Source organism: Sphingomonas sp. SDUR79 (assembly GCF_056821745.1).
In genome coordinates, this window is sequence record NZ_JBPDIN010000001.1 from 2,463,913 (window position 1) to 2,519,426 (window position 55,514).

General features: G+C 66.7%; 54 protein-coding genes and 2 tRNA genes (2 of these 56 only partly in view). 33 read left to right on the forward strand and 23 right to left on the reverse strand.

Annotated elements, in window-relative coordinates; genetic code table 11:
* The 3 genes in view from ACRYLO_RS12280 to ACRYLO_RS12290 are tightly spaced (each overlapping or abutting the next) and all read left to right on the forward strand, a layout consistent with a single transcriptional unit that may run on beyond the window.
* A protein-coding gene (locus ACRYLO_RS12280; protein WP_482660420.1) for a nitrite/sulfite reductase crosses the window boundary here: on the forward strand, positions 1-790 show its end. The gene continues 842 nt to the left of window position 1, outside the view; 790 of the gene's 1,632 nt are visible here — the last part of the coding sequence; the start codon falls outside the window, past its left edge; the stop codon is at positions 788-790.
* Positions 783-1,205 carry a DUF934 domain-containing protein gene (locus ACRYLO_RS12285; RefSeq protein WP_482660421.1) on the forward strand — a complete coding sequence of 141 codons (423 nt, stop codon included), beginning with the start codon at positions 783-785 and terminating at the stop codon, positions 1,203-1,205. The genes ACRYLO_RS12280 and ACRYLO_RS12285 overlap by 8 nt, the downstream gene beginning before the upstream one ends.
* Entirely contained in the window at positions 1,198-1,968 is a 771-nt protein-coding gene (locus ACRYLO_RS12290) for a phosphoadenylyl-sulfate reductase (protein WP_482660422.1), read from the forward strand. The genes ACRYLO_RS12285 and ACRYLO_RS12290 overlap by 8 nt, the downstream gene beginning before the upstream one ends.
* A gap of 114 nt (positions 1,969-2,082) precedes the next feature.
* Here the strand turns inward: ACRYLO_RS12290 and ACRYLO_RS12295 are convergent, their stop codons facing one another.
* A complete protein-coding gene (locus ACRYLO_RS12295; RefSeq protein ID WP_294014738.1) occupies positions 2,083-3,597 on the reverse strand; it encodes a replicative DNA helicase in 1,515 nt (504 codons plus the stop codon).
* A 93-nt stretch (positions 3,598-3,690) separates the two neighbouring features.
* Here ACRYLO_RS12295 and ACRYLO_RS12300 point away from each other — a divergent pair, with 93 nt between their 5' ends.
* From ACRYLO_RS12300 to dcd, 5 genes are read left to right on the forward strand one after another with little or no spacing between them, the layout of a single operon-like run.
* Positions 3,691-4,173, forward strand: a complete 483-nt coding sequence (locus ACRYLO_RS12300; RefSeq protein ID WP_482660423.1) for a UPF0262 family protein — start codon at positions 3,691-3,693, stop codon at positions 4,171-4,173.
* Between the two features lie 5 nt (positions 4,174-4,178).
* A complete protein-coding gene (locus ACRYLO_RS12305) occupies positions 4,179-4,844 on the forward strand; it encodes a GH25 family lysozyme (protein WP_482660424.1) in 666 nt (221 codons plus the stop codon).
* The gene (locus ACRYLO_RS12310) at positions 4,841-5,290 is read left to right on the forward strand and encodes a cytidine deaminase (protein WP_482660425.1); all 450 of its coding nucleotides are present in this window, start codon (positions 4,841-4,843) and stop codon (positions 5,288-5,290) included. The genes ACRYLO_RS12305 and ACRYLO_RS12310 overlap by 4 nt, the downstream gene beginning before the upstream one ends.
* A complete protein-coding gene (locus tag ACRYLO_RS12315) occupies positions 5,290-6,018 on the forward strand; it encodes a hypothetical protein (RefSeq protein WP_482660426.1) in 729 nt (242 codons plus the stop codon). The genes ACRYLO_RS12310 and ACRYLO_RS12315 overlap by 1 nt, the downstream gene beginning before the upstream one ends.
* A gap of 59 nt (positions 6,019-6,077) precedes the next feature.
* Positions 6,078-6,632, forward strand: coding sequence for a dCTP deaminase (gene dcd / locus ACRYLO_RS12320; protein ID WP_260480770.1), 555 nt, complete (start codon positions 6,078-6,080; stop codon positions 6,630-6,632).
* Positions 6,633-6,825: 193 nt separating this feature from the next.
* Here dcd and ACRYLO_RS12325 read toward each other — a convergent pair whose 3' ends face one another.
* The 5 genes from ACRYLO_RS12325 to ACRYLO_RS12345 all read right to left on the reverse strand — a co-directional run bounded on the left by ACRYLO_RS12325 (position 6,826) and on the right by ACRYLO_RS12345 (position 9,868).
* On the reverse strand, positions 6,826-7,188 hold the full coding sequence (locus tag ACRYLO_RS12325) for a tetratricopeptide repeat protein (protein ID WP_482660427.1): 363 nt from the start codon (positions 7,186-7,188) through the stop codon (positions 6,826-6,828).
* 170 nt (positions 7,189-7,358) lie between these two features.
* Entirely contained in the window at positions 7,359-7,787 is a 429-nt protein-coding gene (locus ACRYLO_RS12330; RefSeq protein ID WP_482660428.1) for an ExbD/TolR family protein, read from the reverse strand.
* A gap of 24 nt (positions 7,788-7,811) precedes the next feature.
* Positions 7,812-8,285, reverse strand: coding sequence for an ExbD/TolR family protein (locus tag ACRYLO_RS12335; RefSeq protein WP_482660429.1), 474 nt, complete (start codon positions 8,283-8,285; stop codon positions 7,812-7,814).
* A gap of 102 nt (positions 8,286-8,387) precedes the next feature.
* Entirely contained in the window at positions 8,388-9,155 is a 768-nt protein-coding gene (locus ACRYLO_RS12340; protein WP_482660430.1) for a MotA/TolQ/ExbB proton channel family protein, read from the reverse strand.
* A gap of 74 nt (positions 9,156-9,229) precedes the next feature.
* Entirely contained in the window at positions 9,230-9,868 is a 639-nt protein-coding gene (locus tag ACRYLO_RS12345; protein ID WP_482660431.1) for an energy transducer TonB, read from the reverse strand.
* Between the two features lie 265 nt (positions 9,869-10,133).
* Here ACRYLO_RS12345 and ACRYLO_RS12350 point away from each other — a divergent pair, with 265 nt between their 5' ends.
* The gene (locus tag ACRYLO_RS12350) at positions 10,134-10,973 is read left to right on the forward strand and encodes a hypothetical protein (RefSeq protein WP_482660432.1); all 840 of its coding nucleotides are present in this window, start codon (positions 10,134-10,136) and stop codon (positions 10,971-10,973) included.
* Positions 10,974-11,006: 33 nt separating this feature from the next.
* On the opposite strand, the gene ACRYLO_RS12355 is transcribed toward ACRYLO_RS12350, so the two are convergent.
* Both ACRYLO_RS12355 and ACRYLO_RS12360 read right to left on the reverse strand, forming a co-directional pair.
* Positions 11,007-11,378, reverse strand: coding sequence for a dihydroneopterin aldolase (locus ACRYLO_RS12355; RefSeq protein ID WP_482660433.1), 372 nt, complete (start codon positions 11,376-11,378; stop codon positions 11,007-11,009).
* Between the two features lie 67 nt (positions 11,379-11,445).
* Positions 11,446-12,078: a glutathione S-transferase family protein gene (locus ACRYLO_RS12360; protein WP_482660434.1), complete on the reverse strand. Its 633-nt coding sequence runs from the start codon at positions 12,076-12,078 to the stop codon at positions 11,446-11,448.
* 94 nt (positions 12,079-12,172) lie between these two features.
* Between ACRYLO_RS12360 and ACRYLO_RS12365 the strand changes: the two genes are divergently transcribed.
* Genes ACRYLO_RS12365 through ACRYLO_RS12380 form a run of 4 tightly spaced genes read left to right on the forward strand, consistent with a single transcriptional unit; the run spans position 12,173 to position 15,051 of the window.
* The gene (locus ACRYLO_RS12365) at positions 12,173-12,655 is read left to right on the forward strand and encodes a GNAT family N-acetyltransferase (protein ID WP_482661741.1); all 483 of its coding nucleotides are present in this window, start codon (positions 12,173-12,175) and stop codon (positions 12,653-12,655) included.
* Between the two features lie 40 nt (positions 12,656-12,695).
* Positions 12,696-13,259, forward strand: a complete 564-nt coding sequence (locus ACRYLO_RS12370; protein WP_482660435.1) for a DUF1285 domain-containing protein — start codon at positions 12,696-12,698, stop codon at positions 13,257-13,259.
* Positions 13,256-13,858 (forward strand): CoA pyrophosphatase, encoded by a 603-nt coding sequence (locus ACRYLO_RS12375; protein WP_482660436.1) that lies wholly within the window; start codon positions 13,256-13,258, stop codon positions 13,856-13,858. The genes ACRYLO_RS12370 and ACRYLO_RS12375 overlap by 4 nt, the downstream gene beginning before the upstream one ends.
* Complete coding sequence (locus ACRYLO_RS12380; RefSeq protein WP_482660437.1) at positions 13,846-15,051, forward strand: CCA tRNA nucleotidyltransferase; 1,206 nt, start codon at positions 13,846-13,848, stop codon at positions 15,049-15,051. The genes ACRYLO_RS12375 and ACRYLO_RS12380 overlap by 13 nt, the downstream gene beginning before the upstream one ends.
* Here ACRYLO_RS12380 and ACRYLO_RS12385 read toward each other — a convergent pair.
* Both ACRYLO_RS12385 and parC read right to left on the reverse strand, forming a co-directional pair.
* Positions 15,021-16,736: a putative bifunctional diguanylate cyclase/phosphodiesterase gene (locus tag ACRYLO_RS12385; RefSeq protein WP_482661742.1), complete on the reverse strand. Its 1,716-nt coding sequence runs from the start codon at positions 16,734-16,736 to the stop codon at positions 15,021-15,023. The two genes, ACRYLO_RS12380 and ACRYLO_RS12385, sit on opposite strands and share 31 nt — an antisense overlap.
* Positions 16,737-16,822: 86 nt before the next feature.
* Complete coding sequence (parC, locus tag ACRYLO_RS12390; RefSeq protein WP_482660438.1) at positions 16,823-19,072, reverse strand: DNA topoisomerase IV subunit A; 2,250 nt, start codon at positions 19,070-19,072, stop codon at positions 16,823-16,825.
* Between the two features lie 70 nt (positions 19,073-19,142).
* On the opposite strand from parC, the gene ACRYLO_RS12395 reads away from it, so the two are divergent.
* The 4 genes from ACRYLO_RS12395 (at position 19,143) to purC (ending at position 23,381) form a co-directional block, all read left to right on the forward strand.
* Positions 19,143-20,402, forward strand: coding sequence for a tetratricopeptide repeat protein (locus ACRYLO_RS12395; RefSeq protein WP_482660439.1), 1,260 nt, complete (start codon positions 19,143-19,145; stop codon positions 20,400-20,402).
* A gap of 121 nt (positions 20,403-20,523) precedes the next feature.
* Entirely contained in the window at positions 20,524-21,396 is an 873-nt protein-coding gene (locus ACRYLO_RS12400) for a hypothetical protein (protein ID WP_482660440.1), read from the forward strand.
* Positions 21,397-21,632: 236 nt separating this feature from the next.
* A complete protein-coding gene (locus ACRYLO_RS12405) occupies positions 21,633-22,502 on the forward strand; it encodes a hypothetical protein (RefSeq protein WP_482660441.1) in 870 nt (289 codons plus the stop codon).
* Between the two features lie 96 nt (positions 22,503-22,598).
* A complete protein-coding gene (gene purC / locus ACRYLO_RS12410; protein WP_294014682.1) occupies positions 22,599-23,381 on the forward strand; it encodes a phosphoribosylaminoimidazolesuccinocarboxamide synthase in 783 nt (260 codons plus the stop codon).
* Between the two features lie 136 nt (positions 23,382-23,517).
* Here the strand turns inward: purC and ACRYLO_RS12415 are convergent, their stop codons facing one another.
* Positions 23,518-23,667, reverse strand: a complete 150-nt coding sequence (locus ACRYLO_RS12415) for a hypothetical protein (RefSeq protein WP_482660442.1) — start codon at positions 23,665-23,667, stop codon at positions 23,518-23,520.
* Positions 23,668-23,811: 144 nt separating this feature from the next.
* Here ACRYLO_RS12415 and purS point away from each other — a divergent pair, with 144 nt between their 5' ends.
* The 3 genes from purS to ACRYLO_RS12430 are packed head-to-tail and all read left to right on the forward strand — an operon-like array spanning position 23,812 to position 25,410.
* A complete protein-coding gene (purS, locus tag ACRYLO_RS12420) occupies positions 23,812-24,042 on the forward strand; it encodes a phosphoribosylformylglycinamidine synthase subunit PurS (RefSeq protein WP_294014680.1) in 231 nt (76 codons plus the stop codon).
* A complete protein-coding gene (gene purQ, locus ACRYLO_RS12425) occupies positions 24,039-24,704 on the forward strand; it encodes a phosphoribosylformylglycinamidine synthase subunit PurQ (protein ID WP_482660443.1) in 666 nt (221 codons plus the stop codon). The genes purS and purQ overlap by 4 nt, the downstream gene beginning before the upstream one ends.
* Positions 24,649-25,410 (forward strand): Crp/Fnr family transcriptional regulator, encoded by a 762-nt coding sequence (locus ACRYLO_RS12430; RefSeq protein ID WP_482660444.1) that lies wholly within the window; start codon positions 24,649-24,651, stop codon positions 25,408-25,410. The genes purQ and ACRYLO_RS12430 overlap by 56 nt, the downstream gene beginning before the upstream one ends.
* 54 nt (positions 25,411-25,464) lie before the next feature.
* On the opposite strand, the gene ACRYLO_RS12435 is transcribed toward ACRYLO_RS12430, so the two are convergent.
* A complete protein-coding gene (locus ACRYLO_RS12435) occupies positions 25,465-25,869 on the reverse strand; it encodes a hypothetical protein (protein WP_482660445.1) in 405 nt (134 codons plus the stop codon).
* Positions 25,870-26,084: 215 nt separating this feature from the next.
* On the opposite strand from ACRYLO_RS12435, the gene ACRYLO_RS12440 reads away from it, so the two are divergent.
* Positions 26,085-26,162, forward strand: a tRNA-Pro gene (locus tag ACRYLO_RS12440).
* Between the two features lie 210 nt (positions 26,163-26,372).
* Here ACRYLO_RS12440 and ACRYLO_RS12445 read toward each other — a convergent pair.
* Both ACRYLO_RS12445 and ACRYLO_RS12450 read right to left on the reverse strand, forming a co-directional pair.
* The gene (locus ACRYLO_RS12445; RefSeq protein ID WP_482660446.1) at positions 26,373-26,693 is read right to left on the reverse strand and encodes a hypothetical protein; all 321 of its coding nucleotides are present in this window, start codon (positions 26,691-26,693) and stop codon (positions 26,373-26,375) included.
* Positions 26,694-26,696: 3 nt separating this feature from the next.
* Positions 26,697-27,419 (reverse strand): queuosine precursor transporter, encoded by a 723-nt coding sequence (locus ACRYLO_RS12450; protein ID WP_482660447.1) that lies wholly within the window; start codon positions 27,417-27,419, stop codon positions 26,697-26,699.
* A 79-nt stretch (positions 27,420-27,498) separates the two neighbouring features.
* On the opposite strand from ACRYLO_RS12450, the gene ACRYLO_RS12455 reads away from it, so the two are divergent.
* Positions 27,499-27,575, forward strand: a tRNA-Arg gene (locus ACRYLO_RS12455).
* Between the two features lie 56 nt (positions 27,576-27,631).
* Here the strand turns inward: ACRYLO_RS12455 and ACRYLO_RS12460 are convergent.
* Both ACRYLO_RS12460 and ACRYLO_RS12465 read right to left on the reverse strand, forming a co-directional pair.
* Entirely contained in the window at positions 27,632-28,870 is a 1,239-nt protein-coding gene (locus ACRYLO_RS12460; protein ID WP_482660448.1) for an RNA polymerase sigma factor, read from the reverse strand.
* Positions 28,870-29,229, reverse strand: a complete 360-nt coding sequence (locus tag ACRYLO_RS12465; protein ID WP_482660449.1) for a YciI family protein — start codon at positions 29,227-29,229, stop codon at positions 28,870-28,872. Before ACRYLO_RS12465 ends, ACRYLO_RS12460 begins: the two co-directional genes overlap by 1 nt.
* Before the next feature lie 175 nt (positions 29,230-29,404).
* Here ACRYLO_RS12465 and ACRYLO_RS12470 point away from each other — a divergent pair, with 175 nt between their 5' ends.
* The 5 genes from ACRYLO_RS12470 (at position 29,405) to ACRYLO_RS12490 (ending at position 35,146) form a co-directional block, all read left to right on the forward strand.
* Positions 29,405-30,613, forward strand: a complete 1,209-nt coding sequence (locus tag ACRYLO_RS12470) for an alpha-hydroxy-acid oxidizing protein (protein ID WP_482660450.1) — start codon at positions 29,405-29,407, stop codon at positions 30,611-30,613.
* Between the two features lie 102 nt (positions 30,614-30,715).
* Positions 30,716-31,711: a glycoside hydrolase family 5 protein gene (locus ACRYLO_RS12475; protein ID WP_482660451.1), complete on the forward strand. Its 996-nt coding sequence runs from the start codon at positions 30,716-30,718 to the stop codon at positions 31,709-31,711.
* Complete coding sequence (locus ACRYLO_RS12480) at positions 31,708-32,835, forward strand: hypothetical protein (protein WP_482660452.1); 1,128 nt, start codon at positions 31,708-31,710, stop codon at positions 32,833-32,835. Before ACRYLO_RS12475 ends, ACRYLO_RS12480 begins: the two co-directional genes overlap by 4 nt.
* A 29-nt stretch (positions 32,836-32,864) precedes the next feature.
* Positions 32,865-33,662 carry an aldose 1-epimerase gene (locus tag ACRYLO_RS12485; RefSeq protein WP_482660453.1) on the forward strand — a complete coding sequence of 266 codons (798 nt, stop codon included), beginning with the start codon at positions 32,865-32,867 and terminating at the stop codon, positions 33,660-33,662.
* Positions 33,659-35,146 carry a tryptophan halogenase family protein gene (locus ACRYLO_RS12490; RefSeq protein WP_482660454.1) on the forward strand — a complete coding sequence of 496 codons (1,488 nt, stop codon included), beginning with the start codon at positions 33,659-33,661 and terminating at the stop codon, positions 35,144-35,146. Before ACRYLO_RS12485 ends, ACRYLO_RS12490 begins: the two co-directional genes overlap by 4 nt.
* A 1-nt stretch (position 35,147) precedes the next feature.
* Here ACRYLO_RS12490 and ACRYLO_RS12495 read toward each other — a convergent pair whose 3' ends face one another.
* Genes ACRYLO_RS12495 through ACRYLO_RS12510 form a run of 4 tightly spaced genes read right to left on the reverse strand, consistent with a single transcriptional unit; the run spans position 35,148 to position 41,837 of the window.
* Positions 35,148-37,607, reverse strand: coding sequence for a glycoside hydrolase family 3 protein (locus tag ACRYLO_RS12495; protein WP_482660455.1), 2,460 nt, complete (start codon positions 37,605-37,607; stop codon positions 35,148-35,150).
* On the reverse strand, positions 37,604-38,704 hold the full coding sequence (locus ACRYLO_RS12500; RefSeq protein WP_482660456.1) for a tryptophan 7-halogenase: 1,101 nt from the start codon (positions 38,702-38,704) through the stop codon (positions 37,604-37,606). The genes ACRYLO_RS12495 and ACRYLO_RS12500 overlap by 4 nt, the downstream gene beginning before the upstream one ends.
* Complete coding sequence (locus ACRYLO_RS12505) at positions 38,701-40,206, reverse strand: tryptophan halogenase family protein (RefSeq protein ID WP_482660457.1); 1,506 nt, start codon at positions 40,204-40,206, stop codon at positions 38,701-38,703. Before ACRYLO_RS12505 ends, ACRYLO_RS12500 begins: the two co-directional genes overlap by 4 nt.
* Positions 40,203-41,837, reverse strand: coding sequence for a glycoside hydrolase family 43 protein (locus ACRYLO_RS12510; RefSeq protein WP_482660458.1), 1,635 nt, complete (start codon positions 41,835-41,837; stop codon positions 40,203-40,205). The genes ACRYLO_RS12505 and ACRYLO_RS12510 overlap by 4 nt, the downstream gene beginning before the upstream one ends.
* Before the next feature lie 134 nt (positions 41,838-41,971).
* Between ACRYLO_RS12510 and ACRYLO_RS12515 the strand changes: the two genes are divergently transcribed.
* The 5 genes from ACRYLO_RS12515 to ACRYLO_RS12535 are packed head-to-tail and all read left to right on the forward strand — an operon-like array spanning position 41,972 to position 48,112.
* Positions 41,972-43,111 carry a fumarylacetoacetate hydrolase family protein gene (locus ACRYLO_RS12515; protein ID WP_482660459.1) on the forward strand — a complete coding sequence of 380 codons (1,140 nt, stop codon included), beginning with the start codon at positions 41,972-41,974 and terminating at the stop codon, positions 43,109-43,111.
* 26 nt (positions 43,112-43,137) lie between these two features.
* Complete coding sequence (locus ACRYLO_RS12520; RefSeq protein WP_482660460.1) at positions 43,138-44,571, forward strand: aldehyde dehydrogenase family protein; 1,434 nt, start codon at positions 43,138-43,140, stop codon at positions 44,569-44,571.
* Between the two features lie 33 nt (positions 44,572-44,604).
* Positions 44,605-45,363 carry a D-xylose 1-dehydrogenase gene (xylB, locus tag ACRYLO_RS12525; RefSeq protein ID WP_482660461.1) on the forward strand — a complete coding sequence of 253 codons (759 nt, stop codon included), beginning with the start codon at positions 44,605-44,607 and terminating at the stop codon, positions 45,361-45,363.
* Positions 45,354-46,232, forward strand: a complete 879-nt coding sequence (locus ACRYLO_RS12530; RefSeq protein ID WP_482660462.1) for an SMP-30/gluconolactonase/LRE family protein — start codon at positions 45,354-45,356, stop codon at positions 46,230-46,232. The genes xylB and ACRYLO_RS12530 overlap by 10 nt, the downstream gene beginning before the upstream one ends.
* Positions 46,229-48,112 carry a sialate O-acetylesterase gene (locus tag ACRYLO_RS12535; protein WP_482660463.1) on the forward strand — a complete coding sequence of 628 codons (1,884 nt, stop codon included), beginning with the start codon at positions 46,229-46,231 and terminating at the stop codon, positions 48,110-48,112. Before ACRYLO_RS12530 ends, ACRYLO_RS12535 begins: the two co-directional genes overlap by 4 nt.
* Before the next feature lie 177 nt (positions 48,113-48,289).
* On the opposite strand, the gene ACRYLO_RS12540 is transcribed toward ACRYLO_RS12535, so the two are convergent.
* From ACRYLO_RS12540 to ACRYLO_RS12550, 3 genes are all read right to left on the reverse strand, one after another.
* Positions 48,290-50,068, reverse strand: coding sequence for an IlvD/Edd family dehydratase (locus tag ACRYLO_RS12540; RefSeq protein ID WP_482660464.1), 1,779 nt, complete (start codon positions 50,066-50,068; stop codon positions 48,290-48,292).
* Positions 50,061-51,170, reverse strand: a complete 1,110-nt coding sequence (locus ACRYLO_RS12545; protein ID WP_482660465.1) for a LacI family DNA-binding transcriptional regulator — start codon at positions 51,168-51,170, stop codon at positions 50,061-50,063. The genes ACRYLO_RS12540 and ACRYLO_RS12545 overlap by 8 nt, the downstream gene beginning before the upstream one ends.
* Before the next feature lie 61 nt (positions 51,171-51,231).
* Positions 51,232-53,268 carry an alpha-glucuronidase gene (locus ACRYLO_RS12550; RefSeq protein WP_482661743.1) on the reverse strand — a complete coding sequence of 679 codons (2,037 nt, stop codon included), beginning with the start codon at positions 53,266-53,268 and terminating at the stop codon, positions 51,232-51,234.
* Positions 53,269-53,391: 123 nt separating this feature from the next.
* On the opposite strand from ACRYLO_RS12550, the gene ACRYLO_RS12555 reads away from it, so the two are divergent.
* On the forward strand, positions 53,392-55,514 hold the 5' portion of the coding sequence (locus ACRYLO_RS12555; RefSeq protein ID WP_482660466.1) for a glycoside hydrolase family 3 N-terminal domain-containing protein. 280 nt of this gene lie beyond the right edge of the window; only the first 2,123 of its 2,403 coding nucleotides appear in the window; its start codon is at positions 53,392-53,394; its stop codon lies beyond the right edge, outside the window.

The window sequence follows — 55,514 nt, forward strand, 5'->3', positions numbered from 1 at the left end:
CAAGGCCGAATTCGACCGGATCGCGGCGCACTTCGCCGATCCGGCGTTCGAGAGCGGCCGGAGCGACGATCTCGACCGTAGCGATCCCGACTTCGCGGTGTGGGTCGACCAGAATGTGGCTGCCCACAAGGCGCCGGGCTATGCCATCGTCAACATCAGCCTGAAGCCGGTCGGCGGCATCCCCGGCGATGCGTCATCGGCGCAGATCGATGTGATGGCGGACCTGGCCGAGCGCTACAGCTTTGACGAGCTGCGCGTGACACATGCGCAGAACATCGTGTTGCCGCATGTGCGCAAGGCGGACCTCTATGCGGTGTGGCAGGCACTGGTCGAGGCCGAGCTGGCCGACGCAAATCTCGACCTGATCAGCGACATCATCGCCTGCCCCGGCCTGGATTATTGCAGCCTCGCCAATGCGCGGTCGATCCCGGTGGCGCAGAAGATCGCGACGCGCTTTTCCGATCTCGGGCGGCAGCGCGAGCTTGGCGAATTGAAGCTGAAGATCAGCGGCTGCATCAACGCGTGCGGCCACCATCATGCCGGGCATATCGGCATACTGGGCGTCGACAAGAAAGGCGTCGAGAATTACCAGCTCTCGCTCGGTGGATCGGGGGCGGAGGATGTGTCGCTCGGCCAGATCACCGGCCCTGGTTTCAGCGAGGACGGCATCGTCGACGCGGTCGAGCGCGCGACCGACGTGTATCTGCGCGAACGCGCGGAGGGCGAACGCTTCCTCGACACCTATCGCCGCATCGGCATGGCCCCGTTCAAGGAGGCGATCTATGGTTGAGTTGCGCTATCGCGACGACGCTCCGCATGACGAGCCTGCGGTGACGCTGGATGCGTTTCTGGGTCAGTCCAACGCGACCGCTGTCCGGCTCGAATCGAGCGAAGATGCGCGCGCGCTGATCCCGCATCTCGATCGGCTGTCGCTGGTCGAAGTGAGCTTTCCCAAGTTCCGCGACGGGCGCGGCTATTCGGCCGGGCGTATCCTGCGCGAGGCGGGCTATACCGGCGAGCTGCGCGCGCAGGGCGATGTGCTGGTCGACCAGATCCCGCTGATGCGCCGCTGCGGGTTCGACAGCTTTGCGCCCGAAGCGCCGGTGGACGAAGCGGTGCTGGCGGCGAGCCTCGCGCGCTATGATGCGGTGTATCAGCGCGCGGCGGACGGGGCGGTCCCGGTCTGGAAGCGGCGGCATGGGTAGCATGACCGCCCGCAAGATCGACCGGATCGATACCAGCCCGGCATTTACCGAGCGCGATGCTCTGCGGCTCAACAATCTGTTCCGCGGTGTTTCGACGGAGGAGATGCTGCGCACGGTGCTGACCGAATCGATGGTCGGTGATGTTGCGCTGGTGTCGTCGTTCGGCGCGGAGAGCGCGGCGCTGCTGCATCTGGTGGCGTCGATCGACCCGGCGGTGCCGGTGTTGTTCCTCGACACCGGCAAGCATTTTCCCGAGACATTGGCCTATCGCGATACGCTGGTGGAGCGGCTGGGGCTGACCGGGCTGCGGGTGCTGACGCCCGATCCAGAATTGCTGGCGAAGAAGGACGAAAGCGGGCTGCGCTGGTCCTATGATCCCGATGGCTGTTGCGAGATCCGCAAGGTGCTGCCGCTCGACGCCGCCATGGCGGGCTTCGACGCCAGCATCACCGGGCGCAAGGCGTTTCAGGCATCGACCCGCAACGCCCTCCCCCGGTTCGAGGTGGATGCGGCGGGCAAGCTGAAGGTCAACCCGCTCGCCGACTGGACGAAGGCGGATATCGAGGCGTATTTCGCGACGCACGACCTGCCCCGCCACCCGCTGGAGGCGCAGGGCTATCTGTCGATCGGCTGCGCGCCGTGCACCAGCAAGGTGAAGCCGGGCGAAGATCCGCGATCGGGCCGCTGGGTCGGGTGGGAAAAGACCGAGTGCGGGATCCATACGCCCGTGGCGGATGGCGACCCGGATTTGCCGGTGTTTTGAAGCTCTCCCCTCCCGCTTGCGGGAGGGGTCGGGGGAGGGCCTGTCCAATCAGGCTGCGCTCCGGGAGGACAGGCCCTCCCCTAGCCGCTCCCGCACGCGGGAGGGGGACTTGGGTTACTCGTAGGGCTCGGCCACCATGTTGCCGGCGTAATCGCTGAAGCGGGTGAAGCTCGATTCGAAGTTCAGCAACACCTTGCCGGTCGCGCCGTGGCGCTGTTTGGCGATGATCAGTTCGGCGAGGCCGAATACGCGCTCCATGTCGAGCGCCCATTTTGCGTGATCCTCGAACGTCTTGGGATCATCGCCTTCGCGCGGCCGCTTGGGTTCGCGGGCGGCGACGTAATAATCCTCGCGGAACACGAACCACACCATGTCGGCGTCCTGCTCGATCGAGCCCGATTCGCGCAGATCTGACAGCATCGGGCGCTTGTCTTCGCGGCTTTCGACCGCGCGGCTCAGCTGGGACAGGGCGATCACGGGGACGTTGATGTCCTTCGCCAGCGTCTTAAGACCGCGGCTGATTTCAGAGATTTCCTGGACGCGGTTGCCTTCGCGGTTGTTGCCGCTGCCTTGAAGCAGCTGAAGATAGTCGACGATGACGAGGCCGAGTTCGCCGTCATGCTTGGACTGGAGGCGACGCACGCGGCTGTGCAGCGCGCTGATCGTCAGGCCGGCGGTGTCGTCGATATAGAGCGGCAACTGTTCAAGGTCTGCCGCCGCCTGCGCCAGCTGAGCGAACTCCGCCTTGCTGATATTGCCCATGCGCAGCGCTTCGGACGCGATGCGTGAGCTTTCCGACAGGATACGCAGCGCCAGCTGGTCCGCCGACATTTCGAGGCTGAAGAAGGCCACCTTGGCGCCGATCGATTCCTTCGGGCTGATGCCGAGGCGGATATCGTCCATCATGCGCCGCGCTGCGTTGTACGCGATGTTGGTGGCGAGCGAGGTCTTGCCCATGCCGGGACGGCCGGCAAGGATGATGAGATCGCTGTGGTGCAGACCGCCGATGCGGCCGTTGACCGAATCGAAGCCGGTGGTGACGCCCGCCACGCCGCCGCCCGCGCTCTGCGCGCGCTTGGCGTTTTCGAGCGCGATCTTGGTCGCTTCGTTGAAGGATTTGACGGTGTTGGCGGTGCCGCCATCGGCCGCGACCTTGAACAATGCCTCTTCGGCGCGGTCGATCTGTTCGCGCGGGTTGACGTCTTCGCTGGTGTCGAGCGCCTTCTCGACCATGTTGCGGCCGACCGTCACCAGCTCGCGCAGCAGGGCGAGATCGTAGATCTGGCGCGCGAATTGCCGCGCGCCGATCAGGCCCGCGCCCGATCCGGTGAGCTGGGCGAGATAGGCGGGGCCGCCGAGCGTCGCCATCCCCTCGTCCTTTTCGAACAGGGGCTTGAGCGTAACCGGGGTCGCGAGCATGTCCTGCTTCCGCAGCGTCTTGATGGCGCGGAAAATGCGGCCGTGGACGGGTTCGAAGAAATGCTGGTCCTGCAGCACCTCCACGATGTCGTCGGCGAGGCGGTTGTCGATCATCATCGCGCCGAGCAACGCCGCCTCTGCCTCCACATTCTGGGGCAGGCGCGGGGCGGCATCCGCCGGGGCGGGGGTGAGCGTTGCGATCGTGGCCATCCACCCCCTTTCCCACTCCGGACTGCGCATCTCAACTGTGGATTACCTTCAATTCTGTGGACGAGCGCCCGTACTCCCCCCTAGATGCGGCGCATGGCCGACCCCCGGATCATCGACGTCACGCTGGACGAGCGCACGATCCTGTGGCGCTCGGCGGATATCGAGCAGGAACGGCGGATCGCGATCTTCGACCTGATCGAGGAAAACAGCTTCGCGCCGCAGCGCGCCTATCCCGATGGCTATGCCGGGCCGTACCGCATCGCGCTGTCGGTGCCGGAGGGGCGGTTGCAGCTGGACATCAAGCGCGAGGATGACAGCGCGCTGGAAACGCTGATCCTGAGCCTCGCCGCATTTCGCCGTCCGATTCGCGATTATTTCGCGATCTGCGACAGCTATTTCCAGGCGATCCGCAGCGCGACCCCGGCGCAGATCGAGACGATCGATATGGCGCGGCGCGGCATCCATGACGATGCAGCGCGGCTGTTGATGGAGCGGCTCGACGGCAAGATTGCGGTCGATCACGCGACCGCGCGGCGGCTGTTCACGCTGATCTGCGTGCTGCACATCAAGGCATGAGGGCGGTGCGCATCTGGGCGGGAGTTATCCTCGCGCTGGCGCTGGTCGGCGTGTGCGCGTGGATGTGGGCGATCGCCTGGGCACCGGCGCGCAGCGATTATGCGCAGCAGGGCATCGATGTATCGGACGAGGCGGGGAAGATCGACTGGTTCACCGCGCGCAGCAGCAATCTCGATTTCGCCTATGCCCGCGCGACCGTCGGCGCCGATGTGCGCGACGCGCTGTTCGCGGAGAATTGGGCGGGGATTTACGAGGCGGGCATCAGGCGCGGGGCGCTGCATGCCTTTTCGCTGTGTCAGCTGGCGAGCGATCAGGCAGGGAATTTCACCGCGACGGTGCCGCGCGATGCCGATGCGCTGCCGGTGGCGATCGACCTGTCCTTCCGCGACGATTGCCCCGCCCGGCCGGAGCGCGACGTGGTGCTGGTCGAGCTGCGTCGGCTCGCCGCGACGATCGAGACGCATAGCGGCAAGCCGGTGATCCTGCGCATCAGCCCGGCGTTCGAAGCGCAGTATCAGGTAAGCGGCGCGATCGACCGGCCGTTGTGGAGCACCGGCATGTTCTTTCCGCCGGCCTATTCCGCGCGCCCGTGGCGGCTGTGGCAGGCCAGCACCATCCGCCGCATCGAGGGGGCCGAGCGTCCCGTAAACTGGAATGTGATCGCACCATGAGTGACATCGACGCCCCCGCCCTGATCGCCGCCGCGCGTGCGGCCGCGCGCAATGCGCATGCGCCCTACTCGAACTTCGCGGTCGGCGCGGCGCTGCTGATGACCGACGGCAGCATCGTGACGGGCTGCAATTTCGAGAATGCGAGCTATGGCCTGTCGCTGTGCGCCGAGACGGTGGCGACCGCGCGCGCCAATGCCGAAGGGCGGCTGCGCGATGTGGTCGCGGTGGGGATCATCGGGGGGATGATGACCGACGGCGTGGCGCATGGCAGCGACCCGATCCGGCCGTGCGGGCGATGCCGTCAGGTGCTGAACGAGGCCGCGCAGCTGGGCGGCCGCGACCTCGCCGTCTATTGCGCGGGAGCGGAGGGTGAGGCGTATGAGACGCATCGGCTGAGCGAGCTGTTGCCGCATGCCTTTGGGCCGGGGGATTTGGGGATTGGGTGATGCGGGCGACGGTCCTGATCCTCAGCCTTGCGCTATGGGGATGCGGTGATCGCAATCCACATTGGAGCGGCACGATCGATGGACCTTTGAGCGGGAACCACGCGATTCCCGAGCGAGCCTCTGGCGGTGAGACGCTCGCGGACTTGGGCTCGGATGGCGCGCGGGTTCTCATCGCGCCGACATTCGGGCGCTACGCTTATTATCTGTCGCTTCGCAGGCTGCCGGCGGGCTGCCTGCCGCGCGACCGCCGACCCGATGATGGTAGCGCCGACGGACGAGCGTGCGGCCCGTCGCGCGTGGATGTCCGGCGTATCGACCAGTTCGACAAATCGGTCGCCACGGCGCGGCTGTTCCTCCCGCCAGAAGAAAGCGACGCGCTTTTCAATGCACTCGATGCCAGGCTTGGCCGCTGGCGTGGCTCCAATTTGGGCGGCACGGACGGCACGGGTATCGACCTTGAGCGCGTGCGCGATGGACGCGTGACATCACTGTCGAGCAATGTCTATGCGGGGCCAGAACATCCGGCGGCGCTGCTGAGCCGCGATCTCCATCGTATCCTGCTGGCTTATGGCCCCGATGGGTTCGCGCCGCGATCCTATGACTGGAACGTCCGGCAACCCGGCGACGACCGTGACTCGTGCAATGATCCGGCTCTCGCTACACCGCTCGACCGTGGCTTCGGGCTAGGCAACAGCGACTGCGACGCCGCAAAGCGCTGGCCCGGCTGAAGCCCCCTTGCCCCGCGCGCGCATTCCGGCGATGCCGGGCGCGCTAATCAGGAGCGCCCATGTCCATTCTCTCCGACATCTGGATTCGCGAACAGGCCACGCAGCACGGCATGATCGAGCCGTTTGTCGAGGCGCAGCGGCGGGAGGGGTGTATCTCGTACGGCCTGTCCTCCTATGGCTATGACGCGCGGGTGGCGGACGAGTTCAAGATCTTCACCAATATCGACAGCGCGGTGGTGGATCCGAAGGATTTTTCGTCGACCAGCTTCGTCGATCGCCAGACCGATGTGTGCATCATCCCGCCGAACAGCTTCGCGCTGGCGCGGACGGTGGAGTATTTCCGGGTGCCGCGCGACGTGCTGGTCATCTGCCTTGGCAAATCGACCTATGCGCGGTGCGGGATCATCGTGAATGTGACGCCGCTGGAGCCCGAATGGGAGGGGCATGTCACGCTGGAGTTTTCGAACACCACGCCGCTGCCAGCGAAAATCTATGCCAATGAGGGCGCGTGCCAGTTCCTGTTCCTCAAGGGGAACGAGCCGTGCGAGACGAGCTATGCCGACCGCGCGGGCAAATATATGGGCCAGCGCGGGGTGACGCTCCCGCGGCTTTAAACGGCGACGGCTGTGATTGCGCCCCCCCTCCCGGAACGGGAGGGGTCGGGGGAGGGGCGAGCGTCTGCGCGCTTCAAGGACTCTCACCCGCCGGAAAAAGCAACGGGCGGGGCATCGCGCCCCGCCCACCGCTGCACCCTCCCCTGGCCCCTCCCTTTCAGGGAGGGGAATGAAATGGAATTGCGGTGAGGCCTTAGCGCCCCGCCATTTGGCCTGCGTCGAGCAGGCGGATGCCGCGCTGGGCGACGGCGTGCGAGGCTGCAACCTGCCCGTTGCTGACGTCCATCGTCACCGGCTTGAGCGCGAGCACGCGGTGGTACAGCGCGCGCGCCTCGGCCACGCGGCCGGTGCGGGCATAAACCGCAGCAAGGTTCAGCAGCACTTCGGGTCGCGCAGGGAAGATGCGCTGTTCGGCAAGCAGCTGGCGCTCGGCATGGTCATAGTCGCCCGCCGCGATCGCGAGATGGGCGTTGGGCTGTTCGACAGATTGGGCCTGCACCGCCGGGGTCACCGCCAACGGTGCAGCCAGGACAATCGACGCGAGGAACTTATGCATTGCACGCTCTCCTAATATTACATTTCAATGACACATTGGTGTCATTAATGTTTCAGAGGCGCAAATGCGTTGATTGCAATCGTTCAAGCACGCGACAAACCATTGTTCGCACAACAAAAAAGGGCGACCAGAGGGTCGCCCTTTGATGTTTGTTCAGGCCGCCGAAGCGATCAGAACTCGTTGCGATACTGCTCGTTGCCGACGAAGCCGAGCTTCGTGACGGCGGACCGCTTGATCACCGCCAGCACCTCGTCAACGCGCTCATAGCGCGCTTCGGGGTTGGGCTGGAAATGGAGCTCAGGCTCCGGGGTGATCTGAACGCTCTGGTCGAGATACTGACGCAGCGTCACCAGATCGATCTCGCTGCCGTTCCAGTAGACACGGCCATCGGGTTCGATCGTGACCTTGTTCTTCTGCGGCTCGACCGGGTTCTGCGGCTGCTGGTCGGTATTCTGCGGAAGGTCGACCTTCACCGCATGCGACTGGGGCGGGATGGTGACGATCAGCATGATGAGGAGCACGAGCATGACGTCGATCAACGGCGTCGTGTTCATTTCCATCATCGGCTCGCCATCATCTGTGCCGGCGCTCATTGCCATGGTGTGTACTCCTGAACTTCGGGCTTACTGGGCGCCGAGCTGCGGCTGCGAGATGAAGCCGACCTTGACGAAGCCCGCATTCTGCATCGTGTAGACCACGCCACCGATGCACTTGTACGGCGCGTTGGCGTCGCCGCGAATGTGCACTTCGGGAATGTCGTCCGGCTTCAGATTGTCCTTGCCGATCCGGTCGACCACCGCCTGCAGATTGTCGCTCGCCCGCTTCAGCAGTTCGGTGCTGGTGATCGGGGTCATCTGCCAGAACACCTGGCAATTGCCATTGGCGTCACCGCGCACCGCGAGCAGCACGTTCTCCGGCTTGGTTTCGGTCGGTTCGAATGCCACCTTGGGCAGTTCAAGCTCGACCGACTGAATCGCGACGGGAATCGCGATCAGGAAGATGATGAGCAGAACCAGCATGACGTCCACCAGGGGCGTCGTGTTGATGTCCGACATCGGTTTTTCTTCGGCGCCATCGCCGCCTACACTCATCGCCATTGGCGCAATCCTATCTTTCGCATCCTGTCCACGGGCCCATTTGGCCCGATGGCTGACCGTGCGGCACGGCGCACCGCCGCCGCACGGTCGTCAGTCGAATGTTCAGGCCTTGGCAGTGGTCGCGACCGGCGGTGCCTTCGGCGCAGCCTTAGCACCCTTCACGGCCGGACGCACGCGGCCGTCCGAAGCCAGATAGCCGAGCACGTCGTTCGAGAAGCCGCTGAGCTGCTCGGCGATCGCCTTGTTGCGGCGCTGCAGCCAGTTGTAGGCGAGCACGGCCGGAACGGCGACGACGAGGCCGAGCGCGGTCATGATGAGCGCTTCACCGACCGGGCCGGCGACGGTGCCGATCGACGCGTCACCCGCCGCACCGATCTTGATCAGTGCGCGGAAGATGCCGACGACGGTACCGAACAGACCGATGAACGGCGCGGTCGAACCGACGGTCGCGAGGAAGGCGAGACCGCCACCCAGCTGCGAGTTGATCGAATCTTCCGAACGCTTGAGCGAGCCGTGCAGCCAGTCATGTGCCTCGATCGGATCGGTCAGTTCCTTATACTGGTCCTGGGCGAGCAGCGCGTCTTCGACGATCTGGCGATAGGCCGAGTTCTTCTCGAGCTTGGCAGCGCCCTCACGCAGGCTGCCCGACTGCCAGAAGGCAGCGCGGACGCGCTTGTGCTGGTTCAGCACCTTCTGCTGCTCGAACACCTTGGTGAACAGGATGTAGAGCGAGAAGAAGAGCATGACGGTCAGGATGGTCGCGGTGCCCCAGGCGATCACGCCGCCTTCGTTCATCGCGTGCAGGATGTCGAAATTCGCGGCGGCGGGGGCCGGTGCGGCAGCGGCTCCGGCGAGGATGGTGGTGAACATGTGCGGATCTTTCCCTATGAAATAACGATTGTGATGTCGGTATCCGGGTCAGGCGTGCGGCGCACGCCTGCCCATCAGTCTTCGAGCTGCCACCGGAAACGCAGCGACTTGGTTCCGCCGGGGACCGGGTTCCCGGCCGCGTCGAGCGCGGGCGAGTAACGACCACGACGGGCCACCAGGCTGCACGTCGCAGCGTCGAGCGCGGAGGAACCCGACGACGAACTCACCCGGCAATTTTCGATCCGCCCCTGCGCGTTGATCGAAAAAGTGATGCCGACCGAACCCTCGTCGCCAGCGCGACGCGCGGCGGGCGGGTAGTCATCCGGCGTCACCCACGACGACGGGTTGCCACGTGCGGCCGCAGCCTTGCTGATCGCAGGCGGTGGCGGCGGCGGTGGCGGCGCGGGTGGCGCAGGCGGCGCAGGCGGCGTCGGCGGCTGGCTCGGCGGGATCACATTCGACACGGCCACGGGCGGCGGCGGCGAGGGAACCTGAACGAGCGGCTTTTGCACCACGACGGTGGTGGGTGGCGGCGGGACCGGTGTATCCGGCGGCGGCGGCGGCGGAGGCACTTCCTCAGGCGGAGGCGGCGGCTCCTGGACCTCGAAGACTTCCATCTCCTCGGCCTTTTCCTTGATATATTTGTAGGCGAGCCCGGTCACGAACACGTACCCGAGAATGGCAAGGATGACCGAGACGACCACGATCGCCACGACCCGACTGCCTCCTACATCACGATCTGCGTAGGCCATTCAGCAACTAAACTCCTTCATTCGCCGCGCCGTTGCCCGGCACCCTGGCATCATTGTCGGCGTGGCTCTCCCGGTCGGACAATCGTAAGACCGACCGGCGGCGGCGCGAGTCCTATCGCGGCGGTTTGCGCGACGCAAACGCTTTGTCGGACGTAATAAACGTATAATCCGCACGTGGCAGAAATATTTCTGTATGCTGCTGGGACATTCACGTAGAATGAACGGCATGTTTCGTATCCGTACCGTATCGCTTTGTGCCGCATTTTTCGCGGCTTCTCCGGCGCTGCTGCCGTCCGCAGCGGCGCAGCTGGTCGCCGAATCCGGAGTGGTGCTGCCACCCTATGCACAGGTTGCGGACCGGGTGATCGGCGCGCCCGCGATCCTCGATGCGCGGATCCGAAGTGCGGCGCGAATCAAGGGAGTCGAGGCCGCGAACGTCGCGCCGGGGCATCAGCGATTCTATGTCGAGGCCGATGTGCTGGCGCTGATTCGCGCCGATGCGGCGATGGCAACGCGGGTCGGCTATGTCGTCGATGTGTCGCTCGACGCCCGCGGGCGCGCACCCAAGCTCGCCAAACGCCGGGTCCTGCTGTTCGCGCGACCAGTCGCCGGTCAACCGACGATGATCCAGCTCACCACGCGCGACGGGCAGCGCGACTGGAGCGCCGAGCTCGACGCACTGGTTCGCCGGATCGCGCGCGAGGTGGTTGCCCCCGACGCGCCACCGGCCATCACCGGGCTTGGCAACGCCTTTCACGTTCCGGGCGCGTTGCCCGGCGAGGGCGAGACCCAGATTTTCGTGCAGACAGCCAATGGCGCACCCATCTCGCTGTCGATCCTGCGCCGTCCGGGTGAGCAGAAACGCTGGGCGGTGGCGCTGGGCGAGATCGTCGACGATGCCGCCGCCGCGCCCCAGCGCGACACATTGCTATGGTATCGCCTAGCCTGCAGCCTGCCGCGCGCACTGCCGACGACCAGCCTGGCGGACGAGGATCCGGCGAATGTCGCCGCAGCGCGGGAGGATTACCGCTTCGTGCTTGAGCAGCTGGGGCCGTGCAAGCGGTAGCGTGGCAGTGTCAGGCTTTAGGCGCTGGCCGAATTACTTCCGGTACCGCACCAGCGTGATGCCGATGCGCTCGTCCGCTTCGGCGATGGCGAGCTTGACGATCTCCACCTCGACGCGCTGGATGCGCGGATCGCCGGTCATCAGCGTTTCGACGATATGGTCGGCCACGCCCTCGATCAGGGTGAAGTGCACCCCCTGGGGCAGCGCGCCGGTCGCGGCGTGCTTGAGATCGAGATAGGATTTCGAGGCGCTGAGCGGCGTGTCGGGCTCAAACGGCGCGCCGGGGGCCATGTCGACGGTGATCGAGATGCGCAGCGGCTGGGGCAGGTGCGTCTCTTCGGAATAGACGCCGGTGAGGACCTGGACCTCGAGATCGCGAACCTGAAGCTGAAGAAGATCGTGCAACGAAAAGCCCCTCGGGGAAACTGATCGCGCGCCCATAGGCCGCGCCCCCACAAACGGCAATGGGCGTTCAGGCCGATGCGCTGGGCCGGGCGCTTGCGTCGCTGTGCCAGCGGCGCAGATGGGCGAGATGCTCGGGCACCGCCAGCTTTGCCGCGCGGGCGAAATCGAGCGTCACCAGCGCGGTGATGTCGGCGAAGCTGTAATCTTCCCCCGCGATCCAGGGCCGGTCGGACAGGCGGTCGTCGAGCGCCTCGACAAAGGCGTCCCACATGATTGCGCCGCGCGCGGCCAGCTCGGGGATCTGCGCGATGCTCAGCCCCGCGTCGGGAATCGCGCGATCCTTGAACGCGGTGGCGGTGTTGCGCAGCACATAGACCACTGCCGCATAGCCATCCCCCTCGATCCGGCGGGTCCAGCTTTCGATCCACCCAATCTCCAACGGCGTGCGCCCGAACAGCGCAGGCTCCGGGTGCAGCGCCTCGAAATAGCGACAGATCGCCGCCGATTCGCACAGCACTTCGCCCGTGTCGAAGCGCAGGGCCGGCACCGCGCCGCGCGGGTTGATGCGCAGATAGGCGTCGGCGAGATGCTCGCCCGAGCGCAGGTCGATCGCCTCCCGCGGCACCTCGATACCCTTTTCGGCAAGGAAGATGCGCACGCGACGCGGGCTGGGTGCCCAGGGTGCGTCATAGAGCTTCATCGCGGGCCTCCTTATTCCGCTATGCGGGGACCAGTTTTCGCGGCTAAAGGCGCGCGCCCCCGGCGTCCATCCCCCGGGCTGGTGGAGATTGTCCCTGTTCGAGCTGGTTCCCCTGGGCGAGGTGTATCGCGACGCGGTCGAGCAGCTACTCGACCGGGTGTTCGGTGCGGATCGACACGGCCGCACTGCCTATCGCCTGCGCGAGGGCGTGGCAGCGGTGCCGGAACTGAGCTTTGCTGCCGTGGAGGCGGGGACCCTGGTCGGGTCGATCCAGTGCTGGCCGGTCGAACTGGCGGGCGACGATGGCAGCGTGACGCCGATGATCCTGGTCGGCCCGGTCGCTGTCTCGCCCGAGCGGCAGAATGTCGGGATCGGCCGCGCGCTGATGTGGCGGGCGATCGAAAACGCGGGCGACGCGGTGCTGATGCTGATCGGCGATCATGATTATTATGCACAGTTCGGGTTCGACGCCGCGCGGACGGGCGCGTGGCAGCTGCCCGGGCCGTTCGAACGCGCACGGCTGCTGTCGCGGGGGCCTGCGCCCGATACGCCCGGCATGGTCGGTCCGCGCCGCTGACACTTTACCGGAGCGGGTAAAAGCGCCTAACGGCAATGAAATGCCGATGCCGCCGCCCCCCGACCTCGCCAGCCTGTCGCTTGCCGAGATCGCGCGGCTGGCCGACGAGCAGAAGCTGCCCCCGGTCGATAGCTGGAACCCCGCGCATTGCGGGCATAGCGACATGCGCATCGCGCGCGACGGGACCTGGTATCACCAGGGGTCGCCGATCAGCCGCCCGGCGATGGTGCGGCTGTTCGCATCGATCCTGCGGCGTGAGCCCGATGGGCGCCATGTCCTCGTCACCCCGGTCGAGAAGCTCGACATCGAGGTCGAGGACGCACCGTTCGTCGCGGTAGAGATGAAGCTCGAGGGTGCGGGTGAAGCGGCGCGGATCGCATTCCGGCTGAACACCGGCGACCTGATCCCGGCTGGTCCGGAGCACGCGCTGCGGTTCGAGGAGCATGACGACGGCCCCCACCCCTATCTGCACGTCCGACGCGGGCTGGAGGCGTTGGTGGCGCGGCCAGTCTATTATGAACTGGCGGCGCTGGCGCTGGAAAACGGGTCGAACCCGCCCGGCGTGTGGAGCGACGGCGCGTTCTTTGCGATGGCCCCGGCATGACGCTGGCTGAGCGGCTGCGTGCGGCACTCGACGCGGATCATGACGATGCACCCGAGCTGATCGTCGGCGATGTGCTCGACGAAGCGATTGCGGCGGATGGCGTGCCGATGCCGGCCGCGGTGCTGGTCGCGGTAACCGACCGCCCCCGCCCCGGCCTGATCCTCACGCAGCGCACCGATACGCTACGCCGCCATGCCGGGCAGGTCGCCTTTCCCGGCGGGCGGATCGACCCGGGTGACACCGATGCGACGGCGGCAGCATTGCGCGAGGCGCGCGAGGAAATCGGGCTGGAGCCGGACGCGGTCGAGCTGGTTGGCCTCGCCGACCGCTATCGCACCGTCACCGGGTTCGAGGTTCAGCCGATCGTCGCGGTGATCCCGCCCGATCTGGTGCTAACGCCGCAGCCGGGTGAGGTCGCGGCGATCTTTGAAGCGCCGCTCGATTTCGTGCTCGATCCTGCCAACCAGCTGCAGTCCAGCGTCGAGTGGCAGGGCCGCGACCGGCATTATTACGAGATCTTGTGGCAGGATTTTCGGATCTGGGGCGCGACCGCGGCGATGCTGGTCAATCTGTCGCGGCGGCTCAAATGGACGCCGTGACGCTGCCCGATGCACCGTGGCGGCATTGGCCGGGGCTGGACCGGCTGACGGCTGCGCTGGGCGATGGAAATGCCCGCGTGGTCGGCGGCGCGGTGCGCGACACGCTGCTTGGCATCCCCGTGTCCGATGTCGACATCGCCACGCCGCTCGACCCGCAGGAGGTGATGCAGCGGCTGGAGCGCGCCGGGATCAAGGTGATCCCGACCGGCCTTGCCCATGGCACCGTCACGGCGGTCAGCAGCGGCACGGTGGTCGAGGTGACGACGCTGCGCCGCGACCTCGAAACCGATGGTCGCCACGCTACCGTCGCGTTCACCGACAATTGGCAGGAAGATGCCGCGCGGCGCGATTTCACGATCAATGCGCTCTATGCCGATCCGGCGACGGGCACAGTGTTCGACTATTTCGGCGGGCTGGCCGATCTCGACGCGCGGCATGTGCGCTTCATCGGCGATCCGCTGCGCCGCATCGCCGAGGATCATCTGCGCATCCTGCGCTTCTTCCGCTTTCTGGCGCGGTTCGGCGACAGTCCGGACGCGGCGTCGCTCGACGCATGCACCGCGCGCGCCAACGACCTGATGGCATTGTCGCGCGAGCGGATCGCCGACGAGCTGCTCAAGCTGGTGGTGGCCAAGGATGCGGGGCGGGTGATCGCGCTGATGCTCGCGCGCGGGATTTTCCGCCCGGTCATTCCCGAAATCATGTCGGTCGAACGATTTGCGCGGGTCGCTGCGCTGGAGGCGGAAGCGGGGCTGGAGCCGGACCCGGTTCGCCGCCTCGCCGCGCTGCTGCCCGCCGATGCGGCGATTGCCGAATCGGTGGGGGCGCGGCTCAAGCTGTCCAATGTCCAGCGCAAGCGGCTGATCGGCGCGACCGAGGCAGAGCTGTTCGGAGCGCCGCGCGCCGCCGCCTATCGGCTGGGGCGCGACGAGGCGATCGACCGGCTGTTCCTGTTCGATGCGCCGACCGCCGTGGCGGATGCGCGCGACCTGGCCGGCTGGGAGATTCCGCGGCTGCCGATCAGCGGCGGGGCACTGATCCAGCGCGGCCTGTCCAAGGGCCCCGATGTCGCACGTGCGCTGCGGGCGGTGGAGAGTCAGTGGGTGGCGGAGGGCTTCCCCGGTGCGGATCGGGTGGCGCAGATCGCCGACGCGGTCGTGGATCAGGCGTTGCGTTCGAGCAGCAGCGCATAGGCCGCATCGATGCAGAGCGGGCGCGAATAGAGGAAGCCCTGCCCATAATTGCAGCCCAGTGCCGCGAGCGTCTGGGCGAGTTCGTTGGTTTCGATCCCCTCTGCCGTGGTCTGCATCCCAAGCGCCTGGGCGAGGCTGAGGATCGCGCGCACGATCGCAACCTTGTCGCGGTCGGCGAGCATTCCCGACACGAAGCTGCGGTCGATCTTGAGCACGTCGATCGGCAGCTTCTGAAGATAGGCGAGGTTGGAATAGCCGGTGCCGAAATCGTCCATCGCAAGCGTAGTGCCGAGCGCCTTGAGCGCCTGCATCGTCTGGGCGATGCGGTCGGGATCGGTGACCAGCGCGCTTTCGGTCAGCTCCAGCGTGATCTTGCGGCCATCAACGCCGTTCGCTTCGAGTGCGGCCTGCACCATCGGCGCGATCTGATCGCGCTGCAGCTGAATCGCCGACAAATTGACCGCAACCTTGGCCCCGCAATCGCCGCCCGCGCGCGCATCCCATAGGGCAACGGCGCGCGCCGCTTCATGCATCGCCCAGCGACCAAGCGGAACGATCAAACCCGATTCCTCAGCGACCGGGATGAACTCGACCGGTGACAAAGCGATGCCGCTTTCGGTGGTCCAGCGTGCCAATGCTTCGAATGACACGATCTTGCCCGAGGCGAGGTCGCAGATCGGCTGAAAATTGAGCACCAGTGCACCATTGTCGATCGCGCGGCGCAGCTCGGTCTCGATGCTGAATTCCTGGCGCACGACGTCGAACGCACGGGTTTGATAGACTTCGGTGCGGCCCGATTTCTTGGCCCGCTTCATCGCGAATTGGGCGTGGCGGATCAGCTCTTCGGCATCGCCGCGCTCGCCCTCACCGATCGCGATGCCGATCGCGCAATCGACGCGAATCTCGAAGTCGGACAAGCGGAACGGTGTGGTCAGCGCATTCTGGATGCGCTTGGCGACGTGCAGCGCGTCCTGCAGCCCTTCATCGAGTTCGAGGCGGATGGCGAATTCGTCGCCGCCGGTCCGCGCCAGCATGTCATGCCCGCGCAGCGCACCCTTGACCCGGCGCGCGACCGAAATCAGCAGCTCGTCGCCGGCCAGGCCACCCATGCAGGCATTGATGCGGCTGAACCGGTCGAGGTTGATGACGAGGACCGCGAACCGGTCGATGCCCGACCGCTCGATCTCGTCCTCCAGATCCTCGCCAAAGCCGGCGCGGTTGGGCAGGCCGGTGAGGCTGTCGGTCAGCATCTCGCGGCGCAGGCTGCGCTGTGTGCGCAATTCCGACGTATGGTCGATCAGCGTGACCAGGCAGCGACCATTGTGCCGTTCGGTGCTGCGCCGCGCGAAACGGACCCGGAAGAAGCGGGCGTCGACCGCATCGCCCAATTCCCAATCAAACTCTTCGTCATTGCCCTCCGAATCGAGGAACTTGCCGAGTCGCGCACCCAGCTGGCGAATCACCGGCGACAGATCGGCGGTGGTGCCAAGTCCGGCGAGGCGGAAGGGCCGGTTGACCGATTCGAACACGAGCCCGTGCGCGCCCCGTTCGACGATCGCTGCGGGAATCGGGAGTAAATTCAATGTCTGCGCCGTGCTGGACGGGCCAAGGACGCGCGGGTCCGGCCCCGTCACGGGGACGGGCGCGGGGACTGGCTTGTCCTTCCGGCGGCGCGATAACAGCATCACCAAACCGGGTTAGGGACATTTGGTTAAGCGGTGCTGAAGAACGACCCCCGTCGCGCCCGCCGCTTGGAACCGACTTGCTGGGATTAGAAGCGGTTATCGCGCGGAAAGCCGTTCGGCGGCATCCGTCCCGCCGCCCCGCGCGCGGCGCGCCACGGGGCAAGGTCCGCTTCGGTCCGCGTCCGCCCCTGCTCTCCACCCATCCGCCAGCTCAGGCCATCGGCGAAGCGGAAGGTGACGGCATCGGACAGTCCGCCATCGCGATAACGCTGGAGCTGAACCCCCTGCCCGCGCGCCAGCTCCGCCAGCTCGGTCATCGGGAAGACGAGCAATTTGCGATTGTCGCCGATCACCGCGACATAATCGTCACCGGCTCCGACCTGGCGCACCAGCTTCAGGGCCGCGCCCGTGCGCGGGGTCACCACCTGCTTGCCCTTGCGGGTTTCGGCGATCACATCCTCGGTCTTGACCAGGAAGCCGCGCCCGTCGGTGGCGGCGACGAGCAGTTTCGGCGCGATGCTCGCCGGGAACAAGCCAACGATCCCAGTCCCGCCGTCGAGATCGATCATCAGCCGCACCGGTTCGCCAAAGCCGCGCCCACCGGGCAGCCTGTCGGCCGCCAGCGTGTAGAAGCGGCCATTTTCGGCGGCGAGCAGCAATTTGTCCGTCGTCTGCGCGTGGAAGGCGATGAACGGGCCGTCGCCGTCCTTGAACTTCGCGGTTTCAGCACTGGCCAGTTCGGCATGACCCTTCAGCGCGCGGATCCAGCCACGTTGCGATAGAATCACGGTGATCGGCTCCCGCTCGATCATCGCCTCGAGCGGAATTTCGCGCGCCGGGGCGGCTTCGGCGACCAGCGTTCGCCGCGCGCCGAGTGCCGTTTCGGGGCCGTAGCGGTCGCGCACCTTGGTCAGGTCGCGCTTCATCCGCGTGCGCTGCCGCGCCTCGCTCGACAGCAATGCCTGAAGCTCGGCCTGCTCCTTGGCCAGCGCGTCGCGCTCCTTGCGCAGCTCCATTTCCTCGAGCTTGCGCAGCGCGCGCAGCCGCATGTTGAGGATCGCCTCAGCCTGGCGGTCGGTCAGTTCGAACTCGGCCATCATCACCGGCTTGGGCTCATCCTCGGTGCGGATGATCGCGATCACCCGGTCGAGGTTGAGGAAGGCGATGATATAGCCCTCAAGCAGCTCCATCCGGTCGGCAATCTTTTGCAACCGATGCTCGCTGCGGCGGCGCAGGACGATGAACTGGTGGTCGACCCAGGCAGCGATCGCCTGGGTCAGGCTCATCACGCGCGGGGTGCGGGTGTGGTCGAGCACGTTAAGGTTGAGCGAGACGCGCACCTCAAGGTCGGACAGGCGGAACAGGCTTTCGATCAGCGTGTCGGGATCGACGGTGCGCGCGCGCGGTTCGAGCACGATGCGGATCTCTGCATCGGATTCGTCGCGGACATCGGCGAGGATCGGCAGCTTCTTGTCGTTGATCAGCGCCGCGATCTGCTCGATCAGCTTGCCCTTCTGGATACCGTACGGAATCTCGGTGACGACGATCTGCCACGTGCCGCGCCCCTGATCCTCCAGCCCCCATTTGGCGCGCACGCGGAAGCTGCCGCGCCCGGTGGCGTAGGATTCGGCGATCGAACCAGGGCTGTCGACGACGATGCCGCCGGTCGGGAAGTCGGGCCCGCGAACATGCTCCAGCACCTGCGCGTCGCTGGCATTGGGCTGGTCGATCAGCATGATCGCCGCATCGATCAGCTCGGCGGCATTGTGCGGCGGGATGCTGGTGGCCATGCCGACCGCAATGCCGCTGGCGCCATTGGCGAGCAGATTGGGGAACAGGCCGGGGAACAGCTCCGGCTCATGATCCTCGCCATTATAGGTCGGGCGGAACTCGACCGCATCCTCGTCCAGCCCGTCCATCAGGTCGATCGCGACCTGGGTCAGCCGCGCTTCGGTATAGCGATACGCAGCGGCGTTATCGCCGTCGATATTGCCGAAATTGCCCTGTCCGTCGACCAGCGGGTAGCGCAGCGCAAAGGTCTGCGCCAGGCGGACCATCGCGTCATAGACCGACTGGTCGCCATGCGGGTGATATTTGCCGATCACGTCGCCGACGACGCGCGCGCATTTCTTGTAGGCGTCGTTCGGATTGAGCTTCAGCCCGCGCATCGCCCACAGCAGGCGGCGATGCACCGGCTTCAGCCCGTCGCGCACATCGGGGAGCGAGCGCGCGGTGATGGTCGACATCGCATAGACGAGGTAACGTTCGCTGAGTGCGGAGTCGAAGGGGGCATCGACGATGGAGTCAAAGGGATCGGGATCGCGGGTATCGCTCATGACGATGCTTGTTAGAGGCGCTGTGGGGGGAGGCAAGCCCTGCGCGGCGCTTTTGGCGCTCGCACTGCCCGTGGCAGCGGCGGCCCAGTCGTCGGCGCCGGGCGCCCCCGAGCAGCGCTGGCGGCTGCCGCCCGACGTACGCATGCTCGCGCAGATGGGCGGCAATCGCGAGGCGCTGCGCCTGATCGAGGCCGAGATCGGCACATGCGAAGCAGCGCGCACGGCCAAGACGGTGCCGGACGATAACTGCATCGATCTGTTCATCACGGCGACGACGCTGGCGCAACGGGTGCGGGACGGGGTCAAGGCGACCGCATTGGCCCAACGCGCCGTGGCGGCGGCGGAGCGTGCGCTGCCGCCCGGCCATCTCGACCGCGCACTGGCACGGCGACTATTGGCGAGCACGTTGGTCCAGACGCCGGACGCTGCGCTGGCCGAGTATCGCGTGGCGCTCGCTTTGTATCGCGCGGCGGGCAGCAATGCGCAGGACAATGTCCTGGACGACATGGTGGACCTGCTCAACGCCCATTCGCGCTATGCCGAGGCGGAGCCGCTGCTGCGCGGCATCCTGGACCGCGCGCTCGCCCGGCGCGGCGCGGCGCACCCCGATGTCGGCGCGGCGCTGACCAATTTGTCGATCAACCTGTCGGCGCAGCGGCGGGAGGCGGAGGCGCATCCACTGCTGGTGCGCGCGCTGGCCATCTATGAGGGCGCGCTACCGCCCAATCATCCGCACATCGCGGTGCTGCTGGTCAATGTCGGCGCCTCGCTGATTGCGCTGCAGCGGCCACAGGAGGCGGTGCCGGTCCTGCGCCGGGCGCTGGCGCTGCGGGAAGCCAATCTGCGCGCGGGGCATCCCGACATTGCGGTCGCGCTGGGTGCACTCGCCAACGCGCTGACGGCGGCGGGCGACGTGACGGGCGCGGAGGGGGCGTTGCGGCGCGCGCTCGACATTCGCCGGGCGGCATTTCGCCTGGGGTCGCCGGCAATTGCCAACGGGATCGTCAGCCTGGCCTATAATCTGGGCAAACAGGGCCGCCATGCAGAGGCGGTGGCGCTGTATCGGGAGGCACGGGCGATTTACGCCGCGGCCTATCCGCCCGGCCATCCCTATCGCATCAACGGGGACTGGTCGCTGGCCGCCGCGCTGCTGGAGGGGGGCACGGACCTGGCCGAGGCGCGCAGCCATTACCGCGAGGCGGGGCGGAATGCCACCGCGCGGATCGGCAGCTATCGCGACTTTGACGCCGGCGCGATGCGGGAGGCGGAAAGCTGGCGCAACATCTTTGCCGGGCAGGCGAAAGTGGCGTGGGCGCTGACGCAGCGATAGCGTCGTTATCTGTTTGGCGGTGCCGGCCCGCTTCCCGATTCGGCACAACGGTGCAGACTCGCCCTTCCGGCGGTTAACCATCTCGCCTATCGTTCCACCCACGGACCGCAGGGGGACTCGAATGCGAATCGTGGCGGCATTGCTGGCAATCGTGGCGCTGGCCGGGTGCGAAGGCGCGCCCAAAAAGGATCAGGACAAGATCAGCACCGAGGCCGTCGCCGCGCTGACCGCGACCGGCGGGGCGTTCGACTATCGCTATGCGTACAAGGTGCCGGGCAACCATGTGAAGGCGGTGGTCGAATCGCATGCGGCGGGCTGTGACAAGCTCGGCCCGGCGCGGTGCCGCATCCTTTCGCTGCGCTATCGCGTCGATGATGCGAACCGGATCGCGGCGACGCTGACATTCCGCATCGACCCGTCGGTCGCGCGCAGTTTCGGCGAGGCGGCGACCAAGGTCGTGGTCGGCGGCGGCGGCGCGCTGGTCGAGACCGAGATCGCCGGGGCCGATGCGACCGCGAGCGCGCGATCCAACGCGCTGGTCGGGCGACTGCGCGAACAGCTCGCCAACGCCAAGGCGAGCAATGACCCGATCCAGCAGGATCGCGCGCGCAGGTTGCAGACCGCGCTCGACGTGATCGCCGAATCGGAGGCCGACAGCGGCGAGACCATGGCGACCGCGCCGGTGCTGATCACCTATGCCTCCGGCACCCCGGCGCCGGGCCTGAACGGGTCGGCGGATGCGAGCTTCCGCGACGCGGGGGACAAGCTGGTCACGTCCGCTGCGGGAATTGCGCAGGTGCTCGCCTCGGTTGGCCCCTGGCTGTTGTTGATGGTGATCGCAGTGCTGGTGCTGCGCCTGCTGATCCACGGCACCGGTGGAGCACCGGCTCCGGCAACCGGCCAGGACGAGGATGAGGCCTATCGCGAGCCCGGCGAGCCCGAGCGGCGTAACGCGATCCAGCGCTGGTTCAATCGGGACGATAATCCCGCTTGAAACCCCCACCCGTTGAGGATCGTACGGCGCGGCCATCGGTCGCGCCGCTTTGCGTCATTTTCGGGGCACAATTGCACCTATCCGGTCTCACATTACTGTTATTTAATAGATTTTTCGCCCGCAAAATACGGCAAAAAAGTGGCATTGCTTATATCCCTGTAATGTGATGTGTTATCACGGCACGCCAAAGCGTGCTTCTGCGGCGACGAATGGAGCCGCGAACAGGAGGTTGCCACATGCACTGGAAATCGGGTTCCGCACTCCTAGCCTTAGCCGTCACGCTCACCGCCTGCTCTGCACCGGAACAGAGCAGTCCATCGTCCGAACGCGCCGGGATGGAGACATCCGATGCCGCCGAACCGCCCGCCGGGGTTGCCGTCACCGCCGCGCCGGGGGTCGCATTCAACTATCGCTACGCCTTCAGCCTGCCCGCCCAACGCGTCGCCACCGCGCAGGAGACGCATGCCGCCGCGTGTGAGAAATTGGGCGTCGCGCGGTGTCGGATCACCGGCATGCGTTACCGCCTGACCGGCGAAAATGCGGTCGAGGCGATGCTGGCGTTCAAGCTCGATCCCACGCTGGCCCGCGCCTTTGGCAAGGAGGGGATCGCCGCAATCCAGCAGGCCGAAGGGCGTCTGGTGGATGCCGAGATCACCGGCACCGATGCCGGGGCAGAAATCGCACGGCTGGCCGGCGAACGCGCACGGGCGGGCGACGAACTTGCGCGGATCGACCGTGAGCTGGCGCGCACCAACCTGTCTGCCAGCGAGCGCGCGGAGTTGCAGCGCCAGCGCGCCGACCTCGTCGCGCAGATCGGACAGGTGCAGAGTGCATCCGGCGCGCAACGCGAATCGCTCGCGAACACGCCGATGACCTTCGACTATCGATCCGGCCCGGCAGTACGCGGGTTCGATGCCAGCGCACCGCTGAGCAGCGCGCTCGACCTGCTTGCGGGATCGGCGCAGGCGACGCTTGCCTTCGTGCTTGGAGCGCTCGCGATTCTTGCGCCGCCGGGCCTGGTGTTGGGCCTTGGCCTGCTGCTGTGGCGCTGGCTAAAGCCGCGGTTCCGCCGGGCAGCGTCCGCCCCCGCACGCACCAGCGATTGATTGCACCCCGGGTCGGCTTCCGATATAGGCCCGCCCTTACCGCCCCGGCGACGCGCGACCGTGCCGCCGGGGCACCGCGTTTCTGAAGGACCCCCTATGGCACGCCGCCGCCAGATTTATGAGGGCAAGGCCAAGATCCTCTACGAAGGCCCCGAACCCGGCACGCTGATCCAGTATTTCAAGGACGATGCGACCGCGTTCAACGCCCAGAAAAAGGGTACGATCAGCGGCAAGGGCGTGCTCAACAACCGGATTTCCGAGCATATCTTCACGTTGCTCGGCAATATCGGCATCCCGACGCACTTCATCCGCCGCCTGAACATGCGCGAGCAGTTGATCCGCCAGGTCGAGATCGTGCCGATCGAGGTGGTGGTGCGCAACGTCGTCGCCGGGTCGCTGGCCAAGAAGCTGGGGATCGAGGAAGGCACGCCGCTGCCGCGCACGATCATCGAATATTATTTCAAGGACGATGCGCTGGGCGACCCGCTGGTCACCGACGAGCATATCCTGTGCTTTGGCTGGGCGGCACAGGAAGAGCTGCACGACATGGCCGACATGGCGATCCGCGTGAACGATTTCATGTCGGGCCTGTTCGCCGGCATTGGTATCCGCCTCGTAGACTTCAAGCTCGAATTCGGGCGGATCTTCGACGAGAATGGCTATGCCCGGATCATCCTGGCGGACGAGATCAGCCCCGATGGCTGTCGCCTGTGGGACATGGCGAGCGGCGAAAAGCTCGACAAGGACCGCTTCCGCCGCGACCTGGGCGGCGAAGTCGAAGCCTATCAGGAAGTGGCCCGCCGCCTGGGCCTGTTGCCCGAGGGCGCCGATTCGGCAGTGCTGGACCTTGAGACCCACCGCAAGAAGCGCGGGAAGTAAGAGCAAAATCGTCATCCCCGCGAAAGCGGGGACCTATCTCCCTGACTTTCCAAACGCACAACCGTGGCATTGAATGGCCAACGCACGAGATGGGTCCCCGCTTTCGCGGGGATGACGGCGGGACGCGACGGTACGCTCAACCCTTCGCCTTCAACCCCGCGATGATTCCGAAGATGAAGGAACAGACCAGCGCGATCTGAACCTGTCCGCTCGGGTCGCTCCACCCGAAATATTCCCGGCCGAACGCGGCGAGCGCGATGAACAGGGCAATTGCCAGATATGCCATGACGCCAGACTCCGCCGGGGACCGCCCCTGTGGCGGCGACTCGGCAAGGCCGAGTGTCGCGGACCGGGGTAAATGGGCGATGAAAATCTTGAACCCGCGTCGCGTTAGGCTCATAGGGCGCGGCAAATCCCCGGAGGAATCCCCATGAAGCTGCGCATCGTCGTCACCCTCAAGAACGGCGTGCTGGACCCGCAGGGCAAGGCGATCGAACACGCGCTGGGCTCGCTCGGCTTTTCGGGCGTCGGCGAGGCGCGCGTCGGCAAGCTGATCGAACTCGACGTTGCCGACGACACCAGCGACGCGGACATCGATGCGATGTGCCAGAAGCTGCTCGCGAATACCGTGATCGAAAACTACCGGGTCGAAAAGGCATGAAGACCGCCGTCATCGTCTTTCCTGGATCGAATTGCGACCGCGACCTGGCGGTGGCGATCGAGAGCGTGACCGGGACCAAGCCGGCGATGGTCTGGCATGGCGAGAGCGAATTGCCCGACGGCCTTGGCCTGATCGCGCTGCCGGGCGGCTTTTCCTACGGCGATTATCTGCGCTGCGGCGCGATCGCGGCGCGCTCGCCGGTGGTGCGCGCGGTGGTCGATGCGGCGAATCGCGGGGTGCCGGTCATCGGCATCTGCAACGGGTTTCAGGTGCTGACCGAAACCGGCCTGCTGCCCGGTGCGCTGATGCGCAATTCCGGCCTCAACTTCGTCTGCCGCGACGTCGCGCTGACGGTCGAGAACAGCCAGTCGATCTTCACCAGCCGCTATGATGCGGGTGAGACGATCTCGATTCCGGTCGCGCACCATGACGGCAATTACTTCGCCGACTCCGACACGCTCGACCGGATCGAAGGTGAGGGGCGCGTCGCGTTCCGCTATGCCAGCGACGTCAATGGCAGCGCGCGGCAGATCGCGGGCATCGTCAATGCCGGCGGCAATGTACTGGGCATGATGCCACACCCCGAACGCAAGATCGAAGCCGCCCATGGCGGCAGCGACGGACGCCGCCTGTTCGAAGGGCTGCTCGAAGCGGTGGCGTGAGGCAGTGAGCGGCCCGGCCCCGATCGTTTGCGACACCTGTCCGGTCGCCGATCGCGCCGTCTGTTCAGCCTTGTCGCCTGACGATCGCGGCGAACTCGCGCGGATCGGGCATCACCGACGCTATACGCGCGGCGAGACGATCGTCGCGGCGGGCGATTCGGCGACGGTCTGCGCCACCCTCACGCGCGGTGCGGCGAAGATGTCGACCATCGACCGCGACGGGACCGAGCGGATCGTCGCGCTCGTCCACCCTGCGGGGATGCTGGGCCAGCTGTTCGCGCCGACCGCGACGCTGCACGTCACCGCGCTGACCGATAGCGAGGCGTGCCTGTTTCCGGCGTCGCACGTCGCCGCGCTGAGCGACGCGCGTCCGGCGCTCGCCCGCCGCCTGCTGGCCGAAGTGAGCCGCGAGCTGGACGCGAGCCGCGCGCTGATCGACCTGATTTCGAAGCGCCAGGCCAAGGGGCGCGTCGCTGCGCTGATCCTGGCCTTTGCCCGTGCAGCCAGCCCGGCGCCGTGCCACGAGGCCGACAGCTTTGACCTGCCGCTGACGCGTGGGGAGATGGCGCAGCTGCTGGGCATCACGATCGAGACGGTGAGCCGCACGCTGACTGCGCTGGAAACGGCGGGGCTAATCGCGCGGCACGGCAGCCATGGTATCGCGATTCGCGACCGCGCAGCGCTGGACGACCTCGCCGCCGGATAAAAGAAAGGCGGACGAACCCATAGGTCCGCCCGCCGGGAGGGGGAGGTTGGTTGGTCAGACCGTGAAACGGATCACCGCGACGATCAGGCCCCAGATCATCAGCATGACCGGCATGATCATTACCTGGACGGTCGCGCCGCCTGCGCCGAGATGGCCCGATCCGGTCGGCAGCCCGTGCGCCACGAAATCGGCGAAGCTGGGTGCGCGCCCCTCGCCCGGCGCAACCCGCGCCCACCAGGCTGGAACGATGAAGGCGGCGGCGAGGAAGACGCCGAAGATCACGAAGGGAATCGCCAGCCCCTTCTCCCCGAACGCCGCCCACATGATGCCGAGATAGGCGAAGAAGCCCGCGAACACCCCGATATGCAGCGCCGGGTGCAGGTCGAACACATGCGCGCCACGCGTGCGCGGCATCGGCGTCGCCTGAACGAATGCGGTCTGGTGCAGCGGCATGTTCATCGTCGGTCTCCTTTGTCGGGAGCGACGATGCAGCGAATCTGCGGCGGCAACTTTGCGATCCGTCAAAATCGACAATAGGGGAGAAAATTCACCAAATAGGCTTGCATCACTGGTTTGACGCTGCCATAACGAAGCCATGCTTATTGCACGCCTCTTGCCGCGACCGCGACCCTTTAGCTGTCGACATTGACGGTCGCATCGCTGCGCCCGTCGATCAGGGCGTAGCTCAAGCGCGTTAGAGCGCCCGCTTTGGAAGCGGGAGGTTGCGGGTTCAAATCCCGTCGCCCTGACCAACCCTCACTGAAAATGATGCTTTTTCGCCGCCTTCAGGTGTGGCCGAACGCAATCCAGTGCGCGGTCGGTTTGTGATTCCGATGCTAGCGGGTGCAAATCCCGCCGGTCACCCCTGAGGGCGGCGAGCAGGCTGCGGCTCGCGTCAAGATGCAAGCGCGGACCAGACCGGGCGCAAACGCGCGTATCAAACACCTATTTGGTTATAATCCTCACGAGGAAGCAAAAAGCGGCGTCGTGCGCGCGAGGATCAGGATCGCGCTGGGCCACAGCATCGTGTTCCACAGGTCCTTCCAGCCATCGTCGAGGTACAGCCGTGTCCCGGCCGCCAGCGCGTCGCGAATGTCCCAGGCTTCACCCGCCAGCGTGACCGCCAGTGCCACGGCCCAGGGCTTCCAGCTACGTAGCGGCCAGCGGAAGATTAGCGCGGCGGTGAAGAAGACGATCAGACCGATATGGACGTGCAGGCTATCGCGGGCGAGCCCGCTCCAGTCGACGAGCCATTGCTTGCTGTCCTGAAACATGCCGAGCACGGGTTACACCCGCATGCGGAACGGGGTGAAATCGGTGCCCTCGTCGAACACGTCCAAACCCTCGCGCCGCTTGAGGAAGCCGACCACGGCATAGGTGACCGGAGTCAGCACAACCTCCCACAACACCTTCAGCCCCCAATTGGTGACCATTACCATCAGCACCTGTTCGGTCGTCCACACACCAAGAAATGCGAGCGGGTAGAAGATCAGGCTGTCCACGCCCTGGCCGAACACGGTCGATCCGATCGTGCGGCTCCACAGATGCTTGCCGCGCGTCCACAGCTTCATCCGCGCAAGGACATAGGAGTTGACGAACTCGCCCGCCCAGAACGCGATCATCGACGCGCCGACGATGCGCCATACCTGGCCGAACGCGGCCTCATACACCTCCTGCCCCTCCCAGCCCGGGGCGGGGGGCATGGCGACGATCACCCAGCACATGACAGCCGCGAAAAAGGTCGCACCGAACCCGGCCCAGATCACCCGGCGCGCACGCGCATAGCCGTAGATTTCGGTGAGCACGTCGCCGATGACATAGGAGAGCGGAAAGAACAGGATTCCCGCGCCGAAGGTAAGCCCGCCGAGCGTGGCGACCTTTGCCGCGCCCACCACGTTGGACAGGACAAGGATGACGCAGAAGGCGGCCATCACATAGTCGTAGTAACGGAAATGGCCGCCCGCGACTTGCCCTGCGTTGATCCGTACCGGTGCTGCCCCGTCACTCATCGCCCACCCCCTGATTACGCGCGCCGACTATGATCGCGGTTCCACACCCGCGCAATCCGCGCTAACGGGTCCAACATGCGCGCCCGTAGTTCAACTGGATAGAGCACGAGCCTTCTAAGCTTGGAGTTGCAGGTTCGAGTCCTGCCGGGCGCGCCAGTTGCTGGGCTTGGTTCGATACTGCGATAACGCCGACCCGGGATCGCGCGCCGACATCAGCGATCTGGTCGATCGCCATATCCACCATCCAGAAGGAAGCGGCGAATGCTCGCGTCGCTGCTGAGGCCGGCCGCAACGGCCGCCGCCTCACGCGCGGCATCGGGCTGGTGCGACAGCCACAGCGTGCGCGCCCGGGCCGCCCACCACGGCTGATAGGATCTGGCACCATCGATGCCGTCGAGCAGCAGGAGCGCGGCGGCGGGATCGCCGGCTTCGGCGACGGCAACCGCACGCGCCACGCGCACGCCGGTGGTCGGCGCGAAGCTGGCGAGGATATCGTACAGCCGCACCAGCTGGCCAGTGAAGCGCTCACCGGTCAGGCGCTGCTGGGCGTGGAGCGACTGGATCGCCGCCTCGGTCTGGAACCGTCCGGGTACCCCCAGCCGGGCGGCTGCGCGCAGCAACGCTTCCGCCTCCATAATCAGGTCGCGCGACCATAAGGACGTGTCCTGATGACGAAGCGCGATGAAATGCCCGTCGGCATCGCGCCGCGCGGCCCGGCGCGCCTCGCAATGCAGCATCATCGACAATAGCCCAAGCGCCTCCGGCTGATCCGGCACGTGCCGGACAGTCAACCGCGCGAGCCAGATCGCCTCTTCGGCCAGGCCGGCAAGCCGTGCGTCGGCGCTCGCGACGTCCTCCCAGGCGGTTCCGTAAGCGGCATAGGTCGCAGCGAGCACTGCGGACAGGCGTTCGGGAATGTCTTCGGGATCGGGGATGACAAAGGCGATACCGGCATCGCGGATGCGCCGCTTGGCGCGGACCAGCCGCTGCCCCATCGACGCAGCGGATACCAGGAAGGACGCCGCAATGCGCGCGGCGTCGAGCCCCAACACCGTCTGGAGCATCAGCGGTGCCTGAACACCCTGCGCGATTGCGGGATGCGTGCACACGAACATCAGCTTGAGCCGGTCATCGCCAAATCGGTCCATCGCGGCATCGGCGCGTTCGTCGTGCAGCATGCGCGCGGTCTCCGATCCGCGCTCGGCGGTTTGTCGCCGTCCCATGGCATGCCCGACGCTGCGGCGCGCGACGGTCAAAAGCCACCCGGTCGGATTGGCCGGGACACCATCCTGCGGCCACTGCGCCAGCGCCGCGGCGAACGCATCGGCCAGTGCGTCTTCGGCAGCGGCTATATCGCGCGTCCGGCTCGCCAGGATCGCGAGCAATTTGCCATAGGAGTCGCGCGCCGCAACGGTCGCCAGAGCGGCAACATCGCGGCGCGCGGCGTCCATCAGCCGGCCGGAGGTGGCAGAACCGGGCGGATCTCGACCGACCCGGCGGTGACGCAGGGCGCACGGGCTGCCCAGTCGAGTGCCGCATCAAGGTCGGGAACATCGACGATCACGTAACCGCCCAGCATCTCCTTGGTGTCGGCAAACGGGCCGTCGGCGACATGTCGTGTGCCCCCTTCGACCCGCAAGGTGGTGCCGACTTCGGGGGGCTGCAATCCGTTGCCGCTGATCATGATGCCGGACTGGGCGATGGTGCCCATATATGCGCTCCAGCCGCCCCAATAGGGTTCGGCCTGTGCGGGGTCGGTGCGTTTGGCCTGCTCGTCCGCAGTCTCATAGAATAGCAGCATATAGTGCATGTCGATCGCCTTCCGTCCGATGATGTACGCCCACCGACCCGGTGTCGATGGACGAGCGGCCCTTGCCGCCCACCCCGATGTGCTTCGGGCGCAGCGCATTTCGACAATGCGCCATCCCCCGGCCCATTTTTCTCCAACCATGGCGCGATAAATTCATTTGCCTATCCCCCGCCCGATGCCGACCATATCGCACACAAGAAGTGACCGGGAGGGGGACGCGATGCCGCATTTCGGCGATTATCAGCATACCATTTATGGCGCGGGGCTGCAGGGCGTGCTGCCGACAATTCCCGTCGATTTCGCCACCCTCGAACAGCGCGCAGCGGCTGCGATGGCGCCGTCGCTGCTGTCCTATGTTCAGGGCGGGTGCGGGGACGAGCAGACGCAGCGGGCCAATGCCGATGCGTTTCGCCATTGGGGTATCGTGCCACGGATGATGGTCGATTGCTCGACCCGCGACCTGTCGGTCGAATTGTTCGGGATGCAGCTCCCCTCCCCGCTGTTCATGGCACCCGTCGGCGTGGCGGGGATGTGCACGCAGGACGGACATGGCGACATCGCGGCTGCGCGCGCCGCCGCCATGACCGGGGTGCCGCTGACCGTCTCCACGCTGACCAACGATCCGCTGGAGGACGTCGCTGCGGCGATGGGCAACACGCCGGGGATGTTCCAGCTCTACACGCCCAAGGACCCCGAACTCGCCGCCAGTCTGGTCAGCCGGGCCGAGGCGGCGGGATACAAGGCGATCGTCGTGACGCTCGACACCTGGGTCACCGGCTGGCGGCCACGCGACCTGAACACCGCCAATTTCCCGCAGCTGCGCGGGCATGTCCTGTCGAATTACTGGTCCGACCCGCGCTTTCAGAAGATGCTGGCAAAGCCCGTGGCAGAAGACCCGCGCGCGGCGGTGATGACCTGGGCCGCGACGTTCGGGCGCGTGCTGACCTGGGCCGACATGCCGTGGCTGCGGTCGCTGACCAGGCTGCCGATCGTCCTCAAGGGCATCTGCCACCCCGATGATGCGCGGCGCGCGATCGATGAAGGGGCGGACGGCATTTATTGCTCCAATCATGGCGGGCGCCAGGCCAATGGCGGGATCGCGGCGATCGACCTGTTGCCCGATGTGGTCGCGGCGGCGGGCGACGTGCCGGTGCTGTTCGATTCAGGGATCCGGTCGGGCAGCGATGTCGCCAAGGCGCTGGCGCTCGGCGCGACCGCGGTCGGCGTGGGCCGCCCCTATTGCTACGGCCTGGCGCTCGGTGGCGCAGAGGGCGCGGCGCACGTGCTGCGATCGATCCTGGCCGAGGCCGATCTGCTGATGGCGGTCGACGGGTTCCCGAACATTGCGGCGTTACGCGAGGCAGGGGCGCGGCGGTTAAGTTGAAGCCCGTGAGGCCCACTCAAAACCCCGATTGACCAGCGTTGTCTGATAGCGCTACCAATCGAGTCGTACACGGCCCGTCAGTGGCCGGACTAACGAGGAGAGATGCGCATGATGGCCCCATTGGCGCTGGTCGCCCTGCTTGCCGCCGCGCCGCAAGCGGCACCCGCCCGCACCGACAAATTGCCGGTCGGCATCTGCATCAACATCGGCAACACGTTCGAACCGCCTGCCGAATCCGCCTGGGGCGGCAAGCCGCTGGCCGATGACGATATGGCGATCATCGCCAAGGCCGGGTTCAAGACCGTGCGCCTGCCCGTCCGGTGGGACACGCATGCCGGGCCGGGGCCGGACTTCAAGATCGACGAAGCCTATATGAAGCGCATCCGCACCGCGGTCGAACAGGCGCGCGCGGCGGGGCTGAACGTCATCCTCAACAGCCATCATTTCGAGGCGATCCACAAGGACCCGCTGGGCAGCGCGCCGCAGCTGGCGGCGATGTGGCGGCAGATCGCGGCGCGCTTTGCCGACATGCCGCGCGACCATGTCTGGTTCGAGATCGAGAATGAACCGCACGGCAAGTTCGACAACAAGAACCTGATCGCGGTCATCACCCCGGCGCTCAAAGCGATCCGCGAGACCAACCCCGATCGCCCCGTCATCGTCGGCGGCGAGTTCTGGAGCGGGATCGACAGCCTGGCGACGCTGCCGTTGCCCGAGGACCCGCACATCGTCCCGACCTTCCATTACTACGAGCCGTTCGACTTCACGCATCAGGGGGCGAGCTGGGTCAATCCGGCGCCGCCGCTCGGCCGCACCTATGGCACCGCCGAGGATGCGTTGCGCCTGAAGCGCGATGTCGAGAAGATCCGCGCCTATATCGCGCGGACTGGCAAGACGCCGTTCATGGGTGAGACGGGGGCGCACACCACCACCAGCCTCGACCAGCGCGTCGCCTATCACCGCGCGGTCACCGCCGCGTTCGGCCCGATGGACATCGGCATGTGCACATGGGCGTACAGCAACACCTTCCCATTCTATGACAAGGAGAAGAAGCAATGGCTTCCGGGTCTGCGCGGCGCGATGGGGCTGCCGGAATGAAGCACGTTCTGATCGCGGCGGCGGCGCTCGCCGCGCTCGCCCCCGCCGCCGTTGTGGCACAGGACCAACCGACCGCCGAGCTGCAGGCGCTGGACGATGCGCTGCCCGGCACCCTGATCAACGATCCGTCGCGCCTCGACTGGGCCTTTTACGGCGCCGAGCAGAAGACCAAGAATGTGCAGGACGCGTCGATCCCCGGCGGCGGCGCTGCCGTACGGGTCGAAGTGCCGCGCGCGGGTGCCAACATCTTTGACAGCGGCGCGAATGTGCCGATCCGGCGGGGCATCGCGGTCGGGCGCGACGTGACGGTCGCCTTTTATGCCCGGACGGTGAAGTCCGAAGCGCCAGGCGGCAAGGGCAAGATCGGCGTCCGCTTCCAGCAGAATGCCGCGCCCTATGCGGGCTTTGGCGATACCGTGCTCGATATCGGCAGCGAATGGGGACTGTACGAAGTCACCGCGCGATCGGACAAGGCGTTGCCGACCGGACAGGCGGTGGTGGGCCTGCAGCTCGCCGGGGCCAAGCAGGTGATCGAGATCGGCCAGGTCATCGTGGTCGAAGGCGCCACGAGCATCCGCACCGTCAAGCGGGTCGAAGCCGCCGCCGCGCCCGACCCCGAGCTGCCGCCGCAGCTCAAGGACAAGGGCAAGATGCTCAATGATCCGGCCAATCGCGACTGGGGCTTTTTCGGCGCGGGGCAGACGACCAAGGCGACGGTGACCAATGTCTATGGTCGCGTCGGTACGCTGTTCAGCGTCGCCAATGCCGGGGCCGCGCCCTATGCGTCGGGCGCGAGCGTGACGCTGAACGAGGAGATCAAGGAGGGCGATGTCCTGCTGGTCGCGGTGCTCGCGCGCACCTTGTCGGCGGCGACGCCGGATGGCCAGGGGATGCTGTCGGTCCGCATCCAGAAAAACGCCGCGCCCTATGACGGCTTCCTCGACAAGCCGGTGCAGGTCGGGCCGAACTGGCGGCTCTACCAGTTCCGCACCCAAGCCCCGATGGACATCGCCAAGGGTGCAGGCCAGCTGTCGCTCCACACCGGGGCTGCCCGGCAGGAGATCGAGGTCGGCCCCGTCTATGTCATTCGTGAAGAAGCGGTGCTGACATCGTCGAGCAACTGATCCTGACCGCCGGGGCTGCGCGCACGGCGGTGGCCCCGGCGCTGAGTGGCGCGCTGACCGAATGGACCATCGACGGCCAGCCGATGCTGCGCACGGCGTCGGCGGAGGCGATTGCCGCGCGCGATCCGCTGGGCATGGCCAGCTTTCCGCTGGTGCCCTTTTCGAACCGGATCGCCGATGCGCGGTTCGACTGGGCGGGCGCGAGCCATGCGATCACGCCGAATTTCGCGCCCGAGCCGCATGCGATCCATGGCATTGGCTGGACGTCGGAATGGGCCGTTCGGGAGGCGGACGACCGGCGCGTCGTGCTGACGCTCGACCATGCGGGCGATGCGCGCTGGCCGTTCGCCTTTGCGGCTGAGCAAATTGTCGAACTGACCCCCGACACACTGACCGTGATCCTCACGGCGCGCAATCTGGAGGCGTTCGACGCGCCGCTGGCGTGCGGGCACCACCCCTATTTTCCGGCAGCGGGCGCGCGGCTGCGCTTTGCGGCGGAGCGGCGCTGGCCACCCGATGCGCGCATGCTGCCCGGCGAACCGGTCGAGATTGCCGATCGGGAGGTCGATTTCGCAGTGGCCGAACGCGCACTCGACTGCGCCTTTTCCGGATGGGACGGGGTCGCGACGATCAGCTGGCCGGGGCGCGCGATGCGAATCGAGTCCGAGGTCGACCACGCCGTGGTCTATACCCCGGCCGGCGCACCGCATTTCTGTTTCGAGCCGGTGGCGCATCTGCCCAATGCGCTCAGCGTGGCGGTTGCGCCCGGCGCGAGTCATCGCGCGACGATGCGCCTGATCGCGCAAGCTGCTAGCGTGCGCGCATGACAGCGCCGCCCGTTTCCAGCATCGTCATCGTCGGCGGGGGGACCGCCGGGTGGATGGCCGCCGCAGCCGCCGCGCGCTTTCTGAGCGACGGACAACGCAGCATCACCTTGATCGAATCCGATGCGATCGGCACGGTCGGCGTCGGCGAGGCGACGATCCCGCCGATCCGCGAATTCAACCATCGGCTGGGCATCGACGAGCGCGAGTTTGTGCGCGAGACCGGCGCGACGATCAAGCTGGGCATCGAATTCGTGAACTGGGGGCAGGTCGGTGACCGGTATCTGCACCCGTTCGGCGAGCTGGGGCATGATTTTCAGGGCGTCGCCTTCCACCAATATTGGCTGAAGCACCGCATCGGCGGCCTTGAGGACTATTGGATGGCAGCGCAGGCGGCACGGCGCGACCGGTTCGCTCACCCTGCCGCCGACCCGCGAACGCCCCTGGGTGGCCTCGCCTACGCCTATCATTTCGATGCGGGGCTTTATGCCGCATTTCTGCGCCGCCGGGCCGAAGCGGGAGGCGTGAAGCGGGTCGAGGGGAGGATCGCGTCGGTCGAGCGCGACGGCGCGACCGGACATGTCGCCGCGGTCGTGCTGGACGATGGCCGCCGCATCGCGGGCGATTTATTCATCGACTGTTCGGGCTTTCGCAGCCTGTTGCTCGGTGACGCGCTGGGGGTCGGCTATCGCGACTGGTCGCACTGGTTGCCGTGCGACCGCGCGATGGCGGTGCCGTGCGAGCGCGTCGATCCGCTGACCCCGCTGACGCGCTCCACCGCGCATGAATTCGGCTGGCAATGGCGCATCCCGCTGCAGCATCGCACCGGCAATGGCATCGTTTACGCCAGCGCATTCGCGAGCGGGGAGCGTGCGCGCGAGACCTTGCTCGCCCATCTCGACGCGCCTGCGACCGCAGAGCCTCGCGGACTGTCCTTCACTGCGGGGGTGCGGGAGCAGCAATGGGTCGGCAATGTCGTCGCGCTGGGCCTGTCGGCGGGGTTTGTGGAACCGCTCGAATCGACCAGCATCCATTTGATTCAGACCGGCATATCGAAGCTGATGTGGCTGTTCCCCGACAGCGGCATGGGCGCGGCGGGGCGTAACGAATACAACCGGCTGATGCATGAGGCCTATGAATATGTGCGCGATTTCATCGTGCTGCATTACAAGGCAACGCAGCGCCGCGACAGCGAACTGTGGCGCCATGTCAGCGCGATGGCGGTTCCCGACAGCCTGGCCGCAAAGCTTGAATTGTGGCGCGAGCGCGGACGCATCCGGCGGTACGATCACGACCTGTTCGGCGTGCCGAGCTGGGTCGCGGTGCTGCTGGGCCAGCATATCATGCCGGAGGGCTATGACCCGCTGGTCGATTCGATGGACGATGCGCGCGTGACCGCCGCGATGCGCCAGATCGCCGCGACCTATGCCGATGTGGCGGGGAAGCTCCCCGGCCATGCCGACCAGATCGCGGCGATGCTGCGTTAGGTCACGGACACGCGATCACGCTGTCCGCCGCGGTGCCCAAGGCGACGCGCGACAGGCTGAAGGTAAATGCCCCTTCGCTGCGCAGCATGAACGGTGCCTCGACGCGGCCGAGATTCGCGCCGCCCTTGGCGAAGCATTTGAGCGGGACGCCATAGCTGACCCATTCGCCGGGTTTGGCGCTCTCGACCGGGGTCGCGCGCACCGCAGCATTGCCCAGGCGGAAGCTGAGCGCGCCTGCGGGCTTCGCATCGACCCGCATCGTCGCGACCAGCATGACATCGCCATTGGTCTCGCGCGTCAGGTCGAGCGGGGCCTGGGTGGCGATTGCCACATCGGCATTGCCGGACCCGATCGCGAAACGCCGTGCGCCTTCCTGCACGACATGATCGACCGCAGTCACGCGCACCCGCCCGCTCGCCGCGACCGCCGGCACCGTGGTGATGCGCGTCGAATCCGCCGGGTCGCCGTAGACGAGCAGCGACCAGGATGCGGCGGGCACGCCGCCCGCGAAATAGACGTTGCCCGCGTCTTCCGCCGGAACCTCGCTATCCTCCGACAACGGCTTCCACGGCACCCCACCAGCGGCGAGCGTCAGGCCATAGCCGAAGGGAAACAATGTCGGCCCGTCGGCGCGCGCGGTGGCGGGCCAGGCGACGGGGAGCTTGCCGGTAAAGTCGTAGGGCGCGCGACGATCCTTGCGCTGGATCAGCAGGTCGGCGATCCCCGCCCCCTCCGATCCGGGCAGCCACGCGACGACGAAGGCGTCGGCGGCATTCAGTTCGGGGTTCATGAACAGCGGGCGGCCGGTGACCATCACTGCGACGACCGGAATCCCCTGCGCCTTGAGCTTTTTCATCGTCTCATAAGGCTTGCGCAATTCGGGGCGCAGCTGGAGCGTTTTGAGGTCACCCTGGAACTCGGCATAGGGCGTTTCGCCGAACACGACGATCGCGACGTCGGGCTTCTTGGCAAACGTGCCGTCCGCGACCAGCTCGGCGCTACCGCCGGTCGCGGTGACGGCGTCCTGCAGCCCCTTCCAGATCGAAGTCGCGCCGGGGAACTGCTCGTTCTTCACGCCCGTGCCCTGCCAGGTCAGCGTCCAGCCGCCAGCCTGACGGCCGATGTCGTCGGCGGCATCACCCGCGACCAGCACATGCGCGCCCGCCTTTACCGGCAGCAGCGAACCGTTATTCTTGAGCAGCACCAGCGACTTGCGCACCGCGTCGCGCGCGACCGCGCGGTGATCGGCATGGCCCAGCAGCGACCAGTCGCCCGAATATTTACGCGTCGACGGCTTGCCCGCCTCGAACAGCCCCAGCCGCATCTTGACCCGCAGGATGCGCGCGACCGCATCGTCGAGCCGCGCCATCGGCACTTCACCGGACTTCACCTGTGCGACCAGCGAATGCCAGAGCGGCTTCCAGCTATCGGGTGCCATATACATGTCGAGCCCGGCATTGACCGCTTTTGGGCAGGATGCGTTGGTGCAGCCTTCGACCTGGCCGTGCGCATTCCAGTCGGAGACGAGGAAGCCGCCGAAATTCATGCGGTTCTTGAGCACATCGGTCAGCAGGCCCTTGTGCCCGGTCATCTTGGTGCCGTTCCAGCTGGAGAAGCTGACCATCACCGTCGCCACACCCTGTTCGATTGCGGGGATATAGGGGGCGCCATGGACGTCGCGCAGTTCGGTCTCGCTGATCCGCGCATCGCCCTGATCGCGCCCCTCATGCGTGCCGCCATCGGCGAGGAAATGCTTGGTCGAGGCGAGGACATAGGGGCCGGCGAGCAGGTTGGTGCCGCTGCCCGGCCCCTGCAGCCCGCGCACCATTCGCTCGACATAGGACGCGACCAGCTTGGGGTCGGACGAATAGCCTTCATAGGCGCGGCCCCAGCGAAAATCGCGCGGGACGGTGACGGTCGGGGCGAAGGTCCATTCCTGACCGGTCGCGCGGATTTCCAGCGCGGTGGCCTGCGCGATCTTTTCGATCAGATCGGGATCGCGCATCGCGCCAAGGCCGATATTGTGCGGGAACAGCGTCGCACCGATGATGTTGCTGTGGCCGTGCACGGCGTCGGTGCCCCAGATGATCGGAATGCCGACGCGCCCGCCGCTCGTGTCGACCGAGGCTTCATAGAATTCGTCGGCGAGTTGCAGCCACTTCGGCGCCAGCGCGAAATCGTCGCCATAGGGACCGCTGCTGCCGCCGTTGAGCACCGAACCGAGATGATAGGTGCGCACGTCCGCCGGGGTGACGCTGGCGATGTCCGCCTGAACGATCTGGCCAACCTTTTCCTCTACGCTCATCTTCGCGATCAGCGCCTTGATCTTTGCCTCGACAGCGTTGTCCGTCTGCTGTGGCCACACCGGGCTCGGCCAGATCTCGGGGTTCACCGGGCTTTCCTGCGCCGCCAGCGGTGCGACCAGCGCGGCGCCGAGCGCCAGGAGCATCAAACGCTTCATCTATTCCTCTCCATGATGCGGATCAGTTGGTCTTGCGGAATGGCGCGTGCGGTGGGGTCGATCCGGGTGGGGCGAACCCCGCGCGCGAACCACCAGCCGACCCATGCGCCCGGGGTGACGGGATCGCCGTCACGATAGGGGATGCGGCCGCGTGCGGCAAAGCCCGCGCGCAGCGTGGCGAGATCTTCGCTCGGGCTCGCGTCCCAGCGTTCGCTCGCCCAGTCGATCAGCCGCTGATGCGCGATCGCGGTGCGGCGGTTATATTCGGCCGCCTCGCGCGCGCTCGGCTCGGCATGCGGCATGAATTCGATCGCGCGCAGGATGTCGGCATGGGCCGCAGAGAGCGCGTGGCCATCGAAGCTTTCCGCGACGAGCGCCGCGTCACCCAGCGCAATGGTCCGCCCGGACCGTGGCGCAGGATGGCGGCCGGGCGGTAACCCCGCCCCGCGCGTCAGTCGCCAGCCCCAGGGCGGTGCCTGCCAGTTCACCGCGCCGTCGCCGGTGGCCAGCGTTTCGCCTTCGGGAACGCTCGGGGCGATCGGCTCGGCGATCAGGCCGGGTAGCGGGGCGCTCAGCCAGTCCGCGCCCGGCGCGGTGCAATCGAGCAGCAAGTCGGCATCGTCCGCCTCGCCGCGCGCAACGCCCAATGCCGCCGCCATTTCGGCGAGCAGCGCGGCATAAGCGGGCATGTCGAAGCGCACGCCGAACGGCTCCGCCCCGGGCATTGTGAGCGCGGCCCAGCCCGGCGTGGTCTCGGGCCGCTCGGCCAGGCTGCGCAGCCATAGCTGGTGCAGTGCGACGCCCTCGACATGCGGGATCGCGCCCGGCGCGCCGATCGGTTCGCCATCGAGCAAGACCCGGTGAATCGCGACCGCGCCGGTGCGGCGGATGAACAGCTGCTGATCCAGCCCGATCGCACGGTGAAACGCATCGATCGCCAGCGTCGCGGCACCGATGCTGTCGAGCAGCGCGCGAGGATCGCCGGGCCGCTCGACCAAGGTGATGCGCGCGGCTGGAAGCGCGCGGCGAAAGGCGATGGCGGCGGACAGCGCGACCACACCGCTGCCGAGCACCGCGACGCTCGCGGGGCCGCTCATGCCGCCCCCCATGCGCCCTGCGTGCGCAATGCAGCCTCATGATCGGGCATCGCAGCGACGCGGCTGCGGATCGTGTCGGCGATATCGTCGAGCGCGCGCTTGAGCGCGGCGGGTGCGGGACTGTCGGCGCGCGGATCGTGCCGCGCAGGAATCATCCCCTGCCCCAGATAGACCGCGACCCAGCTGGGTTCGAGGAACAGGCCCTCGCCATATTTTTCGATCCGCCCGGCCTCGCGCCACAGCTCGAGCTTGCCGGCGAGCGTGTCGGGCAATTCCATCGTGCGGACATGGTTCCAGAAGTCCGAATCGTCGCGTGTGGTTGCGTGGTAATGGAGGATCAGAAAGTCGCGGACGCGGTCATATTCATAATCCACCGTGGCGTTGAACGCGGCGCGATCGGCGGGGTCGATCTCCCGCTCGGGGAACAGCTCGATCAGCCGCATCACCGCCATTTGCGCGAGATGGATACTGGTCGATTCGAGCGGTTCGAGGAACCCGCTGGCGAGGCCGATGCTGACGACATTGCCGACCCAGCTTTCGCGCCGCCGCCCGGCACGGAAACGCAGGATGCGCGGATCGGCCAGCGGCGTTCCCTCGACCGCGCCGAGAATCGCTTCGCATGCCGCCTCTTCCGACAGGAAGCTGCTGGAGAACACGTAACCGTTGCCGACGCGATGCTGCAGCGGGATGCGCCAGCGCCAGCCGGCCCCCATCGCGGTCGCGCGGGTATAGGGCTCGATCGGCCCGGGGGGCGCGGTCGCGGGCAGCGCCGCCGCGCGGTCGCAGGGCAGCCAGTGCGACCAGTCCTCCCACGCCGCGTCCATCGCGCCACCGATCAGCAATGCGCGAAAGCCCGAGCAGTCGATGAACAGGTCGCCCGCGACCCGCTCGCCGCTGTCCAACACCAGTTCGGTTACGTCCCCGCTCTCGCCGTCGCGCTCGACGGCGGTAACGCGCCCCTCGGTCCGCGTGACGCCGCGCGCTTGCGAATAGCCGCGCAGCATCGGTGCGAGCCGGGTCGCGTCGAACTGATAGGCCCAGCCATAGCTGGTCGACAGGAAATCGCCGTCGGCGGGAGGCAGCGCGAACCGGTTGGCGCGCGCGGCAACGATCGGGAGCGAATAATCCTCGATTCCGCGCGCGCTCCCCTCGGCATGGGCGCGGAGCCAGTAATGGTGGAAGCCGACCCCGGCGAGATCGACACCATAGGCCCCGAAGGGATGGATGTAGCGATCACCGATCCGGCCGAAATCGCGGAAATCGATGCCGAGTTTGTAGGTCGCGTTAGTTGCGCGCATCATCTCCGCCTCGGGGATGCCCAGCCGCTGAAGGAAGGCGCGCAGATGCGGGAGGGTCGCCTCCCCCACCCCGACGATGCCGATTTCCTCGGATTCGATCAGGCGCACATCGGCCACGCCGGGCAGGAAGCGCGCAAGGGCGGACGCGGTCATCCACCCCGCAGTTCCACCCCCGACGATGACGACGCGCACCGGATCGGTCATGGCGTTCCCGATGCTGCGTGCGGCCCGACCACCAGCCCCATGAACAGCCCGGCATGGATGGTGGCGAGGCGCGACACGTCGATGTCGCGCGCGATGCTGCGCCAGGCGGTGTCGCCGACCGGGCGCCATTGCGCCAGGGCAACGCCCTTGTCGAAGCTCAGCTTCAGCTCGACATTGGTCGCGCCGCCGCGCGGGACTGAAGCAATCACGACGCCATTGTCGGGTTCGTCCTTCGAGATGCGTCGCCGCACCACGAGATTGTCGCCCTCCAGCCCCGCGAACATCAGATGATGTTCGTTGGCGACCGCGAGCAGCCCCGCACGGTCCGATGCGCTTTTCGGGTCGAACGACACGCGGGTGGTCCAGCTTGCCTGGGGATGGCGCATGCGCTTGCCGAGATAGCTCGGCTGGGCGAGCGCACCCGCCGCCACCGGACGCGCGTCGAGCGTCAACGCGCCATCGGCGATGCGCCACCACGGCGCGCCCTTGGGCGTGCGTAGCATCATCCAGTCCTGGGCGAGCTTTGGCGCATCGAACTCCTCGCGCCAGTCGCGCGCTTCGCCGGGTGAGGCGGGCAGGTTCGGTCGCGTCACGCTGGCAGGAAGCGGGGTGCGCGCGGGCAGGATGAGCGGCCAGCCATCCTTCCATGTCACCGGCAGCAGGAAGGTCTCTCGACCCAACAACGTCTCCTGCCCGTGGAACGGGCGGGTGGCGAGGAATACCGCCCACCAGCTGCCATCGTCGAGCTTCACGAAATCGGCGTGGCCGGTCGCCTGCACCGGGTTCGGGCGATCTTCGGGCAGGTCGCGCTGGGTCATGATCGGATTGACCGGGCCGGGCGTGTACGGGCCGGTCAGGGCGCGCGAGCGGTAGATCGTTTGGGCGTGTTGATCGGCCGTGCCGCCTTCGGCTGCCGAGAGATAATACCAGCCATCGACCTTGTAGATATGCGGCCCCTCGGCCCAGATCGGTTTGGTCGACGGATCGACGCCCTTGTCGACCAGCAGATGGCGCGGCCCCTTCATCTTGAAGGTGGCCAAGTCGATTTCCTGCATCCACAGCGCGCGGTGGCCGTCATATTCGGGTTTGCCCGGCGGGGCGTCGTTGTTGACGATCCACGCGCGACCATTCTCGAAATAGATCGACGGGTCGATCCCGCCAAAGCTCAGCCAGTGCGGCCCGCTCCACGGCCCTGCCGGGTCCTTTGCGGTCAGCACGAAATTGTCGCGGCATCCGACACAGGTGTTGAGGATGTAATAGGTGCCGTCATGATAGTCGATCGTTGGCGCGAATACGCCGCGATCGAGCGCCAGCCCGCTGAAATCGAGCATCTCCGGCCGGTCGATCGCATTGCCGATCTGACGCCAGTTGACCAGGTCGCGGCTGTGATAAACCGGGATGCCGGGGAACCAGGCAAAGGTCGAGGTGACGAGGTAGAAATCCTGCCCCACCTTCACGATCGACGGGTCGGGGCGGAAGCCCGGGAGCACCGGATTCGCGAACTGTCCGGCCGGAAGCGCCGGTAGCGCTGACTCGGCCGTGTAGCTGACGAAATCGAATCGCGCCGTGCTGTGCTGCGCAACAGCGGGCGCAGCAAGCAACATGGCCAGCAATGGGGCAAAACCCTTCATTTCGCTCCTCTCCTCACATCTTCGCACGGCTTTCCCGCGCCTACATCGACGTTTTTTCCGTGCGATGCTTGACACCTCCATAGGAGCATGATGTTAGCGCTATCAAGAGCAATGATGTCGGAGGGGTAGAAGCGATGACGGTCTCGCTGGCTGGGATATTGCCGGACGATTGGCGGTCGGGACGGTTCCTCGGCCGAATCGATCTGGGTGACGGTCCGGTGCCGGTGTTGATCGCCGAAGGCGCGCTGTTCGACCTGACTCCGCACGCCGCGACCGTCGCCGGTGCGATCGATCGCGGCCTGACCACGCCCGAATTCGGGCGGCGCATTGCCGATCTTGATGCGCCCGATCCACGGCTGCCCGATGGCGCCGCGCTGCTCGCGCCAATCGATCTGCAGTGCATCAAGGCCGCCGGCGTGACCTTTGCCGTATCGGCGATCGAGCGCGTGATCGAGGAGCGCGCGCGCGGCGATGCCAGCCAGGCGGCGGTGATTCGCGGGCGGCTGGAGGAGCGGATCGGCGGTGGCATCCGCGCGGTCGTGCCCGGCTCGGCCGAGGCCGCAGCGCTCAAGGCAGCGCTGATCGAGGACGGCATGTGGTCGCAATATCTGGAGGTCGCGATCGGCCCGGATGCGGAGATCTTCACCAAGTCGCCGGTGTTGTCGGCGGTCGGCCATGACGCGCCAATCGGGGTGCGGTCGGATTCGAGCTGGAACAATCCCGAGCCGGAAATCGTGCTGGCAATCTCCAGCCGTGGCGAAACCGTCGGCGCGATGCTCGGCAACGACGTCAATCTGCGCGATTTCGAGGGGCGCTCGGCGCTCTTGCTGGGCAAGGCCAAGGACAATACCGCGTCCTGCGCGCTCGGCCCGTTTATCCGCCTGTTCGACGACGGCTTCAGCATCGACGATGTGCGCAGCGCCGATGTCGCGCTGACGATCGAGGGGACCGACGGCTTCCGCCTTGAGGGCGCGAGCCGGATGAGCGAGATCAGTCGCGACCCACTTGAAATCGCACGCCAAGCGATGAGCGAACATCATTATCCCGATGGCTTCGTGCTGTTCCTCGGCACGCTGTTCGCGCCGACGCAGGATCGCGACGTGCCGGGCGGTGGTTTCACGCACAAGGTCGGCGATCGTGTGACGATATCGTCGTCACGGCTGGGCACGCTCGCAAATACGGTGACGACGTCGAAAAATGCCCCCATATGGGAAATTGGAATCGGCGTTCTTGTTCGTGACTTGGCGCGTCGCGGCCTCGCCGACCGGATCTGAACTCTGACTATCAGGACCTTTGCATCATGAAGCTGACCCACCTGATCAATGGCGAGCGCGTGACGGTGGACACGCCGCTGGAAAGCCGCAACCCATCGAACACGGACGAAGTTGTCGCGACCTTTGCTGCAGGCGATGCTGTGGTGGTGGATCAGGCGGTGCAGGCCGCCCGCGCTGCGCAGCCGGGCTGGGCCGCCGCTTCGCCAGAAGTGCGCGCCGACCTGCTCGACAAGGTTGGCGCGACGATCATGGCGCGCGCCGCCGAGCTCGGCGAACTGCTCGCGCGAGAAGAGGGCAAGACCCGCGCCGAGGGCATGGGCGAAGTGATGCGTGCCGCGCGCATCTTCCGCTATTTCGGCGGTGAGGCGCTGCGCCGCCATGGGCTTACGCTCGAATCGACCCGGCCCGGTCTCGATGTCGCGACCTATCGCGAGGCGGTGGGCGTGGTCGGGCTGATCACCCCGTGGAACTTCCCGATCGCGATTCCGGCCTGGAAGGCCGCGCCTGCGCTCGCCTTCGGCAACACCGTCGTCATGAAGCCCGCCAATGTGACTCCCGCGATGGCGAGCGCGCTGGCCGACATCATCCAGGAATGCGGCGCGCCGGCCGGCGTCTTCAACCTCGTACTGGGTCAGGGCGGCGTCGGACAGGCGATCGTCGATCACCCGCAGGTCGATGCGATCAGCTTCACCGGGTCGCAGGGCGTCGGCGCCAAGGTCGGCATGGCAGCAATGATGCGGCAGGCGCGGGTGCAGCTGGAGATGGGCGGCAAGAACCCGCTCGTCGTTCTGGCCGATGCCGATCTCGACAAGGCGGTGGCGATCGCGCTGGACGGCGGCTTCTTCCAGACCGGGCAGCGCTGCACCGCGTCGAGCCGTGTGATCGTCGAGGACGCGATCCACGACCGTTTCGTCGCCGCACTCGCCGAGCGCGCCAAGGCATTGAAGGTCGGTCCGGCCCTTGCAGCCGACACGCAGGTCGGCCCGGCATCGAGCGAGAGCCAGTTCGAGCAGAACCTCCGCTATGTCCGCAAGGCGATCGAGGAAGGCGGGCGTGTCGCGAGCGGCGGACCCGATCCGCTCAAGCTCGACACGCCGGGCTATTTCATGTCCCCGACGCTGATCGCCGATACCGATCCGGACATGACGATCAACCGCGAGGAAGTGTTCGGACCCGTCGTCTCGACCGTCCGCGCCAAGGATTACGAGCACGCACTGGAGATCGCCAATCAGGGCGAGTTCGGCCTGTCGTCGGGGATCGTCACCACCAGCCACAAATATGCGCGCGATTTCCGCAAGCGCATCCGCGCCGGCATGGTGATGGTCAATCTGCCCACCGCAGGCGTCGATTATCATGTGCCGTTCGGCGGCACTCGCAAGTCGAGCTATGGCGCGCGCGAGCAAGGGTTCGCTGCGGTTGAATTCTACACGACCGTCAAAACGGTCTATTCGGGGGATTGAGGGTTGCTGCAGAAGTCCAGCGGAGCGGCCACGATGCGCGCCACCTATCCCAGCCTGCGTGACAAGCATGTCCTGATCACCGGCGGCGCATCGGGGATCGGCGAGGGATTGGTCGAAGCGTTCGTGGCGCAAGGCGCGCGCGTGACGTTCGTCGACGTCCAGACTGCGGCAGGCGAAGCGTTGAGCGCGCGGCTGACACCGGGCGCAATTCATGCCCCGCAGTTCGCGCATTGCGACCTGACCGATGTCGCCGCGCTTCAGTCATGCCTGACCGGGATCATTGCGGAGCGCGGCGCGGTCGACATCCTGCTCAACAATGCCGCGAGCGACGACCGGCATGGGATCGAGGAAGTGACCCCGGCCTATTGGGACGAGCGGATGGCGGTCAATCTGCGCCATTTGTTCTTCGCCGCGCAGGCGGTGATCCCGGGGATGAAGGAAGCCGGTCACGGCGTCATCATCAATTTCGGGTCGATCAGCTGGCACCTCGGCCTGCCCGACCTGACGCTGTACCAGACCGCCAAGGCGGCGATCGAGGGGCTGACCCGCAGCCTGGCGCGCGAGCTCGGCCCGCACGGCATCCGCGCCTGCACCATCGTCCCCGGCAACGTCCAGACGCCACGCCAGGAGAAATGGTACACGCCCGAAGGCGAGGCAGAGATCGTCGCGGCACAGGCGCTGAAGGGTCGCATCCAACCCGCCGACATCGCGGCGATGGCGACCTTCCTTGCCTCCGACGACGCACGCATGTGCACTGCGCATAACTATTGGGTGGATGCTGGATGGCGATAAACGAACCACGGGTGGCCGCGCGGCTCGGCGCGACGCTGGGCGAAGGCCCGGTGTGGGATGCGCAGCGCGGCTGCCTGTGGTTCGTCGATATCAAGGGGAAGAAGCTGCACCGCTTCGACCCGACCACTGCCGCGCTGACCAGCGCCGATGCGCCTGGCGAGATCGGCTGGGCGCTGCCCGCCGATAATGGCCAGTTGCTGTGCGGGCTACAGAACGGGCTTCACTGGTTCGATCCCGACGCGCGCACCTTTACCTTTTGGCGCGCGGTTGAGCCGACGCTGCCGGGCAACCGCCTCAACGACGCCTGCACCGATGCGCAGGGCCGCGTGTGGTTCGGGTCAATGGACAATGCCGAGAGTGCCGCGACCGGACATTTCTACCGCCTCGATGCCGGGCAGCTCGACCGGGTTGGCCCCGGCCCGGTCAGCATCACCAACGGCCCGGCGGTGTCGCCAGCAGGCGACCGCATCTATTTCACCGACACGATCGGGCGGCGAATCTGGCAGGCTGCGCTGCATGACGACGGATCGCTCGGCGCGGTCCAGCCTTTCCTGAGCTTCACCGGGGATGAAGGCTATCCCGACGGGTCGATCACCGATGCGGAAGGGAATGTCTGGGTGGGCTTCTTCGCCGGACATGGCGCGCGTCGGTTCGATCCCACCGGACGCGAGATCGAGTTCGTCCGCCTGCCCGTCGCCAATGTCACCAAGCTGGCGTTCGGCGGCGACGGGTTGACGACGCTCTATGCCACCACTGCGGCCAAGGGTCTGAGCGCCGAGGAGCGCGCCGCCCAGCCGCATGCCGGCGACCTGTTCGCGTTCGAGGCGCGTGTTCCCGGCCATCCGCTCGCGCGCGTGCATATCGCATGAGGATCGCGGCGGCCCTGCTCGGCGCGACGCTCCTCACGCCCCTCCCCGCCACAGCGCAGCTCAGTTTCGGCCCCGCAATCGGGGACCATGGCGTGCTTCAGCGCGACAAGCCGATCGTGGTAGAGGGCGAGGCAGCGCCCGGCACGAGCCTGACCGTCACGCTCGGTGACACGATCGCACAGGCCAAAGCGGGCAAGGACGGCCAGTGGCGCGCGACCTTCCCGGCGATGAAGGCGGGTGGCCCTTACACATTGCGCGCCGCGACGCTGGATGCCGCGATCGCGGCGAACGGGGTGATGGTCGGCGATGTCTGGCTGTGTTCGGGCCAGTCGAACATGGAATTTCCAGTCCGCCGCGCGCTCGATTTCGACAATCAGATGAACAGCGCCGCCGACCCGATGCTGCGGCTGCTGACCGTGCCCAAGGCGACCTCGACGCGGCCGCGGCGCAAATTTGCCGAGCCGGCCGGCTGGCAGGCATCGACACGCGATACCGCGCCCGAATTCTCCGCCGCCTGCTGGTATATGGCGCGGGAGTTGCGCAAGGCCGAGCCGGGGGTTGCGATCGGGCTGATCGACGCGACCTGGGGCGGCACCGCGATCCGCGCCTGGCTCGATCCGGTCGCGACGCGCAGCATCTATGGTGCGCAGGACGCGGCGCTACTCGAAATTTATGACCGCGACCCGCTCGCCGCGAATGCCGCGTTCGCGCCACGCTGGATCGAATGGTGGCGGACGCAGGACAAGGTCGAACCGTGGCTTACGCCCGATGCGGTTCAGTGGTCTCCGATTAATGGTGTCGGGCCATGGGACAGCTTGAATGAGCCAGCGCTGCGCGGCTTTATGGGCTGGGTGTGGTTCCGCCGCACGGTGACGCTGACGGCGGAGCAGGCACGCGGCGGCGCAACGGTGTCGCTGGGCATTATCGACGATGGCGATCAGGCGTTCGTCAATGGCAAGCCGGTCGGTAACAGCTTCGGCTGGTCCAACCCGCGCGACTACACGGTGCCGGGCAGCTACTGGAAGGCGGGTGCCAACGAGGTGCTCGTCGCGGTGTGGAACAGCTATGGCACCGGCGGCTTCATGGGCCCGGCCGACCGCCTGAAACTCAGCCTATCCGACGGGACGAGCATCCCGTTGGGCGATCAATGGCGCTACTGGATTTCGGCGGCCAAGGGCGCGCCGCCGCGCCCGCCATGGGACAATATTGCGGGCCTCGGGCTGATCGGCAATGCGATGGTCGCGCCGCTCGGCGGGATCGGGCTGCGCGGCGTTGCCTGGTATCAGGGTGAGAGCGATTCCGGGCAGACCGGCTATGACGTGCGTCTGCGCGGCCTGATCGACGGCTATCGCCGCCAGTCGGGCGATACGGCGCTGCCGGTGCTGGTGGTCGGTCTCGCCGGTTACGGCGCGCCGGGCGCGACGCCGGTCGAAAGCGGCTGGGCGTTGTTGCGCGACGAGCAGCGGCGCGCGGTCGCGGCGACGCCGGGGACGACGCTTGTCTCCGCGATCGACATCGGCTCGCGCACCGACATCCATCCGGGCGACAAGAATGAGCTGGGCAAGCGCCTCGCGCGCGCTGCGCTGGGCAAGCCGGGGCCGCAGGCGGTGTCGGCGCGGCGCGATGGTGGCGATGTGGTCGTGACGTTCAGCGGCGTCGAGGGTGCTCTGGCGAGCTGGAGCGGCGCGCCGATCGGGTTCGAATTGTGCGCGCAGAGCTGTCGCTTTGCTGCCGCGCGGGTCGAGGGCAGCATGGTCCGCGTGGTCGGCGATGGCCAGGCCGTGACGCGGGTGCGCTATGCCTGGGCCGATACGCCGGTGGTCAATCTCTACGACGCGGCGAACATGACGCCGACCTCGTTCGAGCTGGTGGTGGATTGATCAATTCCTCCCCCAGCTTGCTGGGGGAGGTGGCAGCGCGTAGCAATACCGGAGGGGCCGCCCCGTAGAGGGCGGAATTTTGCCGAGCTGTTCACGGCCGTCTGCGCGGCCGCCCCTCCACCACCGCCTGCGGCGGCGGTCCCCCTCCCCTGCTCCGCAGGGGAGGAACAGAGTGGTTCAATGATTATGCCGCGGCAGCGTCTTCGAGGTCTGGCGGTACTCCAGCGCGAACTCCAGCACCGCGCCCTCGCCCAGTTGCCCGGTCTTCTCGCGCGCCAGCTGTTCCCATGGCGTGTTGCTCGCCGGAACCTGCGGCAGCCCGTCGCCCTTGCGCCGTTCGATCTCAGCTGCATCGACAAGCATGTCGCAGCGGCGGGTGTTGAGATCGATGCGGATCGTGTCCCCGGTGCGCAGCCACGCCAACCCACCGCCCGCCGCGCTTTCGGGCGAGGCGTTGAGGATCGACGGGCTGTCGGACGTTCCCGACTGGCGACCGTCGCCGAGCGTCGGCAGCCAGTTCACGCCGGCGCGGATCAGCGCGTCGGGCGGCTGCATGTTGACGACTTCCGCCGAACCCGGCCAGCCGAGCACACCCGCCGAGCGCATCACCAATATGCAATCGGCATCGATGTTCAGATCAGGATCGTTGATGCGGTGGTGATAATCGTCCGACCCGTCGAACACGATCGCGCGCGCCTCGAACACATTCTCAGCATCCGGCCGCGACAGATAGCGGCGGCGGAATTCGGGCGAGATGACCGAGGTTTTCATGATCGCGAAGTCGAACAAATTGCCGCTCAGCACCAGGAAACCGGCATTTTCCTGAAGCGGATCGGCGAACGGCCGGATCACTTCGCGATCTGTGCTTTCAGTGCCAGCGAGATTCTCTGCAATCGTGCGCCCCGTGACGGTCAGGCAGTCGCCGTGCAGCTTCCCCGCCTGCAGCAATTCCCACATTGCCGCGGGCACGCCGCCCGCGCGGTGGAAGCGCTCGCCGAGATACTTCCCCGCCGGCTGCATGTTGACCAGCAGCGGCAAGTGGTAGCCGTGATCGTACCAGACCTCCGGCTCCAGCTCGAGGCCGCCATGGCGCGCCATCGCGACGATATGCGGCTGGGCGTTGGACGATCCACCGCACACGGTGACGGTGGCGATGGCGTTGAGGAATGCTTCGCGCGTCAGGATCTTCGACGGGCGCAGATCCTCGCGTACCATCTCCACGATGCGCTGCCCGGTGCGGTAGGCGATCTGCCCGCGCTCGCGATAGGGCGCCGGGATCGCCGCGCAGCCGGTGAGCGACAGGCCGAGCGCTTCGGCCACTGCGTTCATCGTCGATGCGGTGCCCATCGAATTGCAATGCCCGGCCGAGGGCGCGCTGCTGGTCGCGCGGCGCAGGAACTCAGCTTCGTCGATCTCGCCCGCCGCAAGCGCGCGGCGGCTGCGCCAGATTACGGTACCCGATCCGACCAGCTCGCCTTCGTGCCAGCCGTCGAGCATCGGCCCGCCCGACAGGACGATCGCGGGGATGTCGACCGTCGTCGCCGCCATCACCTGGCTCGGCGTGGTCTTGTCGCAGCCGGTGGTCAGCACCACGCCGTCGATCGGATAGCCGTTGAGCAGTTCGACCAGTCCGAGATAGGCGAGATTGCGGTCGAGCGCTGCCGTAGGCCGGCGGCAATTTTCGAAGATCGGGTGGACCGGAAATTCGATCGGGATGCCGCCCGCGTCGCGAATGCCGTCGCGCACCCGCTTGGCGAGGTCGAGATGGATGCGGTTGCACGGGGACAGGTCGCTGCCCGATTGCGCGATGCCGATGATCGGCTTGCCCGACTGAAGTTCCTCGGGCGTCACGCCATAGTTCATGAACCGCTCGAGATAGAGCGCGGTCATGTCCCAGCGTTCGGGATTGTCGAACCAGTCGCGCGAGCGCAGCCGCACGGGTGTATCTTCAGGCATCGGGGCTCCGTTTGGGCGCGGCGCGGCGGGCCAGCGTCGGCGCGGAATCCGAATCGCGGCGCACCAGCGTGTAGGGCAAGGTCTTCTGCTCGACCTCGAGCGGTTCACCGGTGCGCTTGGCCTTGAGGAAGCGCACCGCGGCCGACACGGCCCAGGCGGTCATGCCGCGGATCGGCTGGCGGATCGTGGTCAGTTCGGGCCAGATCGTGCTCGCCATCGCGGTATCGTCGAAACCGCACACGGTGATGTCGTTGGGCACGTCGAGGTGCAGCCGGTGCGCGACTGCCACGGTCGCGGCGGCCATGTCGTCGTTCGACGCGAAGATCGCGGTGGGACGCGGGTCGACCGAGATCAGCCGCTCCGACGCCTGCATCCCCGAGCGATAGGTGAAGCGGCCCTGCGCAATCAGCTCCTCGCGGATCGGGATGCCGGCATCTTCAAGCGCTGCCTTATAGCCGTTGAGGCGGCGTCCGCTCGACACCTGTTCGGGGTTGCCGATGATGAAGCCGATGCGGCTATGGCCGAGGTCGATGATGTGCCGCGTCATGTCATAGGCGGCCTGGAAATCGTCGATCAGCACGGCCGCGTGCGACCCGCTCGCCTTGCCCGGCCCGACCGCGATTGCCACCGCCCCCGCATCGGTGATCAGGTCAAGCACGCTCTGGTCGTCGCACAGGGGTGGCGGCAAGATGAAGCCCTTGATCCCGCCATCGATCAGGTGATGGACGAGCGCCTTCGCCTCTGCGGCATTCTCGCAGTTCTGCACGACGAGATGGATGTCGGCACGGCTTGCCTCCTCCAGCGCGCCCATCAGGAATTCACTGAGGTAGGAGGCCGACGGGTTGTCGAACATCAACGCGATGCGCAACTGCTCCCCGCCCGCGAGGCTGCGGGCGGCGCGGTTGGGCGCGAAGTTGAGCTTGGCGATCGCGGCCAGCACCTGTTCGCGCGTATTTTCGCGCACATTGCCTTCGCCGTTGATCACGCGACTGACCGTCATCGGCGAGCAATGCGCCTCTATCGCGACATCGGCGATGGTGGGAGCGCCACCACGGCGGCGGGACGAGCGGGGCTTGGCAGATGCGGAAGAGGCCATGATCATGGCACATACGCCCCGTTTGCCCGTCGCAGCAAGCGCAGCGTCACCTGAATTGGGAGCGCAATCATTCGCCCGGTGCCTCAGGAAAGCGTTGCGCCTGATACCAGGCGAGCGGATGCTGGGGCGCAGCGTGACCGGCGGGCAGCGCGCGACCGGACGCGGCCGACCAATAGGCGAGGCTGGCATCGCGCCACCATTGCGCCTCGTCGCGCTGAATGTCGAGGAAGTCGGCGACCGCGCGATGGCGCTGCACATCGACGTGCGGTGCGAGCGCCGCCCAGGTCGCACGCTTCCGCTCGACTGTCGCGACGCCACGGTCGTAGCGACGCGGAAGCTCTTCCCACAAAGTCCGTCCGGTCTTCAGCCGATAGTCCCATGGCACGCGGCGGAACCACAGCAGCAACTCCTCATTCGCCAACAGGCGCTGCGCAACATCGGGCGCATATTGCGCGAGCGCGTCGCTGCCCGTTGCAGTGCGGTCAAAGCCGATGCCGTCACGGTCGGCGCGGTGATAATAGACCGGATTCCATTCGGGCCGGGCGAGATCGGACACCCAGGGCGCCGGGCCATAATGATGACCGGTGCCCATCACATGCGCGAGGCCGAGCGGGGTCATGTAATCGACCACCGCCTCCCGGCTGCCCAGCATCATCGGCACCACCACGTTGAGGAACGCCGGGTCGCGGCTGAAGGTCTGCGCCGCCCATTCGCGTGCGATCTGCGCACTCGGCAGGCGCGGGTCCCACGCCAGCCGACCGAACGCGTACCAATTGGCCTGATCGAAATGCGACCCGGTCCAGTTGCGGTCGCTGCCGGTATTGGCGACTCCGGCAATCACGCTGACCGTCTGCGCGACCGTGCCGCCACGCCCGGTATCGGCGTCGAGCGTTTCTGCGAACAAGGGCGCGAGGAAGGCGAGGTGAGAGGCGAAGCCCAGATATTCCTTGGTGATCTGCAGCTCCAGGCTCAGCTGCGTCTTCGGCATCGCGCCGAACAGCGGGTGGAACGGCTCGCGCGGCTGGAAGTCGATCGGGCCATTTTTGACCTGCACCACGACATTCTTCGCGAACTTGCCGTCGAGCGGCTGGAATTCGGTGAACGCCTGTTTCGCGCGGTCTTCCCTGTTCTCGGCGGCATAGACGAAGGCGCGCCAGATCACAGTGCCGCGCTCGCCGATCGCCTCGGCCAGCATGTTCGCGCCATCGGCGTGGGTGCGGCCATAGTCTTGCGGGCCCGGCTGGCCTTCGGAATTGGCCTTGACCAAAAAGCCGCCGAAATCGGGGATTGCGGCGTAGATCTCGTCGGCCTTGGCCTTCCACCAGGCGCGCACGGCGGGATCGCGCGGGTCGGCGGCCTTGAGGCCACCGATGTCGCGCGGCGCGGAAAAGCGGGCGGATACGTATACGCGGATGCCCCAGGGCCGGAACGTGTCGGCCAGCGCCTTGATCTTCGCGATGTAGCGCGGCTCCAGCATCATCGCGCGCGCGTTGACGTTGTTGATGACGACGCCGTTGATCCCGATCGAGGCATTGGCGCGCGCATAATCGGTCATCCGCGCGTCAACATGGCCAGGCAAATGCCACCAGTCGAAGATCGATCGCCCGGCATAGCCGCGCTCGACATGGCCATCGGGATTGTCCCAATGGTTGAGCATGCGCAGCGTGTAGGCGGGCGCTTCATTGAGGCGGATCGCGCCGATCGCCTTGCCCTGCCCCAGTTCGCGCAGCAGCGCGAAGGCGCCGTAAAGCAGGCCGGTGTCGCTTGCCGCAGTGATCGTCACGCGCTGCTCTGTCGAAATGATGGTGAAGGCACCGTCGCGCATCGCCGAATCGCTGACGCGCCGCAGCAGGATCGCCGCTCCGCCAGCCGGCCCGACACCGGGAAAGAGTTCGGAAAGTCCGCGTGTCAGTTCGTCACGCGCCAGCAATGCGGTCGGCGATTTGCTGCCCGACAGCGTGACCGGCCCGGGGTGTTGCTGCGCAGCATGAACGACCGGCGCATTGCGCAGCCATAGGCGATATCCGTCCTCGGCACGCGCCGCGCCGCCCGTCACAAACGATATTGCGAGCAGCAGCAGGACCCAAAGCCGCACGGTCACCATCCTCCCCTTCGTCACCCGCCGGTCCGATTCTCGGCCGGGCGCGGGTTGACAAGTTTGACCACCTCATATCATGGTAGCGCTAACAATAAAGACCGTTTTGCGGTTCGATTCAGGAGAATGAGGATGCGAAAGGCTTGGGTCGCCCTGTTGCTGGCGAGCGTATCGGCAACGCCCGCTGTGATGGCCAATACACCCGCAGCGCCGGCGGCTACCCCCGCGCAGGATCAGGCCCAGCGCCCACCGGCCGACGCGCCCTATCGCAATGCCAAGCTGCCGCTCGAGACCCGCGTCGCCGATCTGCTCGCGCGCATGACGCTGGAGGAAAAGATCGCGCAGATCACGTCGGTCTGGGATACCAAGGTCGAGATTCAGGATGCGCAGGACCGGTTCGATCCGGCCAAGGCGAAAGCCAAGCATCCACACGGTCTGGGCCAGCTCGCCCGACCATCCGACCGCAAGGGTCCGGTGTCGCCGCGGGTCACGCCACCGCGCAGCATTGCCGACAGCATCGCTTATGTGAACGCTGTCCAAAAATGGGCGGTCGAGGACACCCGCCTCGGCATCCCGGTGCTGTTTCATGAAGAGGCGTTGCACGGCCTCGCCGCGCAGGACGCGACCAGCTACCCGCAGTCGATCGGCCTTGCCTCGACCTGGGACCCCGACTTGCTCCGCGAGATCAACAGCGCCATCGCCCGCGAAGTGCGCGCGCGCGGCGTGCATCTGGTCCTCTCCCCCGTCGTCGATGTTGCGCGCGACCCGCGCTGGGGGCGGATCGAGGAAACGTTTGGCGAGGACCCGCACCTCGTCTCCGAAATGGGCGTCGCTGCGGTCGAGGGGCTGCAGGGCACCAACCGCGCCCGCGTGCTCGGCCCGGGCAAGGTGTTTGCCACGCTCAAGCATATGACCGGCCATGGCCAGCCCGAAAGCGGCACCAATATCGGCCCCGCGCCGATCGCCGAGCGGACTCTGCGCGAAGTGTTTTTCCCGCCGTTCGAAGCCGTCGTCACCCGCACCGGGGTCGAGGCGGTGATGGCGAGCTATAACGAGATCGACGGCGTGCCGAGCCATGCCAATAAATGGCTGCTGGGCGACGTGCTGCGCGGCGAATGGAAATTCCCGGGCGCGGTGGTCAGCGATTACTATGCGATCGAGCAGATGGTCGGCATCCACAAGGTAGCGGCGTCCAACGCCGAAGCCGCCAAGCGCGCGCTGGCCGCAGGCGTCGATAGCGAACTGCCCAACGCCACCGCCTATTCGACATTGCTCGACGCGGTGCGCAAGGGCGAGGTGAGTCAGAGCGCGATCGACACCGCCACGTCCCGGATGCTGAGCATCAAGTTCCGCGCCGGGCTGTTCGAAAATCCTTACGCCAAGCTCGCCGATACCAAGATCAACCACAGTCCGGAATCGGTCGCGCTGGCACGCACGGCAGCGGCCAAATCCTTCGTGCTGCTCAAGAATGAAGGCGCGGCGCTGCCGCTGTCGCTCGACACGCAGCAAACGATTGCGGTGATCGGCCCCAATTCGGACGTCGCGCGGCTCGGTGGCTATTATGGCATCCCGCCCGAGACGGTGACCCCGCTACAGGGCATCCGCGCGCTGGTCGGTGACAAGGCGAAGATCGTCCATGCCGAGGGCGTCAAGATCACCGAGGATGACGATTGGTGGGCGGACGAAGTCAAGCTCGCCGACCCGGCCGAGAATCGCAAGCGCATCGCGCAGGCGGTCGAAACCGCGCGCGGGGCGGACACGATCCTGTTGTTCATCGGCGATACCGAACAGACCAGCCGCGAAGGCTGGGCCGACGCGCATCTGGGCGACCGCGCCAGCCTCGACCTAGTCGGCGAGCAGCAGGAACTGTTCGACGCGATGAAGGCGCTGGGCAAGAAGCTGGTCGTCGTCCTCGTCAACGGCCGCCCGCCATCCTATCCCAAGATCGCCGAGCAGGCCGATGCGATCCTCGAAACCTGGTATGGCGGCGAGCAGCAGGGGCATGCCATCGCCGATACGCTGTTCGGGCGCGTCAATCCGGGCGGCAAGCTGCCGGTGACGGTCGCACGCCATGTCGGCCAGTTGCCGATGGTCTATAACGTCAAACCAAGCGCGCAGCGCGGCTATTTGTTCGACACGACCAAGCCGCTGTATCCGTTCGGCTACGGCCTCAGCTACACCCGCTTCACTTTATCCGCGCCACGCCTCTCGGCCACCACGGTCAAGGCGGGCGGTAGCGTCGATGTGCTGGTCGA

Bases quoted from the DNA above. Each gene is read 5' to 3' on its own strand.
- ACRYLO_RS12285 (WP_482660421.1), top strand. From the start codon at position 783: ATGGTTGAGTTGCGCTATCGCGACGACGCTCCGCATGACGAGCCTGCG.
- ACRYLO_RS12290 (WP_482660422.1), top strand. From the start codon at position 1,198: ATGGGTAGCATGACCGCCCGCAAGATCGACCGGATCGATACCAGCCCG.
- ACRYLO_RS12295 (WP_294014738.1), bottom strand. From the start codon at position 3,597: ATGGCCACGATCGCAACGCTCACCCCCGCCCCGGCGGATGCCGCCCCG.
- ACRYLO_RS12300 (WP_482660423.1), top strand. From the start codon at position 3,691: ATGGCCGACCCCCGGATCATCGACGTCACGCTGGACGAGCGCACGATC.
- ACRYLO_RS12310 (WP_482660425.1), top strand. From the start codon at position 4,841: ATGAGTGACATCGACGCCCCCGCCCTGATCGCCGCCGCGCGTGCGGCC.
- ACRYLO_RS12315 (WP_482660426.1), top strand. From the start codon at position 5,290: ATGCGGGCGACGGTCCTGATCCTCAGCCTTGCGCTATGGGGATGCGGT.
- dcd (WP_260480770.1), top strand. From the start codon at position 6,078: ATGTCCATTCTCTCCGACATCTGGATTCGCGAACAGGCCACGCAGCAC.
- ACRYLO_RS12325 (WP_482660427.1), bottom strand. From the start codon at position 7,188: ATGCATAAGTTCCTCGCGTCGATTGTCCTGGCTGCACCGTTGGCGGTG.
- ACRYLO_RS12330 (WP_482660428.1), bottom strand. From the start codon at position 7,787: ATGGCAATGAGCGCCGGCACAGATGATGGCGAGCCGATGATGGAAATG.
- ACRYLO_RS12335 (WP_482660429.1), bottom strand. From the start codon at position 8,285: ATGGCGATGAGTGTAGGCGGCGATGGCGCCGAAGAAAAACCGATGTCG.
- ACRYLO_RS12340 (WP_482660430.1), bottom strand. From the start codon at position 9,155: ATGTTCACCACCATCCTCGCCGGAGCCGCTGCCGCACCGGCCCCCGCC.
- ACRYLO_RS12350 (WP_482660432.1), top strand. From the start codon at position 10,134: ATGTTTCGTATCCGTACCGTATCGCTTTGTGCCGCATTTTTCGCGGCT.
- ACRYLO_RS12360 (WP_482660434.1), bottom strand. From the start codon at position 12,078: ATGAAGCTCTATGACGCACCCTGGGCACCCAGCCCGCGTCGCGTGCGC.
- ACRYLO_RS12370 (WP_482660435.1), top strand. From the start codon at position 12,696: ATGCCGATGCCGCCGCCCCCCGACCTCGCCAGCCTGTCGCTTGCCGAG.
- ACRYLO_RS12375 (WP_482660436.1), top strand. From the start codon at position 13,256: ATGACGCTGGCTGAGCGGCTGCGTGCGGCACTCGACGCGGATCATGAC.
- ACRYLO_RS12380 (WP_482660437.1), top strand. From the start codon at position 13,846: ATGGACGCCGTGACGCTGCCCGATGCACCGTGGCGGCATTGGCCGGGG.
- ACRYLO_RS12385 (WP_482661742.1), bottom strand. From the start codon at position 16,736: ATGCTGTTATCGCGCCGCCGGAAGGACAAGCCAGTCCCCGCGCCCGTC.
- parC (WP_482660438.1), bottom strand. From the start codon at position 19,072: ATGAGCGATACCCGCGATCCCGATCCCTTTGACTCCATCGTCGATGCC.
- ACRYLO_RS12400 (WP_482660440.1), top strand. From the start codon at position 20,524: ATGCGAATCGTGGCGGCATTGCTGGCAATCGTGGCGCTGGCCGGGTGC.
- ACRYLO_RS12405 (WP_482660441.1), top strand. From the start codon at position 21,633: ATGCACTGGAAATCGGGTTCCGCACTCCTAGCCTTAGCCGTCACGCTC.
- purC (WP_294014682.1), top strand. From the start codon at position 22,599: ATGGCACGCCGCCGCCAGATTTATGAGGGCAAGGCCAAGATCCTCTAC.
- ACRYLO_RS12415 (WP_482660442.1), bottom strand. From the start codon at position 23,667: ATGGCATATCTGGCAATTGCCCTGTTCATCGCGCTCGCCGCGTTCGGC.
- purS (WP_294014680.1), top strand. From the start codon at position 23,812: ATGAAGCTGCGCATCGTCGTCACCCTCAAGAACGGCGTGCTGGACCCG.
- purQ (WP_482660443.1), top strand. From the start codon at position 24,039: ATGAAGACCGCCGTCATCGTCTTTCCTGGATCGAATTGCGACCGCGAC.
- ACRYLO_RS12430 (WP_482660444.1), top strand. From the start codon at position 24,649: ATGGCGGCAGCGACGGACGCCGCCTGTTCGAAGGGCTGCTCGAAGCGG.
- ACRYLO_RS12435 (WP_482660445.1), bottom strand. From the start codon at position 25,869: ATGAACATGCCGCTGCACCAGACCGCATTCGTTCAGGCGACGCCGATG.
- ACRYLO_RS12450 (WP_482660447.1), bottom strand. From the start codon at position 27,419: ATGAGTGACGGGGCAGCACCGGTACGGATCAACGCAGGGCAAGTCGCG.
- ACRYLO_RS12460 (WP_482660448.1), bottom strand. From the start codon at position 28,870: ATGGACGCCGCGCGCCGCGATGTTGCCGCTCTGGCGACCGTTGCGGCG.
- ACRYLO_RS12465 (WP_482660449.1), bottom strand. From the start codon at position 29,229: ATGCACTATATGCTGCTATTCTATGAGACTGCGGACGAGCAGGCCAAA.
- ACRYLO_RS12470 (WP_482660450.1), top strand. From the start codon at position 29,405: ATGCCGACCATATCGCACACAAGAAGTGACCGGGAGGGGGACGCGATG.
- ACRYLO_RS12475 (WP_482660451.1), top strand. From the start codon at position 30,716: ATGCGCATGATGGCCCCATTGGCGCTGGTCGCCCTGCTTGCCGCCGCG.
- ACRYLO_RS12480 (WP_482660452.1), top strand. From the start codon at position 31,708: ATGAAGCACGTTCTGATCGCGGCGGCGGCGCTCGCCGCGCTCGCCCCC.
- ACRYLO_RS12490 (WP_482660454.1), top strand. From the start codon at position 33,659: ATGACAGCGCCGCCCGTTTCCAGCATCGTCATCGTCGGCGGGGGGACC.
- ACRYLO_RS12495 (WP_482660455.1), bottom strand. From the start codon at position 37,607: ATGAAGCGTTTGATGCTCCTGGCGCTCGGCGCCGCGCTGGTCGCACCG.
- ACRYLO_RS12500 (WP_482660456.1), bottom strand. From the start codon at position 38,704: ATGAGCGGCCCCGCGAGCGTCGCGGTGCTCGGCAGCGGTGTGGTCGCG.
- ACRYLO_RS12505 (WP_482660457.1), bottom strand. From the start codon at position 40,206: ATGACCGATCCGGTGCGCGTCGTCATCGTCGGGGGTGGAACTGCGGGG.
- ACRYLO_RS12510 (WP_482660458.1), bottom strand. From the start codon at position 41,837: ATGAAGGGTTTTGCCCCATTGCTGGCCATGTTGCTTGCTGCGCCCGCT.
- ACRYLO_RS12515 (WP_482660459.1), top strand. From the start codon at position 41,972: ATGACGGTCTCGCTGGCTGGGATATTGCCGGACGATTGGCGGTCGGGA.
- ACRYLO_RS12520 (WP_482660460.1), top strand. From the start codon at position 43,138: ATGAAGCTGACCCACCTGATCAATGGCGAGCGCGTGACGGTGGACACG.
- xylB (WP_482660461.1), top strand. From the start codon at position 44,605: ATGCGCGCCACCTATCCCAGCCTGCGTGACAAGCATGTCCTGATCACC.
- ACRYLO_RS12530 (WP_482660462.1), top strand. From the start codon at position 45,354: ATGGCGATAAACGAACCACGGGTGGCCGCGCGGCTCGGCGCGACGCTG.
- ACRYLO_RS12535 (WP_482660463.1), top strand. From the start codon at position 46,229: ATGAGGATCGCGGCGGCCCTGCTCGGCGCGACGCTCCTCACGCCCCTC.
- ACRYLO_RS12540 (WP_482660464.1), bottom strand. From the start codon at position 50,068: ATGCCTGAAGATACACCCGTGCGGCTGCGCTCGCGCGACTGGTTCGAC.
- ACRYLO_RS12545 (WP_482660465.1), bottom strand. From the start codon at position 51,170: ATGATCATGGCCTCTTCCGCATCTGCCAAGCCCCGCTCGTCCCGCCGC.
- ACRYLO_RS12550 (WP_482661743.1), bottom strand. From the start codon at position 53,268: ATGGTGACCGTGCGGCTTTGGGTCCTGCTGCTGCTCGCAATATCGTTT.